Annotated in this window: 52 protein-coding genes, 2 tRNA genes and 1 pseudogene (2 of these 55 cut by a window edge); 28 read left to right on the top strand and 27 right to left on the bottom strand. The window is 48.1% G+C overall.

What is annotated here, in order from left to right; all coding sequences use genetic code 11:
* Positions 1-1,103: the 3' portion of a SurA N-terminal domain-containing protein gene (locus ACTS9Y_RS13875; protein ID WP_442586510.1), read on the top strand. The gene continues 796 nt to the left of window position 1, outside the view; only the last 1,103 of its 1,899 coding nucleotides appear in the window; its start codon lies beyond the left edge, outside the window; its stop codon occupies positions 1,101-1,103.
* Between the two features lie 97 nt (positions 1,104-1,200).
* Here ACTS9Y_RS13875 and ACTS9Y_RS13870 read toward each other — a convergent pair whose 3' ends face one another.
* From ACTS9Y_RS13870 to gloB, 8 genes are all read right to left on the bottom strand, one after another.
* Entirely contained in the window at positions 1,201-1,551 is a 351-nt protein-coding gene (locus tag ACTS9Y_RS13870; RefSeq protein WP_442586509.1) for a YciI family protein, read from the bottom strand.
* 91 nt (positions 1,552-1,642) lie between these two features.
* Entirely contained in the window at positions 1,643-2,656 is a 1,014-nt protein-coding gene (locus ACTS9Y_RS13865) for an acyltransferase family protein (RefSeq protein WP_442586508.1), read from the bottom strand.
* A 323-nt stretch (positions 2,657-2,979) separates the two neighbouring features.
* Positions 2,980-3,765: an enoyl-ACP reductase FabI gene (locus ACTS9Y_RS13860; protein WP_442586507.1), complete on the bottom strand. Its 786-nt coding sequence runs from the start codon at positions 3,763-3,765 to the stop codon at positions 2,980-2,982.
* Positions 3,766-3,796: 31 nt separating this feature from the next.
* The gene (locus ACTS9Y_RS13855) at positions 3,797-4,621 is read right to left on the bottom strand and encodes an ABC transporter permease (RefSeq protein WP_442586506.1); all 825 of its coding nucleotides are present in this window, start codon (positions 4,619-4,621) and stop codon (positions 3,797-3,799) included.
* Positions 4,622-4,636: 15 nt separating this feature from the next.
* A complete protein-coding gene (locus ACTS9Y_RS13850) occupies positions 4,637-5,662 on the bottom strand; it encodes an ABC transporter permease (RefSeq protein WP_442586505.1) in 1,026 nt (341 codons plus the stop codon).
* 2 nt (positions 5,663-5,664) lie between these two features.
* On the bottom strand, positions 5,665-7,311 hold the full coding sequence (locus ACTS9Y_RS13845) for a peptide-binding protein (RefSeq protein WP_442586956.1): 1,647 nt from the start codon (positions 7,309-7,311) through the stop codon (positions 5,665-5,667).
* A gap of 66 nt (positions 7,312-7,377) precedes the next feature.
* Entirely contained in the window at positions 7,378-8,931 is a 1,554-nt protein-coding gene (locus ACTS9Y_RS13840) for a transglycosylase SLT domain-containing protein (RefSeq protein ID WP_442586504.1), read from the bottom strand.
* A 236-nt stretch (positions 8,932-9,167) separates the two neighbouring features.
* Complete coding sequence (gene gloB / locus ACTS9Y_RS13835) at positions 9,168-9,947, bottom strand: hydroxyacylglutathione hydrolase (RefSeq protein ID WP_442586503.1); 780 nt, start codon at positions 9,945-9,947, stop codon at positions 9,168-9,170.
* A 177-nt stretch (positions 9,948-10,124) separates the two neighbouring features.
* Here gloB and ACTS9Y_RS13830 point away from each other — a divergent pair, with 177 nt between their 5' ends.
* From ACTS9Y_RS13830 to dnaQ, 3 genes are read left to right on the top strand one after another with little or no spacing between them, the layout of a single operon-like run.
* Entirely contained in the window at positions 10,125-10,805 is a 681-nt protein-coding gene (locus tag ACTS9Y_RS13830; protein ID WP_442586502.1) for a class I SAM-dependent methyltransferase, read from the top strand.
* Between the two features lies 1 nt (position 10,806).
* Positions 10,807-11,232 (top strand): ribonuclease HI, encoded by a 426-nt coding sequence (gene rnhA / locus ACTS9Y_RS13825; protein WP_442586501.1) that lies wholly within the window; start codon positions 10,807-10,809, stop codon positions 11,230-11,232.
* Between the two features lie 32 nt (positions 11,233-11,264).
* On the top strand, positions 11,265-11,945 hold the full coding sequence (gene dnaQ / locus ACTS9Y_RS13820; protein ID WP_442586500.1) for a DNA polymerase III subunit epsilon: 681 nt from the start codon (positions 11,265-11,267) through the stop codon (positions 11,943-11,945).
* A 49-nt stretch (positions 11,946-11,994) separates the two neighbouring features.
* On the opposite strand, the gene queD is transcribed toward dnaQ, so the two are convergent.
* Together queD and ACTS9Y_RS13810 are read right to left on the bottom strand one after the other, a co-directional pair.
* Positions 11,995-12,435 carry a 6-carboxytetrahydropterin synthase QueD gene (gene queD / locus ACTS9Y_RS13815; RefSeq protein ID WP_442586499.1) on the bottom strand — a complete coding sequence of 147 codons (441 nt, stop codon included), beginning with the start codon at positions 12,433-12,435 and terminating at the stop codon, positions 11,995-11,997.
* Between the two features lie 56 nt (positions 12,436-12,491).
* Entirely contained in the window at positions 12,492-12,665 is a 174-nt protein-coding gene (locus ACTS9Y_RS13810) for a hypothetical protein (RefSeq protein ID WP_200934417.1), read from the bottom strand.
* Between the two features lie 231 nt (positions 12,666-12,896).
* Here ACTS9Y_RS13810 and ACTS9Y_RS13805 point away from each other — a divergent pair, with 231 nt between their 5' ends.
* Both ACTS9Y_RS13805 and ACTS9Y_RS13800 read left to right on the top strand, forming a co-directional pair.
* Positions 12,897-13,427: a glutathione peroxidase gene (locus tag ACTS9Y_RS13805; protein ID WP_442586498.1), complete on the top strand. Its 531-nt coding sequence runs from the start codon at positions 12,897-12,899 to the stop codon at positions 13,425-13,427.
* A gap of 397 nt (positions 13,428-13,824) precedes the next feature.
* The gene (locus ACTS9Y_RS13800; RefSeq protein ID WP_442586497.1) at positions 13,825-14,433 is read left to right on the top strand and encodes a hypothetical protein; all 609 of its coding nucleotides are present in this window, start codon (positions 13,825-13,827) and stop codon (positions 14,431-14,433) included.
* A 112-nt stretch (positions 14,434-14,545) separates the two neighbouring features.
* On the opposite strand, the gene ACTS9Y_RS13795 is transcribed toward ACTS9Y_RS13800, so the two are convergent.
* Together ACTS9Y_RS13795 and ACTS9Y_RS13790 are read right to left on the bottom strand one after the other, a co-directional pair.
* Positions 14,546-15,046 (bottom strand): virion core protein, T7 gp14 family, encoded by a 501-nt coding sequence (locus tag ACTS9Y_RS13795; protein WP_442586496.1) that lies wholly within the window; start codon positions 15,044-15,046, stop codon positions 14,546-14,548.
* Complete coding sequence (locus tag ACTS9Y_RS13790; RefSeq protein ID WP_442586495.1) at positions 15,039-15,512, bottom strand: hypothetical protein; 474 nt, start codon at positions 15,510-15,512, stop codon at positions 15,039-15,041. Before ACTS9Y_RS13790 ends, ACTS9Y_RS13795 begins: the two co-directional genes overlap by 8 nt.
* A 2,379-nt stretch (positions 15,513-17,891) precedes the next feature.
* On the opposite strand from ACTS9Y_RS13790, the gene ACTS9Y_RS13785 reads away from it, so the two are divergent.
* Positions 17,892-18,116 (top strand): DUF4160 domain-containing protein, encoded by a 225-nt coding sequence (locus ACTS9Y_RS13785; RefSeq protein ID WP_442586494.1) that lies wholly within the window; start codon positions 17,892-17,894, stop codon positions 18,114-18,116.
* A gap of 1 nt (position 18,117) precedes the next feature.
* On the opposite strand, the gene ACTS9Y_RS13780 is transcribed toward ACTS9Y_RS13785, so the two are convergent.
* Positions 18,118-18,456, bottom strand: coding sequence for a hypothetical protein (locus tag ACTS9Y_RS13780; RefSeq protein ID WP_442586493.1), 339 nt, complete (start codon positions 18,454-18,456; stop codon positions 18,118-18,120).
* 105 nt (positions 18,457-18,561) lie between these two features.
* Here ACTS9Y_RS13780 and ACTS9Y_RS13775 point away from each other — a divergent pair, with 105 nt between their 5' ends.
* The 3 genes from ACTS9Y_RS13775 (at position 18,562) to ACTS9Y_RS13765 (ending at position 20,010) form a co-directional block, all read left to right on the top strand.
* Positions 18,562-18,666: a hypothetical protein gene (locus ACTS9Y_RS13775; RefSeq protein WP_442586955.1), complete on the top strand. Its 105-nt coding sequence runs from the start codon at positions 18,562-18,564 to the stop codon at positions 18,664-18,666.
* Between the two features lie 69 nt (positions 18,667-18,735).
* A complete protein-coding gene (locus tag ACTS9Y_RS13770) occupies positions 18,736-19,122 on the top strand; it encodes a BLUF domain-containing protein (protein WP_442586492.1) in 387 nt (128 codons plus the stop codon).
* 129 nt (positions 19,123-19,251) lie between these two features.
* Positions 19,252-20,010: a hypothetical protein gene (locus ACTS9Y_RS13765; protein ID WP_442586491.1), complete on the top strand. Its 759-nt coding sequence runs from the start codon at positions 19,252-19,254 to the stop codon at positions 20,008-20,010.
* Positions 20,011-20,050: 40 nt separating this feature from the next.
* Here the strand turns inward: ACTS9Y_RS13765 and ACTS9Y_RS13760 are convergent, their stop codons facing one another.
* From ACTS9Y_RS13760 to queF, 7 genes are all read right to left on the bottom strand, one after another.
* The gene (locus ACTS9Y_RS13760) at positions 20,051-20,557 is read right to left on the bottom strand and encodes a recombinase family protein (protein ID WP_442586954.1); all 507 of its coding nucleotides are present in this window, start codon (positions 20,555-20,557) and stop codon (positions 20,051-20,053) included.
* Positions 20,558-20,807: 250 nt separating this feature from the next.
* Positions 20,808-21,227, bottom strand: coding sequence for a DUF6232 family protein (locus ACTS9Y_RS13755; protein ID WP_442586490.1), 420 nt, complete (start codon positions 21,225-21,227; stop codon positions 20,808-20,810).
* Between the two features lie 766 nt (positions 21,228-21,993).
* Entirely contained in the window at positions 21,994-23,499 is a 1,506-nt protein-coding gene (locus ACTS9Y_RS13750; protein WP_442586489.1) for an ATP-dependent nuclease, read from the bottom strand.
* Positions 23,500-23,533: 34 nt separating this feature from the next.
* Positions 23,534-25,087: a DUF6538 domain-containing protein gene (locus ACTS9Y_RS13745; protein ID WP_442586488.1), complete on the bottom strand. Its 1,554-nt coding sequence runs from the start codon at positions 25,085-25,087 to the stop codon at positions 23,534-23,536.
* A gap of 116 nt (positions 25,088-25,203) precedes the next feature.
* Positions 25,204-25,279: transfer RNA gene (locus ACTS9Y_RS13740), tRNA-Glu, on the bottom strand.
* A gap of 88 nt (positions 25,280-25,367) precedes the next feature.
* Positions 25,368-25,443, bottom strand: a tRNA-Ala gene (locus ACTS9Y_RS13735).
* Positions 25,444-25,600: 157 nt separating this feature from the next.
* The gene (queF, locus tag ACTS9Y_RS13730) at positions 25,601-26,047 is read right to left on the bottom strand and encodes a preQ(1) synthase (protein WP_442586487.1); all 447 of its coding nucleotides are present in this window, start codon (positions 26,045-26,047) and stop codon (positions 25,601-25,603) included.
* Between the two features lie 80 nt (positions 26,048-26,127).
* On the opposite strand from queF, the gene smc reads away from it, so the two are divergent.
* From smc to ACTS9Y_RS13690, 8 genes are all read left to right on the top strand, one after another.
* Positions 26,128-29,637: a chromosome segregation protein SMC gene (gene smc, locus ACTS9Y_RS13725; RefSeq protein ID WP_442586486.1), complete on the top strand. Its 3,510-nt coding sequence runs from the start codon at positions 26,128-26,130 to the stop codon at positions 29,635-29,637.
* 51 nt (positions 29,638-29,688) lie between these two features.
* Positions 29,689-31,128 carry a cell division protein ZipA C-terminal FtsZ-binding domain-containing protein gene (locus ACTS9Y_RS13720; RefSeq protein ID WP_442586485.1) on the top strand — a complete coding sequence of 480 codons (1,440 nt, stop codon included), beginning with the start codon at positions 29,689-29,691 and terminating at the stop codon, positions 31,126-31,128.
* A 2-nt stretch (positions 31,129-31,130) separates the two neighbouring features.
* On the top strand, positions 31,131-33,197 hold the full coding sequence (gene ligA, locus ACTS9Y_RS13715; RefSeq protein WP_442586484.1) for an NAD-dependent DNA ligase LigA: 2,067 nt from the start codon (positions 31,131-31,133) through the stop codon (positions 33,195-33,197).
* A gap of 37 nt (positions 33,198-33,234) precedes the next feature.
* Entirely contained in the window at positions 33,235-34,089 is an 855-nt protein-coding gene (locus tag ACTS9Y_RS13710; protein ID WP_442586483.1) for a hypothetical protein, read from the top strand.
* A gap of 278 nt (positions 34,090-34,367) precedes the next feature.
* Complete coding sequence (locus tag ACTS9Y_RS13705) at positions 34,368-35,261, top strand: DUF4394 domain-containing protein (RefSeq protein WP_442586482.1); 894 nt, start codon at positions 34,368-34,370, stop codon at positions 35,259-35,261.
* A 161-nt stretch (positions 35,262-35,422) separates the two neighbouring features.
* Positions 35,423-36,373 carry a protein-methionine-sulfoxide reductase catalytic subunit MsrP gene (gene msrP / locus ACTS9Y_RS13700; protein ID WP_442586481.1) on the top strand — a complete coding sequence of 317 codons (951 nt, stop codon included), beginning with the start codon at positions 35,423-35,425 and terminating at the stop codon, positions 36,371-36,373.
* 42 nt (positions 36,374-36,415) lie between these two features.
* Positions 36,416-37,036: a sulfite oxidase heme-binding subunit YedZ gene (locus ACTS9Y_RS13695; protein ID WP_442586480.1), complete on the top strand. Its 621-nt coding sequence runs from the start codon at positions 36,416-36,418 to the stop codon at positions 37,034-37,036.
* A gap of 250 nt (positions 37,037-37,286) precedes the next feature.
* On the top strand, positions 37,287-39,563 hold the full coding sequence (locus tag ACTS9Y_RS13690) for a putative bifunctional diguanylate cyclase/phosphodiesterase (RefSeq protein WP_442586479.1): 2,277 nt from the start codon (positions 37,287-37,289) through the stop codon (positions 39,561-39,563).
* Between the two features lie 9 nt (positions 39,564-39,572).
* Here ACTS9Y_RS13690 and ACTS9Y_RS13685 read toward each other — a convergent pair whose 3' ends face one another.
* The 7 genes from ACTS9Y_RS13685 to flhB are packed head-to-tail and all read right to left on the bottom strand — an operon-like array spanning position 39,573 to position 47,417.
* Positions 39,573-40,463, bottom strand: coding sequence for a flagellar motor protein MotB (locus ACTS9Y_RS13685; RefSeq protein WP_442586478.1), 891 nt, complete (start codon positions 40,461-40,463; stop codon positions 39,573-39,575).
* Positions 40,463-41,215 carry a flagellar motor protein gene (locus tag ACTS9Y_RS13680; RefSeq protein ID WP_442586477.1) on the bottom strand — a complete coding sequence of 251 codons (753 nt, stop codon included), beginning with the start codon at positions 41,213-41,215 and terminating at the stop codon, positions 40,463-40,465. The genes ACTS9Y_RS13685 and ACTS9Y_RS13680 overlap by 1 nt, the downstream gene beginning before the upstream one ends.
* Positions 41,215-41,952 carry an RNA polymerase sigma factor FliA gene (locus ACTS9Y_RS13675; RefSeq protein WP_442586476.1) on the bottom strand — a complete coding sequence of 246 codons (738 nt, stop codon included), beginning with the start codon at positions 41,950-41,952 and terminating at the stop codon, positions 41,215-41,217. The genes ACTS9Y_RS13680 and ACTS9Y_RS13675 overlap by 1 nt, the downstream gene beginning before the upstream one ends.
* Positions 41,953-41,968: 16 nt before the next feature.
* Positions 41,969-42,778: a MinD/ParA family ATP-binding protein gene (locus ACTS9Y_RS13670; protein WP_442586475.1), complete on the bottom strand. Its 810-nt coding sequence runs from the start codon at positions 42,776-42,778 to the stop codon at positions 41,969-41,971.
* Entirely contained in the window at positions 42,771-44,129 is a 1,359-nt protein-coding gene (gene flhF / locus ACTS9Y_RS13665) for a flagellar biosynthesis protein FlhF (protein ID WP_442586474.1), read from the bottom strand. The genes ACTS9Y_RS13670 and flhF overlap by 8 nt, the downstream gene beginning before the upstream one ends.
* A gap of 1 nt (position 44,130) precedes the next feature.
* Positions 44,131-46,218, bottom strand: coding sequence for a flagellar biosynthesis protein FlhA (gene flhA / locus ACTS9Y_RS13660; RefSeq protein WP_442586473.1), 2,088 nt, complete (start codon positions 46,216-46,218; stop codon positions 44,131-44,133).
* Positions 46,219-46,244: 26 nt separating this feature from the next.
* On the bottom strand, positions 46,245-47,417 hold the full coding sequence (gene flhB / locus ACTS9Y_RS13655; RefSeq protein WP_442586472.1) for a flagellar biosynthesis protein FlhB: 1,173 nt from the start codon (positions 47,415-47,417) through the stop codon (positions 46,245-46,247).
* A gap of 608 nt (positions 47,418-48,025) precedes the next feature.
* Between flhB and flhD the strand changes: the two genes are divergently transcribed.
* From flhD to ACTS9Y_RS13605, 10 genes and pseudogenes are all read left to right on the top strand, one after another.
* Positions 48,026-48,349, top strand: a complete 324-nt coding sequence (gene flhD / locus ACTS9Y_RS13650) for a flagellar transcriptional regulator FlhD (RefSeq protein WP_379029762.1) — start codon at positions 48,026-48,028, stop codon at positions 48,347-48,349.
* Between the two features lie 46 nt (positions 48,350-48,395).
* Positions 48,396-48,962 (top strand): flagellar transcriptional regulator FlhC, encoded by a 567-nt coding sequence (gene flhC / locus ACTS9Y_RS13645; RefSeq protein ID WP_442586471.1) that lies wholly within the window; start codon positions 48,396-48,398, stop codon positions 48,960-48,962.
* Between the two features lie 67 nt (positions 48,963-49,029).
* The gene (locus ACTS9Y_RS13640) at positions 49,030-49,908 is read left to right on the top strand and encodes a class I SAM-dependent methyltransferase (protein ID WP_442586470.1); all 879 of its coding nucleotides are present in this window, start codon (positions 49,030-49,032) and stop codon (positions 49,906-49,908) included.
* Positions 49,909-50,094: 186 nt separating this feature from the next.
* On the top strand, positions 50,095-50,955 hold the full coding sequence (motA, locus tag ACTS9Y_RS13635; RefSeq protein WP_442586469.1) for a flagellar motor stator protein MotA: 861 nt from the start codon (positions 50,095-50,097) through the stop codon (positions 50,953-50,955).
* Positions 50,956-50,995: 40 nt separating this feature from the next.
* On the top strand, positions 50,996-51,946 hold the full coding sequence (gene motB, locus ACTS9Y_RS13630) for a flagellar motor protein MotB (RefSeq protein ID WP_442586468.1): 951 nt from the start codon (positions 50,996-50,998) through the stop codon (positions 51,944-51,946).
* Between the two features lie 91 nt (positions 51,947-52,037).
* Positions 52,038-52,580 (top strand): chemotaxis protein, encoded by a 543-nt coding sequence (locus ACTS9Y_RS13625; protein ID WP_442586467.1) that lies wholly within the window; start codon positions 52,038-52,040, stop codon positions 52,578-52,580.
* Positions 52,581-52,622: 42 nt separating this feature from the next.
* Entirely contained in the window at positions 52,623-52,991 is a 369-nt protein-coding gene (locus ACTS9Y_RS13620; RefSeq protein WP_379055762.1) for a response regulator, read from the top strand.
* 29 nt (positions 52,992-53,020) lie between these two features.
* Positions 53,021-55,368: pseudogene (gene cheA / locus ACTS9Y_RS13615) on the top strand (chemotaxis protein CheA).
* 12 nt (positions 55,369-55,380) lie between these two features.
* Positions 55,381-55,893 (top strand): chemotaxis protein CheW, encoded by a 513-nt coding sequence (locus tag ACTS9Y_RS13610; RefSeq protein ID WP_442586466.1) that lies wholly within the window; start codon positions 55,381-55,383, stop codon positions 55,891-55,893.
* A gap of 62 nt (positions 55,894-55,955) precedes the next feature.
* Positions 55,956-57,671, top strand: partial view of a methyl-accepting chemotaxis protein gene (locus ACTS9Y_RS13605; protein WP_442586465.1) — the 5' portion only. 903 nt of this gene lie beyond the right edge of the window; 1,716 of the gene's 2,619 nt are visible here — the first part of the coding sequence; the start codon lies at positions 55,956-55,958; its stop codon lies off the right edge, out of view.

The following is a 57,671-nucleotide window of genomic DNA, read 5'->3' as shown; positions in this document are numbered from 1 at the left end:
AGCAGCGTCAGGCCAGCCATATCCTGATTGGCTTCAATAGCAACGCCAGCGCAGCAGAGAAGGACGCGGCCAAGGAAAAAGCAGCGTCTATCCTGGCGCAGGTGAAAGCCAACCCTAAAAGCTTTGAGAAGCTGGCGATCGAGTTTTCACAAGACACAGGTTCTGCTGGTAAAGGCGGAGATCTCGGTAGTTTTGGCCGTGGTGCCATGGTGAAACCATTTGAAAACGCGGCTTTCTCGATGAAGGTCGGTGATATCAGCGATCTGGTTGAGTCTGAATTCGGCTACCACATCATCAAGTTGACAGGCATTACAGGTGAGTCTGCAGATTTTGAGTCTATGAAGCTTAAGATCAAAGCTGAGTTGCTGTTCCAGAAAGCACAAGCCAAATATGCTGAATTGGCCGATGATTTTGGTAATACGGTTTATGAACAATCAGGCAGTCTGGAGCCAGTTGCCAAGAAGTTTGATCTGCAAGTGCAAACTTCCCCGGCCATGACTAAAGATGAAATTGCCAAATTCTTCAAGAATGAGCGTCTGGCCAGCATGGTGTTTTCAGATGAAGTGCTGAAAGAAAAACGCAATACTGAAGCGGTAGAGATTTCCCCGAACAATCTGGTGGCTGCCAGGACGGTGGAGTACACGCCAGAAGCGCCACGCAGCTTTGATGAGGTGAAAGGCGGCATCGAGTCGTTATTGAAGGGTGAAGCGGCTACCAAGCTGGCGCAACAAAAAGGCGAGGCATTGCTGGCCGATTTTAAAGCCGGCAAGGCTGCGAATGCAGACTGGATTACCCCTGTGACGGTTGATCGTAGAAACGCACAAGGCTTGTCAGATGCTGTCATGAGAAACGTGTTCAAGGTGAACACACATACCTTGCCAGCCTATTATGGCTTTAACGAAGCGAATCAGGGCTATACCGTGATTAAAGTGATCGCTGTGAACCAGAAGCTTAAAGATAGCCCGGAAGTGGCTGACAGGGCCTATAAAGCCTATCAGCAGGCATTGGGTGCTGAAATGTCACATGCTTATGTGGCATCACTGAGAGCCAAGAAGGATATCAAGCTGAATGTGAAGGCTTTGATGTCTAGTAATAACAACTAGTGTCCAGTAATAACAACTAGTTTTATGCACTAAACTAAAAAAGGAGGGCTTAGCCCTCCTTTTTTATTGGTATTTTCTGACGCGGATATTTGCCCGGCTAGGTTCTCGAATGAAACGGTCGTACTTCAACTCCTGCCCGGCAAGCGATCGCGGCTTTTTTACCCCAGTTTAAGGCGTCATCCAGGTTTAAGGTTTCTACTACCCAAAAGCCTCCCACATATTCGTCGTTGTCTAAATATAACCCTTTTTTGATGAGCGCCTCGCCATCTGGCTGCATTTGTATTGATCTGGCACTACCCGGTGATTGCAATCCGCCTACGAATACAATGACGCCGGCAGTTCGCATAGCCTTATTTAGGTCAGCGATCTCTTGTGTCATCAGTGCGTCTTCTGCAACGAGAGGGTCATAGTGTTGCTGGCGGTGAATAGCGATTAGAAACTGTGGCATATTTTCTGTCCTTGAATCCCTTATTACAACGGTTGCCGACGTACTAGCCAACATGCATCTGCGACGGTGAAAGCAGGCTGATCGTCATACCTCAGCCAGTGAATACCATTTTTATATTTTTTCTCCATGGTTCACTTTGGATACGGTTTAACAAATGACCAATCATCCAGATTTGCATATAGGTCAACATCACTGCCACGCTAAATGCGATTAAATATTTCAGAAGATAATGCGTATGGATGGTTTTGATTAAAGGGATGTGCCACAGATAAACCCAGATGGAGTTTCTAGCAACAAATAGTACTAGAGGTTTTAACTTGAATTTTTCAATGGTGTGATCAACTAACCCGCTATGTATCCACAGCAGGCTTGAAATAAATAGTGCATAGGAAAAATAGTAGATTGACGGCGGATATTTTAGCGACTGGGTAGGTACGACTTCATCATAAACAAGGAATAGCCATACGCCTGCAAATATCAATATCGCCAGGCTCATGAATGCGATGGCGTACACTTGCCTGGTGTTGAGCTGAGGCATGCGTAAGCCTAAGGCAAACAGGATGCCGTAAGGGATGACATACAGGACAGCTGCTGAAACTAACTCGCCAGCGCCTGGCTGGATATAGGGCAGTGAAAAATAACGTACCAACTCATATGCCAGAAAGCTGAGCGCAAGCGTCCCAAAATACTGGCGGTTGCGGGGCGTCTTTTGATGCCAGCTATACAGGTATGGGGAGACGAGCGCGACTAACAGAAACACGCGAATGATCCAAACGTAACCTATCCCTTCAAGCAAGGTGTAAGAGGTGAGGACAGTGGTGGAATCCAGCTCGTCGCTGCCGGGGTTAAAGATATAAATTGTGAGGAAGTAAGTCGTTAAGAATGCCCAGACCGGGAACACCAGCCTCTTTATTCTTTTCCATACATAACTGGGGTAGGGTTCATTTGCTTTGTAGCTTAAGCCGAATGACATCGCAGAGACTAATATCATCAAGGGCACATCAAAGTTTCTGAGCTGAAACAGTAATCCCGGTGGGTCCACATGCGCAAGAATGATCATGGACAGACCAATAAACCTTAAAATGTCTATTCTATCGTCTCGCACAGAAGCTCCTTTTAAGATAAAAAACTTAAACAGATATGACTGAATAATTTTTATTATAGTTATCTTATAAATTTAATAATTTGTATATTTTTTTAATAAATTCATTTGTTAACTATTATTTAGTACACCTTTTTTTAAATTTTAATTATTTTTTATCAGACTTTAAATCATCTGTATTCTTTTGAAAGGATTCGAATGGGACTCAATGATTTTATCGTCCATTACAAAAAGTCTATCTTTGAAAGTGCAATCCTGAAAATGAAAAACAATAAAAAACGCCTGACTTTTTAAAGTTCAGGCGTTTTATCTGGCTTAGCGTTGGATCAATCGATTTGACCTGCGGCTGTGATATTCATACCACCATCGACATAGGTGATTTCACCAGTGACGCCGGATGCCAAATCACTGGCCAGGAAAGCGGCAACGTTGCCGACTTCGTCTATCGTCACGTTACGGCGTAAAGCCGCGTGTTTTTCATTAAAGCCTATCATTTTGTCAAAGTCGGCAATGCCTGAAGCTGCCAGCGTTTTGATAGGGCCGGCAGAGATGGCGTTGACGCGAATGCCGCGTGGGCCCAGGCTTTGCGCCAGGTAGCGCACGTTGGCTTCCAGGCTGGCTTTGGCTACGCCCATGACATTGTAGTTAGGCATGGTGCGCTCAGCGCCCAGATAGCTGAGTGTCAGCAGGCTACCGTTACGGCCTTGCATCATCGGATAAGCCGCTTTTGCCATGGCAGAGAAGCTATATGAACTGATATCGTGCGCGATATGGAAGTATTCACGGCTGATGTTATCCAGGTAGTCACCAGCCAGTGCGACTTTAGGCACGAAGGCGATGGAATGCACTAACCCATCCAGGCCATCCCAGACTTTTGCCAGTTCTACGAACAGGTTATCGATTTGCGCATCTTCGGCGACATCACAGGGTAATACCACGGTAGACTCAAAGTCTGCTGCGAGATCACGGACGCGAGTTTCGTGTTTGTCGACTTGATAGGTAAAGGCCAGTTCAGCCCCTTGACGTTTCATAGCGGCTGCAATGCCGTATGCGATTGAGCGGTTGCTGAGCAAACCGGCGATCAGAATTTTTTTTCCAGCAAGAAATGCCATGCTTGATCCTGTTTGGTAGTTTATTAAACGGTTAACGGACGGTATTTGACCTGGGGTCAAACACGTCACGCAAACCTTCACCGAGCAGATTATACCCTAACACCGTCAATAAGATGGCAAGTCCGGGGTAGAGCGAAAGCCACCAGGCGAATTGAATATACTCTTTGCCATCGGTCAGGATATTGCCCCAGGAGGCTTGTGGCGCTTGCACGCCCAGCCCGAGAAAACTGAGGCCGGATTCCAGCAACACGGCGCTGGCGATGCCTAATACCACGCTCACCAATACCGGTGTCAGGCTATTGGGCAGGCAATGCTTGAATATCACCCGCCAATCCTGCGCACCAAGTGCGGTTGAAGCGGTGACGAATTCGCGCTGGGTGAGGCTGAGGAACTCTGCCCGCACCAAGCGCGTGACACTCATCCAAGAGGTGAGGCCGATCACTATCATCACATTGGTGATAGAAGGGCTTAAAAAGGCGATCACGGCCAGAATCAGGAAAAAGCTGGGGATAGACAACATGATATCGACCAGGCGCATGATAATGGTATCTGTCCAGCCGCGGTAATAACCAGCAATGGCACCAAGGATCACGCCAATCACGGTAGAAATACCGACTGCTACCAGCCCGACCAGTAACGAAACCCTGCCGCCAAACAGCATTCGGCTCCATACATCGCGCCCGAGGCCATCGGTACCCATCCAGTGCTGCCAGGAGGGTGCCAAAAGGATTTGTTTGACATGGATTTCATCCGGGTCATACGGTGCCAGCCACGGGGCGAGTAAAGCCAGCAGCAGAATCACGCTGATCATGCATAAACCGGCAAGTGCCAATGGATTGTGTAGGATTTTTTTCATGGTTAAATTGTGCGTCTATCGGCCTGGCATCACGCCTTTACGCAAGCGAGGGTCAGCCCAGGCATAGGCCAGATCCGCTAGTAGATTGCCGAGTAATGTCAGCGCTGAGCCTATGGTCAATATGCCCATCACCACCGGGAAATCGCGCATCATGACCGCCTCATAGAATAGTTTGCCCATGCCGGGAATCGCAAAGATAGTTTCGGCAATCACAGAGCCGCCAATCAGGCCAGGCAAAGACAAGCCAATCAGCGTGATCAATGGCAATAACGCATTGCGCAAGGCATGGCGGTAGGTCACGGTATGGTCACTCAGGCCTTTGGCGCGCGCGGTGGTGACGTAATCCTGGCTTAATACATCCAGCATGCCATTTTTAACAAACAGGGTAATGCCCGCCAGGCCGGTGATTGATGGAATCACGACGGGCAGGAACAAATGCATAAACAAATCCTGGCCTTTTTGCCAGAAATCCAGTTGATCGTAATTCAGGCTATGCATGCCGGAGATGGGGAACCAGGGGTGAATGACGCCCAGCCAGTACATCAATAATAGTGAAAGCCAGAAACCTGGAATAGAAAAGCCGATAAAGTTGAACAGGGTAATGGTGCGGTCCGGCCATTGGCCATAGCGTTTGGCAGCCCATACACCGAGTGGAATGCCTAGCGATAAGGTAATCAGTAAGCCGGCAATGTTCATGAGCAAGGTAATCGGCACGGCTTCCTGGATCATGCCAGGTGTGACGTTACCTTCTTTATCTTTTTCTGCCCAAAATACCGGTTTTTGATGACTGGCAAAGGAATGCCCGAAATCCAGGTGCACCATGCGTTGCATCCACAGACCATACTGCACGATGACTGGTTTGTCCAGGTTATAAAGCTCACGCAATTTTTGTCTGGACTCTTCAGATGACTTGGGGTCAAAAGCGGCTTCAGTGCTGGTAATATCCCCCGGTGCCAGATGCATGATGAAGAACGAAATCAGGCTGATGCCAAACAGCATAGGGATCAGCCAGAATAATCTTTTCAGCAGGTAACGTAACATGATTATTGCGCCTGCATCTGGGTACGTCTCAGTGACATCGGGATAAACCATTTTTGTGAATCGTAACCCACTCCCGCCGGTGGCACCGGATCCATGATGCCTCGTACACGCTTATGTATAGCCGTCAAATTATAGCCAGCGGACAAATACACGATAGGGCTATCGTCGTACAACACTTCAGCGAACTGGTGGTAAAGGTGCATGCGTTTATCCGGGTCAAATTCGCGCCGCGCCTGTTCCAATAGTTTATCGACCTGGGGGTTGCTGTAGCCGATAAAATTGAATTGCCCAGGCTTTTGCTGGCTGGAATGCCAAATCCCGAACTGGTCCGGTTCCAGCCCTAATTGCCAGCCCATTAAAACCGCATCAAAATCGCCGGTTTTGATAAAGCGCGTGATAAAGCTAGCCCATTCAATAGAGCGTATATGGATATCGATACCGACTTCTTTCAGGCGGCGTTGAATAATGACGGCTGATTTTTCACGCTCTTTGTTGCCGTGATTGGTTAACACCTCAAACGAAAGTTTCTTGCCATTTTTTTCTACGATACCGTCACCATCCGTGTCTTTGTAACCGGCCTCGGCCAGTAAACTGCGGGCTTGTTGCGGATCAAACGGGTAGGGCTTTAATGTAGGATGGCTCCAGCGCGTGCCCGGTTTGTATGGTGAGGCGACTTGTTCACCCAGTCCGAGATAGACGCCATCGATGATTTCCTGCTTATCAATCGCAAGATTAATCGCTTTGCGGAGCCGCACGTCGGTGAATGGCTGGCGTTTGAGATTAAAACCCAGGTAGGTATAAGTGTTGCCTAGCGATTTAAATTGATTCAGCCTGGCTTGCAGTTCAGGCCTGGCAGGGATGATGCGCGCATAAGTGATCGGGTCCATGCTCAGGCTGTCAATATTGTCCGCCATCAGTTCCAGAAATTGGGCACCCGGGTCCGGGATGATGCGCTCCACCAGGTGATCGATATTGGCAGGCCCCAATACAGATTTAGGGTTTTTCTCGAGCTTGATATATTCCCCATGTCGCCATTCTTTGAGCTGATAGTAATGGCTGCCCATAGGCTTTTGCGCAAAACTGGTCGTATGCAGATCCTGCCCCGCCAGTTTATGCTTAGGCAGTATTTGCAAGCCCGCCCAACTATCGAGTGCCGGAGAAAAGGCTTCATCATAGTGCGCAACGAAAGTGAGCTTATCTGGCGTTTCAGCTTTGGTCACTAACTGAAAATCTGAAGCATAAGGACTGCGCGTTTTTTCATCAATGATCGCCTGCCAGGTGAAAAGTACATCGGCGCTAGTCAAAGGCTTGCCATCTGCCCATACCAAGCCTGGTTTCAAGTGGAAAGTCAGCGTTTTTTGATCTGCAGATACTTGCCAGGACTCTGCCAGTTCCCCAGCCAGATCCAGGTCTTGATTGTAGGTCAGCAGGCTGTTAAATAAATGGGCAGTGATATTACTGGACGCTGACTCCCCAGCTACCATGAAAATCAGGCTACTTGGGTCTGAGGGCATGGCACCCATTAATGTGCCACCGGTTTGCGGTGGGTAAGGCTGGTTTAGTAAGGAGGAGGCTTGCTCAGGTTTATCCACGCCACAGGCCACAAGTAGGCTACATATAAGGAAAGTAATTAAATGACGCTGGCGCATGGGCAGTTTTTTGAGCTTTGCGAAAAAGTGAATGTCACGCTGATCACCCATCATATACAAATTCTATTATTTATGACTGCTTTTGGTTTTTTTTACATGTGAAGCCGTGGTTTTCTTCGCAGAAGAGGACGTGCTTTTTGAGCGCGACTTGCTGGTGGATGGTGTTTTCTTATTGCTGGTTTTAGAGCTACCCGCACTGCTGTTTTTTTTGCCAGAAACACTGGTCATGCTTTCCTGCTGTTCAAATTGCAGTGTTTGGCCAACGGCTAAGCTTTTGCTCTTTAAATGGTTCTGCTGCATGATTTGCTTGGAGCTCACACCATAACGTTTTGCCAGTTTAGACAGTGTGTCGCCTTGTTTCACTTTGTGTGAAATGGCTGTGTATTTATTGCCAGAAGCTTTTTCAACTGCAACTTCAATCGGGATCTGCGCCATGGCGACTGCGTCAATCGGCTTCGTCAATGTCGAATGATTGCCAGCAGGCACCAGCAACGTTCTGCGTACCACCAGGTTACGGTTTGGTTTCAGGTTGTTGGTGGCGCTCAACTCATACAGGCTGATATCAAAACGATTGGCAATATCGCCCAAGCGCTCGCCACGTTTGGGGTGATAGCTATGCCAGTTGGATAATGGGCGCGTATAACCATTTAAGTTATTGGTGAAGTTGCTGGCAGCCCAAGTTGGCAATAACAGTTTTTGGTAGCTGTTTTCGGTGATTAGCACCGGGCGTGTGAAACTGGGGTTTAACGCGGTGAATTCTTCCAGTGAGATCCCCGCCAGTTCTGCCGCCAGTTTGGCGTCGATTTTATTCGGCGCCTGTACCGTAGTGAAATAAGGCTTGTTCGGGATTTCATTCAAGGTCAGCCCATATTGCTCTGGCCGGAAAACAATGTTTTTAATCGCCTGCAGCTTGGGCACGTAGTTACGTGTTTCGTCAGGCAATGACAAATGCTGGTAATCGGTAGGCAGGCCCAACTGGCGGTTGCGTTCAATGGCGCGCGCCACTGTGCCTTCACCGGCGTTGTAAGCCGCCAGCGCCAGGTCCCACGCGCCAAACATGGTGTATAGCTTTTGCAGGTAATTGAGTGCCGCTTGTGTGGCCGCAGTCACGTCTTTACGCGAGTCTTTCCAGTAGTTTTGCTTGAGCCCGAAATCTTTACCGGTAGAGGGGATGAACTGCCAGATACCAGATGCCTTGCTGGTAGATAGCGCTTTCGGGTTAAAGCCGCTTTCAATCATGGGCAGCAGTGCGATTTCAGTCGGCATGCCGCGTTTTTCAACTTCCACCACGATGTGGTAAAGGTATTTTTTACTGCGTTCCAGCATACGCGACACGTAATCGGGGCGTGAGGCGTACCATTGCTCATGCTTATTGGTATAGGTCGAATCAATATTCGGCATGTTGAAGCCGTCCCGCACGCGGTCCCACAAGCTCTCTTGCAGTGTCAGTGCATCTTCAAACTGGTAGCTGGAACTGTAAGTTTCAGTATCGGTTTCGCCAAAGCTTTCATCATAACTGCCATTGTCAGTCGACATGGTCGCTGGTTCTACGTACTCAGCCATCACCAACATAGGAAAGGCTGAAAAAGTGATACATAGCAGTAATTCATTAAAACGCATGACGGTGTTTCTAAATCCTGAGACTGATGCAAAAGGCCGTGCCCGAAAACTGATTATCCGGGCATGAAAGCGTATGCATGCATTGATCAAACCTGAGTGGCCGTTGAGCCGTGTCAGACAGCATGTGAGTGACGTAACGTATACGAGCGCTTAAAGGAGGACATCATTCTACGTTAATTTCAATGTGAGACAAGCCCTTGCACAGTGGCTGACTTTGTGCGTGCGCATGAGTGACGCTAGAACACATTTCGCCGTGCACGCAGCTCGGTAAACACATCTAGCGGCTGCCAGTCATAAAAGGCGGGTTGCTGGGCAAGTGACTGGCAACGTAAAAAAGGATTAGTCGCTTTTTCCAGTGCTAATGTCGTCGGCAGCGTGGGCTGCTGGTGTTCGCGTAGCAAAGCAGTATTGCGCGCGCGTTGCTGCAAGGTTGTATTTTCTGGTTCAACCGTCAGCGCAAATGCAATGTTGTGCGCGGTATATTCATGGGCCGGGTATATCAACGTTTCAGAGGGCAGTGCTGCTATACGTTGCAGCGAGGCATACATTTGTGGCGGGGTGCCTTCAAATAAACGCCCGCATCCGGCGCCAAACATAACATCACCACTGAATAGATGCTGTTGGTTGAGGTAAAAAGCGAGATGATCCAGGGTGTGGCCAGGCAACGATAAAACTTCGCATGACAAATCTGGTAACGCTGAAAATGTGATCTGATCGCCTTCCTTTACTCTAAAAGCATTGAGTTCACGGTAGGCTGCATGGTCATTGTCAGGCGCATAGACCGGGCAATGCCAGTGTTGCTGCAAAGCTAAAGCGCCGCCCGTGTGATCGGCATGATGATGGGTCAGTAAAATGCCATCCAGCTGGTAACCGCCAGCCTCTAACGCCTGTTCAACCACAGCCGCATCGCCGGGATCAACCACCAATGCGTGCTTGCCAGCATGGATTAACCATAGGTAATTATCGTTAAATGCGGGCAGGGCAGTGATTTGTATACTTGCAGAAGTTTCTTGCATCACGCATCATTGAGAAAACGCTCACTGTTGTCAAGAACGGGAATGACTTCATCCTCTTGACCATCATAAATTCTTTCACCGGAGCTTATATTGCAGTCTAATCAGCCAACCACTTTTGATGCAACCGCGCTAGGGAGCTATATTGCACGGTGTGAGACTGCAGTTTATGGGCAGGCAGTGTCAAATGTCTTCGGCTTTCATGCCTTGCAGTTAGGATGGCCTGGAGATGATTTGCTGGCGCAGAGCCGTATTCCTTATAAACATTATTTGCACGAGCACGTCCAGAAAGAAAGTGCCTTGCTTTGTGAGGCCGAATTTCTACCGCTGGCTGAAAACTCTGTCGATCTGATATGCATGCCGCATGTGCTAGAGCAATGTCACGATCCGCGACAGGCACTAAGGGAAGCTTTTCGCGTCCTAGTGCCGGAAGGTACGTTGATTTTAACTGGCGTGACGCCATTCAGCTGCCTGGGGTTGCGGGCAAGGGTAGGCTGGTTCAAGCAGGCTGGTGCCTTCAAACGTTTGTTTACTGCCCGTCGCATCAGGGATTGGCTAAATGTATTGGGGTTTGAAATAGTGCAAAGTGAGTACCTGATGCATGCGCTACCTATCAATGACCTCAACTGGTTACAACGACAGGCAAGGCTGGAAAAGTGGGGGGCTTGCACCTTTGGTATGACGGGTGGCGTTTATTTCCTGGTGGCCAAAAAACGTGTGCTGAACGTGCGCCTGCTTAAGCCCGACTGGAAAAAGTCTCCCTTGAACCAGGCCTTGCAAGCGCAAAAAAGCCGTACGCGTATTCAAAACAAAGTGCAAAAACAGTTAAAATGCGCGGATGTCGACACAAAGCTGGATTGAAATGTACGCGGATGGGGCCTGCAAAGGTAACCCTGGGATAGGTGGTTGGGGCGTTTGGCTGAAAGCCGGGCTGCATGAAAAGGAATTGTTTGGCGGGGAGCCGCTCACCACTAACAACCGCATGGAGTTAATGGCGGTGATCCAGGGTCTGCAAGCATTGAAAAAGCCTGCGCATATTAAAATCTATACCGATTCCAGCTACGTGCAAAAAGGCATGACCGAGTGGATCAAAGGCTGGAAGCAAAAGCAATGGCGGACGGCGGATAAAAAGCCTGTGAAAAATGCAGATCTATGGCAAATGCTGGATGAGCTGGCCAGCCCGCATACCATAGACTGGATCTGGGTGAGGGGGCATGCCGGCAACCTGGGTAACGAACGCGCGGATGTGCTGGCAAACCAGGGCGTATTAACCGTCGCCAAATCATAAATCATCAAATAGATACTTAAAAAAGCGCAGCCATGAGACAAATCTTTCTGGATACCGAAACCACTGGTTTATACCCCGACCAGGGGCACCGGATTATCGAAATTGCCGCGGTAGAGATTTTTAACCGCAGACCGACGCAGCGTCACTTCCATGTCTATATCAATCCTGAGCGTGAGATCGATGCCGGTGCGCAGGAAGTGCACGGTATTTCGCTGGAGTTTTTGCAGGATAAGCCGTTATTTGCCCAAGTAGCAGCAGAGTTTGTTGAATTCGTCCGCGGTGCGGAACTCATCATCCACAATGCCCCGTTCGATATGGGGTTCCTGAATATGGAATTGGCCAGGCTGGGCTTAGACAAGCTGGAAACGGCTGTCAGCGGTATTATCGATACGCTGAAAATGGCCAAAGAATCTCGCCCCGGGCAGCGTAACAACCTGGATGCGTTATGCCGTCATTTTGGGATTGATAACTCCAAGCGGACCCTGCACGGCGCTTTGCTGGATGCGGAGTTGCTGGGAGAAGTCTATATCGCGATGACACGCGGTCAGGAAAGCCTGTTGATGGAATTATCCAATACAGTGGAGCAGGTGTCCCATGACAGCGTTGCCGTTGACCTGAATAGCATAAAACTACTCTCGGCAGATACGGAAGAAATCGCTGCACATGCCCAATATATTGAAGGCCTCGCCAAGGCTGGCGCAACGCCTTGGTGATCTGCTTAAATTAAATGCTGATGTAAATTAAATCGGGATTAACAACGCACTAGGCAAATGCATCTGTCCAGCTGTTAGGCGTTTCATACAGCCTGACTTTGATCAGTTGCAGATGGTTATCAAAGGTGCCGTGATATTGCGCTTTAAGCAATTTAAAGGCTTCGGCAGCCATATTTTCTGCAGTAGGGATAGTCGGGAAGATCACCGTCTTGTGATTGGGCAGGCTGTTTAAAAAATCCAGCACAGCGATATCACCCTGATAGACCAAAAAGGCATGGTCCCAGCGATCAACAATGGTTTCTCTGGCAATGCGCTTAACGTCGGCAAAGTCCATCACCATTCCGTTTTCTGAAGCGTGTTCCGCCTGAATAATGTCACCCGATAAGGTAATCTCTATCGCGTAGCGGTGACCGTGTAAATTGCGGCATTGACTTTTGTGATCAGGAATACGATGACCGGCATCGAACTCCAAGCGTGTAGTAATTTCCATGACGATATTATATCAGTAACCATGCAGCACACTCTGCACGAAAACCAATCACTGCATTAATATAGGTCGTCGATATCCATCAATGCATCTTCGTCAGCCGAATAGTGTTTGTGACTTTTTTCATAGCTACCATAGCTAGTGTCAAAATCATCCACTTCATCGCCGGCAAAGTCTTCCAGCATCTGGTCAATACGTTTAAATTTATCGGTAGGTCCTGCTTTTTGCAACATAATCCACTCCTTAAATGCTAGTTGATATTGCTCAAACATGTCAGTCATGACATTCTTACCGTAATCATTAGCATAGACTGTGCCAAAGCAGGGTTTAGTTCCTGTGTTTAGCCCAGTGATGAAGTGTCAAAAATAAAAAAATGCTGCATCATTGATAGAACAATTACGCTAACTAATTGTCTATAAAAGAATTAATATAAATATATTAGCTAAATTAACAGGAGAAAAGTAATGCGTGGATTGTTCATCGCGTTGTGCACTTTAGGAATTTCTACGATGGCCAATGCTGAGTGTTTACCTTTCTATCAACATCAGTTCAAAACCCTGCAAGGGCAAACTGTCGATTTTTGTCAATTTCAGGATAAACCTATCTTGATTGTGAACACGGCCAGTAAATGTGGCTTCACGCCACAATTTGAAGCGCTGGAGTCAATTTATGAACAATATAAGGATAAAGGCCTGATTGTGATTGGATTCCCATCCAACGACTTCAAGCAGGAACCAGGCAATAATAAGCAGGTAGGGGACTTTTGCAAGCTGACATATTCTGTCAAGTTCCCCATGGTGGAGAAAACCAGCGTCACCGGCGCCACAGCCAATCCGCTCTATCAGCAATTGATCAAACAAACCGGCAAAGCACCACAATGGAATTTCTATAAATATGTCATTCTGCCTGGCGGCCAGAAAGTATATTCATTTAATAGTATGACGCGCCCGGATAGCGAAGATATCCTGGAGAAAATAAAACCGTACTTGAAATAATGGTGTTCAAATACTCCTATGCAAAATAGGAGTCATTTAAGAACTGAAGATTTGCTTGCTCGTGGAAATGCCCGCGGGCAAAGCGAATGGTGTTTACTTTAAAGCTTAAGTGAATTTTGAAGCAGAAACACATTCAAGTGTTTTGGCGTCCCCACGGGGATTCAGGCTTTCAGTTTGTAGTTTATTAATAATCAATGACTTAGATGGCCTCGAGTGCAGCTATGTGTAACAGTGGTGTGTAACAGAATAGCGCAATTATTCATTAATTATCCCTAGAACGCAACGTTATAAAGATACCCAAATGAAAGGGCTTTAATTTTAATATAGGAGGCTTCATGTTTCTTTTTTTATGTCGTTAACATTCCTGATAGGTTACACATAATAAATGGAAAAAAACATGAAATATCTTTCGGCTTTAATGCCCATTCATTTCTCGCTCAATACTCAAGTTAGATTTTTACTAACAACTTTCACGGCCATTGCGCTATCGGGCTGTGCTACCTCTATGACTTCTGATAGATTTGTTCAAAGCTCATATGAGTCTGATATTTCAGGGAAAGTGATCAGATCTATTGCAGTAGGCGACGAATGGAGAACGGAAGATACGGTATATCACAGAATGACTCGCGCATCTTTGGGCCCAGGTCTATTGTTTAGAAGTACATGGAACGATACGGCTAAAAAATACAGATGGATTAACACCTTTACTAGAACAGGCCCTACACATTACTCAGGATATCATGCGCCTAGTTTCGCAGTAATTGCGGATGATGTTCCAGCTGTTGAAAAAGGCGATATTATCGATGTCTGGTACATGAAAGTTCAGTATGGACATGATTACGATAAATTAATTGCTGATAAAGTAATTAGGCTTGTATGTAAATCTACAGACGAGACATGTATTTCAGGGGTTAAAAAGTCTAATCAATGGAACAAGGAGTATGGATTTATTGCTCCTGCTGATGAAAGTCTTTTATCAAATCTTAAATTTAGCCCTATCAAATAACCTAGCAAATTTACTGAAGTCCGCAGTATCTATAATTTTGATTAAGGTAAAGTAAATTTTATGTTTGGGAGTAATGAAAAACCCTCAAGGATTTCTCCAAGAGGGTTAGGTGTTACTTAGTCGTTTTATTCTTTTGTGCTTGCTGGTAACCCGTTGCAGCTTGGGCACCTATCTGTAATCCAGCCCCTAAGTAGTTAGGTTGCTTGATCGAATTAAGCTTGCTTTGAGTGCTGGCTCCTAAGCCCTGAAGGTTTCTATTTGACTGGGTAATCTCCGCCTTACGGTTGGCTTCAATAGACGCTATATCGGTAGATTCATTGAAGTAACTCTCACCGACAATCCTGTCCTGGGTATTACCAAGCAAACCAGATTCAGCTTGAATAGCCCTTAAGCGCCCGCGCTCGATAGTGGCTTGCTGTGATCTATCTTGCATTTCATCTGTAGCTTTCTTACTGATTTGCTCTTGCTGCTCTTCAATTGCTAAGGCCTGGTTAGCGGATTCTGCATTCAAAGACTTCTGAGCGGCTTTAGCTTGCTCTCGGGTTTCCATCGTGCTGACAATGGTGGAAGTTATCGCAAGGGCAGTTAAAACTAGAGTGGTCGGTTCACACATGCGTTTCAACCCTATAGAACGGGGTTATCTGTACACCAGCCAAGATAGGGCTAGGTATAGGCTCACCTAAAGTAAAACCTAAGTGTTTCAGCCAAGCTAATGTTTTTGTGCTGGTGGATGGGACAGCATTTAATAGCCGTGGGTAGATTGCATGGAGTACGCCTAAGTATTCTGGAGTGTATTTCAAGAAGGCTTTAGGCATTGTGTCCGCTTCTTCGGCACATAAAAGCCAGGGAATACCTGTACCACTCATGCCAGGGGCGGGGACTAAGCCTAAGATAGCTATAGGTGTGCCCTCAGCACTCTTTGCAGTCCAGGCATGGCTGGAGGCCTTCCAAGCTGTCTCAAGTGTTGTACGTGCTGCGGCTGCTGTATGTGCGTTGCACTCTTCACGATCACTAGGGCGTAGATGATCTGCTATATACAATGCATCCTCTAGTGTTGCTTTATCAAAATCTAGGTTCAAGTTAATCCTTTGTTGGAGTGGTTACCAAGGAGCCTCTGTAGTGTCATCTGTGGAGATAACCCTAGAGATTATGGTTTGTGGGGTAGGGGCGAGGGTGGCAATGAGTTGGGAGGTCGTAGCTTGCTTAGCTCTAGCTGCTGCCATCATTTGTTTATTGCGATCATGTTCTGCATGGATATGGTCTCGTGCTTCAATGTAGTTCAAACCATACTTGTCCATACGCCTCCGTGTTTCCCGTTCCCACCAGTCGTCACTTTTAGCTTGCACTGCTGCTTTCTTGGATACGTGTTCCTGAAGACTTGATAGGTCTTTAGATAGCTCTATCCATTTTGAACAACCTCCACATTTGAACTTGCTTCTGTGGTGAGGTGTTTGGTGGGGATGACCACACAAGGGGCAGGGTAAGAATGCTGACACTAGCTATTCCCTTTAGTGATTGCTTGAGCTGACTCAGCAAAGAAGTAATCGAGAAACTTAGACTGGGTTAGAGGCTTGCCTAGGTGTTTCTCCCAGGCTTGCTTCAGTGTGTCAAAGTTGGCTTTGCCTTGATCTGTTAGGTAGCAACGAAGCTCCCATTTAGAGTTTTGCAGTGTTTCTCTGCGGGTGTTACTTGGAGGTGGCTTAGGTGTAAGCATTAGTAGATTCCTATTCCGATAAAAATTAAGCAGGTTATTAATTACAGATACGGGTAATACAGAGATTGGATGTACACAGATTTGAGTACATGGGTAAGCCATACTGAAGACGACTTTAAGCAGTCCTTAAGGGCTTATCGTTAATGGGGTAAATCAAGCGATAGGACGACCTCAGATGAGGCTTAAGGACTGCTTAAAATTGTCTTAGGTGGGGCTATAGTGTTACTGAGGTGTGACTGAAGCTTGATGTATTAATGGATGTACCTTGATAGGTACTCCGTCCATAGAGGACACTGAAGTGAAAACTTAAGATGTGCTTTAGCTAGATTGGTACAGGGATGTACTGGTCAGTACAGACACTTAAGTGTTACTGAAGTTAATCTTAAGTAGTATTTGTATTAAGTATTCTAGGTAAGTATTAACACTACAGTTAACACTTAAGTTTAAATCTTTAGTTACCACAACTATATGTTCACCTTTAGCTTTTCCCGCATCCACAGCCATTTACCAAAGCCAGAGGGTGCATCACTTCCTCTGCTGTTACTTTCGGTGTACCTCCTAGATCAACCTGCGGATGCGGATAGAGGGTGTACAACAATCAAACGTAACTCATGGTAAACGGTGTCCATCTGCTGTGCGCTGTAGAGAGCCTGGGGAAGACTCAATGATGGACTTGTCGGAACTCACTAGCACCTTCCAGGTGTTAGCTACTGTGTACCTGCAAAGCTAGAGCAGGAATTTTAGTTGTGGTAGGGTAATTGAAACGGTTCTTTATACTATAGTGAGGGTTTATCCCCCTTTATTTCCTGAAGTCCTTGCTAGGGCTTGCTCAGCGCCTGGTTCTCCGAAGGTGGGCGTTTATCCCCTACAATTGAGATAACCACAAGAAAACAAAGGGAACCGGGATGCTCAAGATAATTAAAGATACAGCCAAAATTACACTGCTCATAGTGGTCGCGGTACTAGTCTTCGGGGCTGGGCATCTATACCAAAATTACGCCTGGTCTCAGATATTCAGCCTGTTCAAGTAAGGGTGTACAGTTGCCTCAGTTTTGAATTAAGCGGCTGGAGTAAAACTGAAATAGACCCCAGGCGTGACAGGCCGGTATTCTAGATTGCTGATATAGTCAGTTTAAATCTATTGAAACACAAAGAAGATCGGAAAACATAATGATAGGATGGCCGTTCAAAGGTTTATTCATAACAAGGATTGAGGCGGTAACCCATTTTGTTATAGGTACAGTTTTTTATGTACTGATACTTTTTCGTAAGGAGCTGTACTCTCTGGCGAGGGGTGTACCTGAGGATGAGATATTTTGGAATGGGTCGCCTGTATTTACTACAGCCCGCGCAACTATTGTGTATTTAATTTTCCTAATATTTTGGAGCTGGTCTGTATATGACAGCGCAAAGAACTACAGGAGAAAACAACAGAACCTCAAGATGCTACTTGAAGATCAAGCTGAATGGCGAAGGAGTGGGGGAGAGTTCTAAAGCAATTGCTGTACATTCAATTATGCAATCGAGCTATAACGCATTATTCTAAGCAGGTTGCGACAAAGGTATAAGCCAGCTTAAAGGAAGCCTTGAGTGTCCCTTTGCAGAAGCCATATAGGTTGAATAGATGGACGAGTCTTCATTCAAATCATTAAAGCGTCAGTTAGTCATAGCCACGTTGACTGGTTCATATCAAACCAGGGAGCAAGTCTATCAAAATCAAAGATACCCCCGCCTTAGAGTTTGCATGTACAAAGAGGACAATCACCAAAAGCCACACGTGCATGTGTACTGGAATGGGGACGAGGCGATCTCTCTGTGTATCAAAACTCAAGAGACACTTGCGGGTGAAATGGATAGCAAGTTTCTCAAGATTATCATTAAGTGGATTCAAGCTAATGAGCGAGCGCTGCTAGATGCTTGGGCGGTAATACAACAAGGTAAGAAACCGGAGGCCCTGTGGGAAGAATAACTTACTCTTGTACCACGTCTCTACGCTTAGCTGTGATGTAGTGGTCTTTAGTGCACTCAATAACTTCATTATTAAGAGTATCAGTCCCTAGGTCAGACATGCACGCTCTAACGTCTTTAGCTCTCACTAAGACCTTCACGGGCTCATCTAATCGCTTTTGTTCTGCTGTTGCTCTGTCTTGCTCTAGGCGTTGCTTTGAGAGTTCCTTGAACTCTTGTTGTCTTTGCTCAGCTCTATGGATTTGTTTGTCTGCAAAATCCTGTACAAGATTGATTCGTATTGCGTAGATTGCTACTGCTACTAAAGCAAAGAAGGCAATATTGATTAAGTATTTCTGCATCATTATTCTCGTTTGTTATAAGTTGCCAGTAAGGCTTATTGTAGCTGCTGTAAGGCACTTTAACTATGGGTCAATGGGATGCTTGGGTTGAGGTGAGATGGTGCGCTGTGGCTTGATTCTGAAGGTGTTCATCGGGGTTGGGTAATGAGGCGAGAGTTCAAGAGTCCTAACTTTGCGAGCTGGGAGGGGGTGCCTCAGGTGAGGGCTTAGTATTCTGTAAGGGTTCTAGAATTAAGGTGTACTATCGGCTAAGTAACTATCCGCAGTTAAGGAGTGGTGATGAAATTTGTTTTGTATACGAGCGTCTTAAACCAAGAGGATTATGACGTGATGGAAGTGCCAAACATTATCAAGACCGCTCGCGCTGAAAACAGTAAGAGTGAGATTTCAGGTGTATTGTTATTTGATGGCTTGAATTTCACTCAATACTTTGAAGGTGGGGCAGCAGCAGTAGATACCCTACTAGACAATATCCTACGTGATGTCCGTCATAAAAACATCTTTGTGGCACTCAATGGACGCCAGACAAGCAGACTGTATAGCAGCTGGGGAATGGGCTACATTGATACCAGCAACCAAGAAATTGATATGGCAGGATGTATTGCATCAGCCGACTTCTCAGCCAACACCTTCAAACAGAAGATTAGTCATCTGGACATACAGTAATTAATGGCTGAAGCCACCGCTTTAAATAGCCAATGGTAAGACCTCAGCCCCTCATCATATAATGTGCTGTAGGTCGTTCCTGAGCGTTTTCAGGCATAATGATTGGTGATTATTTACAGGTGCGAGAGCATGAACCCTGCCCAAAGATTACTTTCGATATATGACAAATTAGTCCAGCAACCAGATAACACTGAAACAGGTATTGCTTGGGCAAATACATTCTCAATAAATACCGAGTTAGATTTTGAAGATGATTTGGTTATAAGCCTTGTAGCATTGAGAGAACACATGCAATTTGTATGCAATCTTTTACCTAGTTTCGGCATTGAGAGTGAATTCGGTGAATCAGGTCTTACAAGATTCAAACAGTACGCATCACCAGCTATTATTCATGGTAACTTCATGGATATTAAAAGGTTTCTTTTAGAGTCCAAAAGTAGAGAAACTCTGAAGTGGGCATCCGCACTGCTAAGTAGCTTGGATGAAGAAGAGGCAAATGAACACGAGATTAACGAAATTTTAGAGGCAATCCGACTGCTTGAAATTGACATCATTTCGATAGAGATGTCTCCAAACTTGCGGCATTTTATTGTTGCTCAAATCAAAGCATTAAAAAAGTCAGTATTATCAGCCAGAATTAAAGGGGCTCAATCTTTAAGAAGTGCAGTCACTAGCTATACTGGTGAAGTCATTATTCATAGTGACCAACTCAACTCAGAATTAGCTGATGCCGAAGAAGAAGTTAAAGGGGTATTTTCTAAGTTAGGTGGGATTGTTGAACGGGTTGCCGAAACTGGTGATAAAGCGGATAAACTAATTAAACTAGCTCAATACGCAGACGCAGCGTACAAAGTAATTAAACCATATTTACTCCCGTTTCTTCCATGAAGCGCACCGCCTACCATCAAGACACCGATGAATATGTGCCTCATGCTTGCGTGTCCTGGGCTGGTGATGCTTCAGCGGCTCTTAAGTATTGATAAAGAGTCTCCCTGGAGATTCCATACTCCCTCGCTAAAGCGGCTCTATTCTTCTGTCCGTTGGCCTTATCCTTAGCCACCAGCTCAGCCGCTTGGTCGTCGCTCAAGGTCGGCTTTCGTCCCGCATAGACACCCTTAGTCTTGGCAATAGCAATCCCTTCGCGCTGCCTCTCTTTAATCAGTGACCGTTCAAACTCAGCAAAGGCACCCATGACCGACAGCATAAGCTTAGACATAGGTGAGTCTTCCCCTGTGAAGGTCATACTCTCTTTAACAAACTGTACAGCCACGCCTCTATCGGTCAGCTCTTTTACAATCGCTCTAAGGTCGTCCAGGTTCCGTGCCAGGCGATCCATTGAATGCACGATGAGAGTGTCCCCCTTACGGCAATGCTTTAGCGCCTCCTGTAGTTGTGGCCTAGCTGTATCTTTACCACTTGCTTGGTCGGTGTATATAACATCTAGGTTAAAGCTTTGGAGCTGTTCATCCTATCTGCTAGTGCTTTGGTCTAACGTTGATACACGGATATAGCCTACAAGCTGGCCTGTGTGCTTAGTGGTCATGAAGGTGTCTCCCTGAGTGAATGTGTCAGGATGAAGTCTAAGACCTTCTGGATTATGTGTCAACTAATTTAAATATTAATCCTAATCTGACACAATTAAAGGGATGTACTGACGTCAGGCTGAGGTACACCCTAAGATGACACTAGCTATTTAGAGAAGCTGAGTCAAAAGTACTATCGAAGCTTTGGGATTGTTCCCAGTGTTCAGTCATAGAAACTTCCAAAGCTCTCAAAATCTTATTGATGTAGAGAATGTCTTTGGATATAAGTACTGACTTTTCACCATCTGACGTTGTTAGGAATAGTGAATAAGCAGGGTCATGAGCAAAACGCATCAAAACGCCAGCTAGCAGAAGAAATCCCCCAACTACGAAGAGTGCTTCTTCTTCCACTAAAAGTAACAAGCCTAGGAGCATGAATAAAACACCGACGCTAGAAAGTGTATTCGATTCGGCTACCCTGAATGATTTTATGTCCTGCATAGGATAAGTCTTGCCGTGAATTACTAAAGCAGACTTACTGACTTGAACACCATTGTGATTGAAATGAAATGATTGTTTCATGGCTCAACCCTTTACCTTTTGAGTAGAGTAATTGATTAATTCGGGCAACATCTTAATGAGATGTATTCCCAACGAGTGATAATCATACGATAAATTTATTTAAATTTAAAGCTCATGAATTCAATAAGTAAAAAATTATCAATACTACCAATTTAAACTTAATGTACTTTCCCTAAGTGGAATGCAGATAATTGTTTACAAAAGGATTTATTAAGTGATAACTTAAATAAGCAATTAAACAAAACAATAATTGAAAGGGAATAAAAGTGTTATTTAAGTTTGGGAATTGGTTTGAATTAGATGTGGCTTTATCAGCATTATTCGTAAGTATCATTGGCTATGCTGTGCATGTACAACGATCACTAAGCACATTTAGAAGAGTTGATTTATACCGTGACGAAAGCGGGGGTGTTTATCTTGAAGTATTGGGATTGATGTTTGGATTCAGTAGGGAGGGAGTGTAGAGCTTAAGTTGAAACTGAAGTGTTATGAGGAGAGTGTCGAAGGAATAACAAGTAATCAATAATGAGCTTAATAGGCTAAGGGATATACCGAGGAAACCCCAGTGTGAGTGCGTCATATTGGGGTTTTTGCTATGTGTAGCTTCATGCGATCTTACCCCCTGTGTTGTTTGTTGGATTGTATCTACATTTACACGAGTTGATAACTAGAGGTGAACTGGAGTGTAACTGAAGGGGCTATGGGGGGTATTTACTGCTGGTGAGGCTACGATATACCCTGACGGAATTTTGTAGTAAATTTACGATTAAGTGCTTTTTAGCTGTGCTGCGATCACTTGCAAGTCTTCAATGATTTCCTTTGCGGATTCTTTAAGTGCGGCTTCAGCTCTTGTCCTGTCTTCATCAAGCCACGCTCTTACTCTATCTAGCAAAGCTTTCTTTGCTTCACGGCGTTCTTGTCCCTGTTTGCCTAAAGCTTCTTTAACATCTGCTTCAAAAACTTTGGGGTAATACTCCTCAAACTGATTCTCTGTATAGGTGGCGAATCTGTCAGCTTCCCATGTGGCGGCGTAACTATTTTTTAACTGTGCAACTATTTTCGTACCCTTCGCATCGCCATCTATACGCACCCACCCTTTATTTCTATAAGCTTCCTCTAAGTGTGTGAACCGCACCAGACGATTGAAGTCATTAAATGTAGGCTCTACTGCGTCCGCACCTCCCGTTGAGAGCGTTCTGACTCTAGTTAACTCTGGTACAAACCATGGGATTAAGTAATCTCTTATTATTCGCTCTGCCGAAGCTTCTTCGAGGATTAACCAGCCATCCCATAACTCGAAATCGGAAAATGAGTAACCGAGGTCATTAAGTACTGCCATTCTCGCTTCAACAGTTTGAGGTACTAGTTCAATGGTGGCTTTTGTTGGTAGGACATCTGGTTCAGTTTTTACATTGTAAAGTTTACTTCCCTCTACCGAGGCGAGGTGGCGTACAACAATATTTGAGTGAGTTGAGATCACAAACTGATTATGATTAGAGCTCTCTATAATTAAATCTAAAAGAGCCTTCAAAGCTTTGGGATGTAAGTCGTTTTCAGGTTCTTCTATTAAGAAAAGCTTCCCTCTTGATTCAGCGAGGCTTATTAATAGTGCAGCAATATTAGGAACGCCTTCGCCCATTTGTTCAATAGGTATTGTACTTCGATCTGGTAGGTATATACCTGGCTTTAGCCCTTGTTCACTAGGTACAGCACTTATTAGAAACCCCAATACAGCTTTGCATGTACTTACATATGCATCATGAGTGGGATAGCTTGGATTAGAAATTCGAGCTAGTTTTGCTGCAAGATATTGTAGATCATTAGCAATTGACAATGCGTACTCTTGCCTAACGTCTTGCGCGAATGATGCTGTCTTGCGTTTTGCGAGAAAAGGAACAACAAAGTGTACTGGCTCCTTATTCGGTACCTGTTCTGTATTTGAAGCGTTTTCACCTTGCGTGAGGGAAAATGATAGTTTACCTTTTCTATCATAATAAATAGAAAACTCTGCTGAACTCCATGGTTTATTTTTTAGTATCAAGTGACCGGATGGAATATCCTTTAAATAAATATTTACAGTGTATGCTTCATGTCCGGCACGAATGTCTTCGGGATTGATAGAGCCAGTCTGCAACAGGTGCAATGCCTTGATAATTGATGATTTCCCTGCATTATTTGCACCGACAAGAATATTCAAATTATTGAGTACTATTGCCTTAGGAGATGACTCAATAGACCTGAAACCTTTTATATTAAGGTGTGTAACACGCATATATGCTCACTTATTTGTTTTTATAATATATACACTATAAACGAAATAAATGGCTTAAATCCAAGCCTCTAAATTTCAGCTTCAGAATCTCTTCATACAAAGGCTCAAGCGGGTACTGGTTACTTCCGTAGCTTTTAAACTCTACTGTATTCGGGGTGTGCCCTTCAATAATCCTTCTAAGTTCCGATTGCATTTTAGACTTTCGGCCATGCTCTACGAAGGTATGCCTGAAGGCGTGAAAAGGCTGAGGGATTCTAGTGATGCCTAAGTCTTTCCTAACGTAGCTACTCCACCAGGCCGCCCACTTGTCCCCAAGTTTCCCTTGAGACCGTGTAGTTTTAAGCTCAGGGAATAACTGAGTGTGGCCTTCTCGTTTCATCCTGGCGACATACTCAAGAAAGCCCATGCGCACTAGATCAGGATGGATAGGTACACATCTTCGCTTACCGTCTTTAACGCTTCGGCCTGTGGCTGAATCCGGCTTGATAACTAGATATGGGATACCTTCATCTTCACCAATATCTTCAGTAAATAGTTGAGCGCCTTCGTTAACTCTGCAACCTGTGTACAGTCCAATCAGTGGAAGCCAGAAAGCTGCCTCTCCCTTAAACTTGGAGGGCCTAAAGCCTTCTTTGAATACAGACGAGTTGAATATAAGATTTAGCTCTTGAATAGAGTAGGGTGACTCTTCCTCCCTATCAGGCACATCAAGTTTCTTCATTCCCTGGCAAGGGTTGCTAGATAACTTGAAGTTGGCTACAGCAGTACTAAACATAGCTGCAAGTATCCCTCGGCTTTTGTTAATCGTAGCCGGTGCTGAGTCAGCCTCAAGCATCTTATCTTTAAGTGTTGCGATGTGTTGATTAGTGACCTCAGCGGGGCGGAGCTGGCCTACATACTCCCTGAATTTCCTAATAACTGTATTGGCATCGGCTGAGGCTGTACGCCCTTTACTAGATTGCATAAGCCAGTAATCACGCAGGTCTTCAAATGTATCAAGTTCGGAGAGCGCTTTAGACGCTGGAGCCTTTACAGCTTGAGGGCTAGGGGTCTCTATAACTTCCCCTTGATGTCTGAGTATTAGTTTCTGATTTGCTTGTACTGTGGCCTTCAGGAATGCATAGGAGAGGAGCTTATGAGCTGCGCTTCCTTTAGCAATCTTGAATCCGTGAGATTCACAGAAGTCTTCCATCTCAAATTCAATTAGGGATGTATTGCCCCTGGCTAGATCAGCTCTAGCTCCGGCATGAACTATGTTGAAGGTCTCATCAAGCTTTCTATAGTCTCTATCAGTTAACCCTTCAATCCGTACCTCTTCATCCTCTTCAAGAATGTGGGCCTCATACAGATTTGAAAGTGAGGTAATAACATCTTTAGATACTGTATGAAGTTCAGGGGCGGTCTTGCCATTGCGTACACGTTCAAATTCTTCATCAAGCTTAACTGAGTGAGAGCGTTGTAGGCGATCTGCTTCAGCACGATCACTGGTGTTTAAACTGTAGTTGAACTCTAGTTTCGGGGAGTAGTGCTGGAGAAGGTCTTTAGGGACTCTTCGACGGAAATAGTAGACACCATTTCTGAGATACATATGAATAGACTTGTACAAATGAAAAAACCTCGAGTGTAACAGTTATGTGTAACACTTGAGGTCGTATCTGTATGAATCTATTGATTATTTTTTCGAATCAACTACTTAGAAGTAGCTGGCGTCCCCACGGGGATTCGAACCCCGGTCGCCTCCGTGAAAGGGAGGTGTCCTAGGCCTCTAGACGATGGGGACCTAAGAAATTTTACAACGTGTGCAGTATACCATTGTTTCAAGAAATCGAAAAATATTTTTTACAAAAAACTCAATATTTTCAATCACTTGGTGGAGATAAGCGGGATCGAACCGCTGACCTCTTGCATGCCATGCAAGCGCTCTCCCAGCTGAGCTATACCCCCGAATCCTGGTACTGCATTTCTTCGCTTTGCGCTGCAAATCAAAGAAGGCGCCATATTAATGACGGGCACTTATCTTGTCAACGATTTTTCGCAGGATTATGGAAAAAACTGCGATTGCCGGTCATTCAGCGCCAGTGCTTCTTGAAAGACGCGCTTTTTAGCCGCGGATATTACTTTGTGCGCTGAACTGGGAAAGCTCTACGTACGGTTGTGGTTGCCAGCCAGTCGCGCGATGTTCAGCGACCACGTTGGTGAAAATGCCGCCGCGTACATAAAACTTGGCAGTGACGCGCATGAACTTGGGATCAATGGCGCTGACCAGGTCATCTAGGATCTGGTTGGTCACCGCTTCGTGGAAACAGCCTTCATCGCGGAATGCCCACATATAGAGTTTCAGGCTCTTTAATTCCACACACAGTTTGTTAGGAATATAGTCCAAGTAAATCACCGCAAAATCCGGCTGGCCGGTTTTCGGGCACAGGCAGGTGAATTCCGGAATTTCCATATGAATATGAAAATCGCGGGTTGGATTTGGATTGTCAAAAGTTTCCAGGGTCTTGGCGGGTGCAGCCGTTGGTTTGCCACCGAGTAAATGTTCGTTCATTGCAGGCTATGTTTCTTGATAAAAGTGGGTATTATAACGCTTAAGCAATCATTCAAATTCTTATAAGCGTTTTTCTTACTTTGCGTCTCACTCATCTAAAACTTGCTGGTTTCAAGTCTTTTGTCGATCCGACTACCATTCATTTGCACGGGCAGCGTGTGGGCGTGGTCGGGCCGAACGGCTGTGGCAAGTCCAATGTGATGGAGTCGGTGCGTTGGGTGCTGGGAGAATCTTCCGCCAGGGAAATGCGTGCCGATGCCATGGATGCCGTGATTTTTAATGGTTCTGGCAATCGCAAACCTATTTCACGTGCCAGTGTGGAACTGGTATTTGATAACAGCTTGGGCGGGGCCAGCGGCGAGTGGAATCAATACGCTGAAATCTCGGTCAAGCGCGTGATTGAGCGAGATAAAGGCTCTACTTACTATATCAACAATACTGCGGTGCGCCGCCGGGATGTGGCTGATCTGTTCCTGGGTACTGGCCTGGGTGGTCGCGCCTATGCCATTATTGGCCAGAATACGATTTCGCGCATTGTAGAGGCCAGGCCGGAAGAGCTACGGGTATTTCTGGAAGAAGCGGCAGGCATCAGCAAATATAAAGAGCGTCGTCGCGAGACGGAATTACGCTTACGCGATACGCGCGAAAATCTGGAGCGGGTAGAGGATATCTCGCGTGAGATGAACAAGCAGATCATCAAGCTGGAAGCGCAGGCCGTCGTCACGCAAAAGTTTCATGCCTTGCAGGAATCGCACAAACTCGCTGAGGCGCAATGGTGGTGGCTACGCAAACGCGATGCGGTGCTGGAGCATGAAGCCGCCTCGCAGGCGGTTGAGCAGGCGGTCAATGCGCTGGAAGCGCAAATGGCCAATTTACGCAGCAATGAGCTGCAACTTGAGCAATCGCGCCAGCAGCACCAGGAGGCCTCTGGCCAATTACATACGGCGCAGGCGGCTTTTTACGAGGCGAATTCACAGGTCTCTAATCTCGGGTTGCAGGTTAAGCAATCTGAAGAGGCACGTGATCGCCTGTTGCAGGAGCAACAGCAACTACAAAGGCAGATGGAGCACAGGGCGCAACAGCAACAACAATTACAGACGCAATTAGCTGACAAAACGGCTGCCCTGGCAATGGCTGAAGGTTCAGTCGCGCAGCATGCGCTCAATCTGCAAACCATGCAGCAGGATTTACCAGCGCAATCAGCGCAACTGCAAGCAGTACAACAAACCGCCAACCAGGCACAGCAGGCCGTGCAACAGAGCCGCCAGCAAATGCAACTGGAACAGAATAACGCCAACTTTATCCAGCGCAACCTGGCTGAAGTAGGGCAACGACTGCAGCAATTGCAACATGAGTTAGGGCAGTGGGCACTGCCGGATACGCAGGCTTTAGGGCAACTTCAACAAACACTGATAGAACAGCAGTCTGCCTTACAATATGAAGAAAAGCAGCTGGCACAGTGTCGTGCAGACGAAAACACTCAGCAGCAGGCGTTGCAGCAGGCTCGCAGTGATTGGCAACAGGCCCAGCGCGCGTTGCATCAATTGGAGGCTGAGATCCAGTCATTGCAAAAATTGCAGCAAAGTATGAAGCAGGACCAGCAATTAGGGCCATGGCTGCAGAAAACAGGGCTGCAATCGGCGCCGCGTCTATGGCAAGCCATTCAGGTAGATGCCGAATGGCAAGCGGCATTGGAGGCATTCCTGGGCAGTAAGCTAAACGCCTTATTGCCCGCAAACCTGCCGGATTGGTCGCAACTGCCACATCCACAGGCAGCGTTGGCGATTGCCAGGGCAGGGTCAGCCGCCGAGACACCACCAGAACAATGGCAGGGCTTAACCAGCCTGTTCAGTTTATTGACGATCAAGCAGCCTGAAGTGGCTGCGGCATTGCAGTATTGGCTGGCTGGCGTATATGTGCTGGATGATATACAGCAGCTTGCGCATTATCAGCCTCAGTTAACCGCTGGCCTGAGTCTGCTGACTAAAAGTGGGGATGTTTACCAACGATATAGTGCGGTATTTCATGGCCGCCAGAACCAGATGCAAGGGGTGCTTGAGCGGCAGCAGCAGTTAGACCAGCTACAATCAGGCCTGGGCCAGGCGCAGCAAGCCGTGACGCTCACCCAGCAACAGGCACAATCATTAGAATCCGCGCTGCAAAATACGCGTCAGTTACAACAGCAAAGCCATCTGCACATTAAAGAATTGACCTCAGGCACGCATGATACACAGATGCAGATATCACGCTTGCAGCAGGCGCACGATAATGCAGTGCGTCGTCAGGCGGGGTTGCAGGGTGAAATCACGCAGGCCGAAAGTCGCCAAAACGGTTTAAATGCAGAAAGCATAGCAGCGCTAGCTAGCATCACCCATCATCAAGCGCAATTTTCCGGCCTGGAGCAAACGGCACGTGACACGCAAGCGCAAAAGCAACAGGCAGAACAGGCGTATTTCAATTTACGTGATACCGTGCAGCAGGCTGAAAAAGCGCATCAGACACAAGTGTTTGAGCAGACATTGCTCACAAATGCCGTCAACGATTTGCAGCAACGACTCACCAATAATGAGCAGGAAAGCCAGAACTTGCAACATCGCCTGCTCGAGACTGAGCAAACACTGGCGATCAGCAATATGGAAACGCTCAAGGCGAATCTGGCACACGCTTTAACCCAACAGCATGACTGCGAACAGGCGCTTGCGCTGGCGAGAAACCAGCTTGCCGAACAGGAAAGCGTCTTGCAAACACAAGAGCGAAACCGCATGCAGGTAGAGCAGCAGTTACACCCCTTAAGAGATGCCGTAGAGCAGCGACGCCTTAAACAGCAGGAATGCCGCTTGCAAGTAGAGCAATGCCAGGCGGCACTGGCAGACGCCGGACTGGAGGAAGCTGTTATCCAGCAAGGGTTGTCTTTGGAAAGTAAAGTGCAGGTGCTGGCTCAAACCACACAAAAACTGCAATTGCAGATGCAACAGTTAGGGCCGGTCAATATGGCGGCCATTGAAGAGTTATCGGTTGAAAAAGAGCGTAAGGGCTATCTGGATAGCCAGCTGAAGGATTTGCTGACCGCCAGTGAAACACTGGAAGAGGCGATCCAGAAGATAGACCGTGAGACACGTGGCAAGCTGCGGGCGACGTTTGAAGAGGCCAATCGTAATTTTGGCGAGTTGTTCCAAACCTTATTCAATGGCGGGCAGGCCAAGCTGGAACTGCTGGGGGATGAGATCCTGGATACGGGTGTGCAGGTGTTTGCACAACCACCCGGCAAGAAGAACACCACCATACAATTGCTTTCTGGCGGTGAAAAAGCCTTGACGGCGATGGCACTGGTATTTGCGCTGTTCCGCCTGAATCCGGCGCCATTCTGCTTGATGGATGAAGTCGATGCGCCGTTGGATGACAGCAATACCGAGCGTTTTTGCCAGTTGGTACGGGTGATGTCAGAAAAAACACAATTTTTGTTTGTTTCGCACAACAAAATCACAATGGAAATGTCTCAACAACTAATAGGCGTTACCATGCAGGAATCCGGCGTGTCGCGGATTGTAGATGTTGATATTGATGAGGCGATACGCATGCATGCGGCGTAATGCGTGTTTTGTTGTATCATATCGCGGAGTTTTAAGGGATAGTAACCATACATGTCTGATTTGTGGATGATTTTGGTATTGCTGGGGCTCAGCATTGTACTGGCAGTGGTAGTTTTTAACTGGTGGCAAGAAAAAAAGTACCGTAAAGATGTGGAATATCGCTTCAGCCATACGCGTACAGATGTACTCGACGGTGAAGTTGCTAGCGGCCAAAAGACGGATACTGCCCAAAAAACATCAGGCGCTGGCAACAATGCCGTGCCTGAAGATGTAGAAGGCTGGATGTCGGAGCCTCGTGTCCGTCAGTCAGCAAAATTCGAACCAGAATTCACAGTCGGGGATGGTCAAAAAAACAAACCAACGACTACGCAAAACCCGGCCAGCATTCCCCAGAATAAACCAGCCAATGACACACGCCCTGTAGTAGCTAAAAATCAACCTGCTCCGTTCAAGGCCGACCTCAAACAAGAACCATCCATTTCTGCGTTACAGCAACAAGCCGCGCAAGAAACCCCAAATAGTTTATCTGAATCACAATCGCCAGCATTTGACCAGCAAGCACCAGCTTATCCTGAAATGTTGCATGATGAAGCTGAATCAGCACCTTTGGCTGTGAATACGCCAGAAGATGAAGCTGTTACAGCGGTCACATTACCCCCGGTATTGCACACGGCAATGGATTGGGTAGGTGTGATTGATGCGCCGTTAGGCGTGATGCTGGTTGAACTGGAAGATTTGCAGGCAGAGGCAAGGACATTCCCGCATCACGCAACGTTGTGGGGGCAAAGTACTTCAGCCGCTAGCTGGCTGGATGTGCTGGCAATGGATGCCGCTGCGATGCAGAATAAAGTACCGCTCAGCCAGGTGGTGTGCAGCTTGCAACTGGCTGACCGCGGTGGCCCGGTAGATCAGGAAACCCTGAAGCGTTTCCAAAAGTCTATGGAAACGCTGACGCGCGCACTGGGGCTGACGATACACTGGCAAGGCGGCTATGAGCCATCACAGCAAGCGCAGGCCATTGATACTTTCTGTATCGAGGTCGATAAAGCCGTCGAATTTCATGTGCTGGCGAATCAAGGTATGTTTCATGCCACCAAGCTACGCGGTTTAGCCGAAGCCTGCGGCATGCAACTCAGTGCCGAAGGTCGCTTTGAGCTGTTCAATAACGAAGGCGAACTGGAATTTTCGGTGCGTAATTATGAAGGTAAACCTTTCTCTGGCGAGATGCTAAAAACTGCCGTGATGACAGGCATGACATTCCAGCTGGATATTCCTACCACTTCTGACAGCTTGCAGGTGTTTGACCGCATGGTAGAACTGGCGCGCAATATGTCGGGCAGCCTGACAGCTAGCCTGATTGATGTGAATCGCAAGCCGATTGGTGATCCGCAACTCGATAAGATCCGTCAGCAGTTAAAAAATATTTCTAATGCCATGGCAGCGCAGGGGATAGCTCCCGGTAGCAGCCATGCCAAACGCCTGTTCTCTTAATCATGTCTGCCAATGAGGCTGCGCTGGTTTTACAACAGCTCAAGCAGCGTATCGCCGAGTACGACTACCACTATTACGTACTTGATGCACCCCTGGTCAGTGACAATGAATATGATGGGGTTTACCGTGAACTGGTACAGATTGAGCAACAATATCCTGAACTCATCACTGTAGATTCCCCCAGCCAGCGTGTTGGCGGGCTAGCCTCAGCCGCTTTTGAGAGCGTGCAGCACCGGCAAGCCATGCTTTCACTAAATAATGCGTTTAGCGAACAAGAGCTGGAAGCCTTTGACCGCCGTGTGCGCGAAGCCACGGATGAAACCGTGGTTGAGTATGCGGTAGAGCCAAAATTCGATGGCCTGGCGATTACCCTGACCTATGAGCATGGCGTATTTGTGCAAGGCGCGACGCGTGGCGATGGCTACACCGGTGAGAATGTCACCCATAACCTGAAAACCATACGCGCCATACCCACCCGGCTGACATCAGCACAGCCACCGGCTTTACTCGAAGTGCGTGGCGAAGTGCTGATGCTGAAAAAAGACTTTGAAAAACTAAATCAGCAACAAGCCGCCGTCGGTGGAAAATTATTTGCCAACCCGCGCAACGCGGCCGCAGGTAGTCTTCGTCAGCTGGATTCCAATATCACCGCAAAACGCCCACTGCACTTTTTTGCCTATGGCCTGGGGGCGAGCGAAGGTATTCCTGATCTGCAATCGCATGCTGAAGCCATGCAATACCTGGCGGATTTACGCTTTCCGGTCACATCGTTGCGCACAGTCAAAACAGGGGCGCAGGGGTTGCGTGATTATTATGCAGAGATTGGTACGCAACGCAGCAGCCTGCCGTTTGACATTGATGGTGTGGTGTACAAGGTCAATGATTTTGACTTACAGCGCACACTGGGGTTCGTCTCACGCGCGCCGCGTTGGGCTATCGCACACAAGTTTGCAGCAGAGGAGGCGGTGACGCTGGTGGAAGATATTACTGTGCAGGTAGGCCGCACAGGTGCGATTACGCCAGTTGCCAGGCTGAAGCCGGTGTTTGTGGGTGGCGTTACCGTCACCAATGCCACGCTGCATAACGAGGATGAATTACGCCGCAAAGATATCCATATTGGCGATACAGTGATTGTCAGGCGGGCAGGGGATGTGATTCCTGAGGTTGTCTCGGCCAAACCGGAGCTGCGGCCAGCCGATGCACGTGCCTTTATCATGCCAACCACTTGCCCTGAGTGCGGTTCGCATGTGGTGCGCCTGCAGGATGAAGCTATCGCGCGTTGTACGGGTGGGTTGATCTGCCCGGCACAGCGTAAGCAGGCGGTGACGCATTTTGCTTCGCGTCGCGCGATGGATATTGAAGGCCTGGGTGAAAAACTGGTGGATCAGCTGGTAGCGCGTAACCTGGTCAACCATCTGGATGATGTTTACCGTCTTGACCTGCCCATGTTGTCCGGCCTGGACCGGATGGCGGAAAAATCAGCACAGAATGTGCTGGATGCGATTAATAAGAGCAAGCAAGCGAGTTTGCCGCGTTTTATTTACGCACTGGGCATCCGCAATGTGGGTGAGGCAACGGCCAAAGACCTGGCGCAGCATTATGGCGACCTGGACACATTGATGCAGGCCGATATTGAAAGCTTGATGCAGGTGAATGACGTGGGCCCTATCGTGGCCGATGCCGTCTATCAGTTTTTCCTGGAGCCACGCAACCGCGAGGTGATTGCCGCCATGCGTGAATTAGGCGTGCATTGGGCAGATATTCCCAGAAAAATTCAATCGGCTGCGTTTGCAGGCAAAACGTTCGTACTGACCGGTACCTTGCCGACGCTGAAACGCGATCAGGCGCAAGCCATGATAGAAGCGGTGGGCGGTAAAGTGAGTGGCAGTGTTTCAGCGAAAACCAGTTATGTGGTCGCTGGGGCAGAAGCAGGCAGCAAGCTGGAAAAAGCACAGCAATTAAACGTCGCTATTCTGGATGAATCTGCGTTACTGGCGATGCTGCAATCATCGCCTGCAGCTCCTGAAAGCACTATTGAAAACACTGAAAAACAACCGGATCTATTTTGAAATGTATTCAAAATTTACTTTAATAGTATTATTTAATATGTTGATTTTAAATAATGTATTAGCAAGAGATGCGACGCTTGATGCTTGTGATGCTGCTGTATACAGGCAACAATATGTGCAAGCGATTAAAATTGCCGAGCAGCATGCAAACCAGCCGGAGTTCTGGTTATGCAAAGGCCGTGCGCAAGCGGCTTTAACCCAACAAGCGGGCGCAGAAGAAAGCTTTAAACAAGCCATTGCGCTCAAGCCGCAAGGCCTGGATCTGGTTTCTGCCTATATGTTACTTGGCCATGCGCAACAGGCCTCTAAAAATACGGCAGGCGCGCTTGAGAGCTATCAGCAGGCCTTGAAATCGAGTGAACAGCAAAATATGCGTCGTTATGTGCGTATTGCGCATACTCTGATCGGTGAGGCCTACTATGGCAATAGCCAGTATGCCGAAGCGCTGCAGGCTTTTCAGTCAGGTGAGAAACTGGCTTTAAATGATGATGAGCGTGCAGATAGCTATGTGCATGAAGCCTTGGCTTACCAACAATTACAGCAATTTGACCATGCCATCGAATACCAGTTAAAAGGCGTGATGATGTTGCGTAAATCTGCAGCACCAGAACAATACGCTGAAGCTAGCCTAGAGCTGGCCAAACTTTTTGTCGCGAAAAAAGACTTTGTCGGTGCCGAAAGAACTTATCAACGCCTGATGGAATATGCGCAAGAAAATGGCGGCAGCTTTTATGAAGCCAAAACCGCCATCCACTGGGCTGAGGTCAAACGCGCGCAGGGAGATGCAGCTGGCGCCGAAACATTGCTGGCCCAGGCAGAGAATATCAGCCGCAAAATCCAGGATGATGAATTAACGGATCTGTTGGCCCAAGCCCGTGCGGCAAAACCATAATCATCCTTTAAACCCAGCAGTTACTATCCTCTGTCGATCAAAACGAGTGGCACTGATATTCCGGCTGCCGCTTATTTTTTAAATACGCCTATGCAGTAAATACACCTGGTTAACTGTCTTACCGGCCAGCTTTTCTCGTTACTAAATGCATTGATATTTAATAATTACCACCGCAATAGTGGTTGAGAATAATTATTAACTTAATAATTATTTATCGTGATATAGTTTATCGGGGTGTCTCAGAATTTTATATAAAAATGATTTATGAGAGGTTAACCATGGATATTCGCTTTGTTCACAAGGCAATGCTTGCGACGGTCATGCTGGCTGGTGCTTTCCAGGCAACTGCTGACACGCTATACACGTTTAATAGTAATCAACTGGCAGTCATAGATACCCTTAATCTAGGGGCTGTTTCCTATATCAACATTTCTGGTTTGTCCCAGGGTGAACGCTTGCTAGGGGTGGATCTGCGACCAACTGACGGCCTGGTATACGGTGTCACTAGCGCCAATAATCTGTATACCTTCAATACCACCACCGGCGCTGCAACGCTGAAAACCAGTTTGAGTGGCGCATCATTAGCTAATCAATCTGTTGGCATAGACTTCAATCCTTCAGCCGATTTTGCTGGTAATGCCTCATTGCGTGTCGTGACTGGGGCAGGGAATAACTATGCCGTGAATGCAGATACTGGCGTCATAGGCAACACAACCAATAACATCGGCAATGGCTACACTGCGGTGGCTTATACCAACTCTAATCCCGGTGTAAGCCCCGGTTCAGGCGATACGACTGATTTGTATTACATCAATACGACCAGCAATAGCCTGCATTTCCTGAATACCGGTTTTAACAGCCCGGCCACTAATGGCGGGATTCAGACAGTAGGGTCACTGGGGGTGAGTCCTTTATTTGCCAATGGCTTTGATATCCTGGGTAACGGTAAAGCCTATGCACTGCTGAATTTTAACGACGGCACCCTGGATTCACAGTTGTTTTCTATCAATCTGAGTAATGGCTCAGCGACATATGTCACCACACTGAATGGCACCTTCAATGGCCTGGCAGGTGTGGCTGCTGTGCCTGAGCCAGCAACCTATGCCATGCTACTGGCTGGCCTGGGGATGATTGTAGGCATTGCATTGAGAAAATCCAGCCAGCGCGGTTAAACTGCTGGTAAGCTTAAAGGGCTAAAGTCTATCTCTGACTTTAGCCCTTTTGCTTATGTCGCTTTCACCATCGATATCGTTAGCTATTTGGAATTCTTTTGCCTGTTTCAAGGTCGAAACTGATACACGCGTCATCCAGTTGAACCACCCGAGGAGTCAGTATGTTGTTGGATAACAATCGCCGTAACCCCAGTGACATCAAGCCTTCTGAAATCACCCCCATCGAAGTTTTCAAACAGCGGCGTATCCTGCTTAAAGCGGCAGGTGCAATGACCACCGGCTTGTTGCTACCACTGCACGCAAAAGCCGCTGCAGCCACGCTGGCTGCGCAAAAAACTGCCTATGGCCAGGAAGAAAAACTGACCAGCTATGAGGATGTCACTAGTTATAACAACTACTATGAATTTGGCACTGGCAAAGAAGACCCGGCGCGCGAGGCCGTGCTGTTTAAGCCTTCGCCTTGGACCATAAAAATTGAAGGCGCAATCAAACAACCGAAAACGCTCAGTATTGAACAACTACTCAAATTAGCCCCTCTGGAAGAACGCATATACCGCATGCGTTGCGTAGAGGGTTGGTCTATGGTCATTCCCTGGGTAGGCTTGCCGCTCAAAGCGTTGATTGACTGGGCCCAGCCCACCGGCAATGCCAAATATATAGAATTCGTTTCTTATAATGACCCGCGCCAGATGCCTGGCGCACGCGTACCTGTGCTTGACTGGCCATATATTGAAGGCTTGCGCATGGATGAAGCGCTGCAGCCCTTGGCGATTCTGGCGGTGGGTTTGTATGGCAAAGTGTTGCCTAACCAGAATGGGGCGCCTGTGCGCCTGATAGTGCCGTGGAAATATGGTTTTAAGGGCGCCAAGGCCATTAGCACTATCCGCTTTGTCGAAAAAATGCCGACCACCACCTGGGTGAAGGCCGGTCCCCGTGAATATGGCTTTTATGCGAATGTGAACCCGCAAGTCGATCACCCACGCTGGACGCAGTCTTCAGAAAAACGCATAGGGGCGGGTTTGTTTGCTGGGCGGATCAAAACCAGGATGTTCAACGGTTATGATGAAGTAGGGCAGTTATACGCCGGTATGGATTTAAAAAAGAATTTTTAAGGCTTTGATCACGCGGCAGGCTATATTGCATCCCCTTTTTTAATGACACCCTCAATCTCACGCTTATTCAAAAGCCCTGCGGCCAAAATCCGCGCACTGAAAGTGCTGATCTGGCTAGGTGCCTGCCTGCCGCTATTACGCTTGTTGATCCTGGGGCTGACAGATGGTCTGGGTGCAAACCCGGTAGAGTTTATCGAACGTTCCACCGGCACCTGGGAACTGGTGTTTTTGCTGCTCTCTTTAAGTATCACGCCCTTGCGCCAGTGGACCCAGCAATCATGGTTGATCGCTGTGCGCCGTTTGCTAGGCTTATGGATGTTTGCCTATGCCTGTGTGCATGTCCTGACTTATCTGTGGCTGGACTATAGCTTTGACTGGTCTGATATAGGCAAAGATATAGTCAAGCACCCCTATGTGCTGGTAGGGGCTTCTGCTTTCCTGTTGACTTTACCGCTGGCTGCCACCTCTAACCAGCGAGCGATCCGCGCTCTCAAGCAGCGCTGGAAAAGCCTGCATAAGCTGGTCTATGTGATCGCGGTGCTGGCTTTATTGCATTTCTGGTGGCTGGTCAAAAAAGATGTGACTGAGCCTGTCATCTATAGCGTGCTGTTTGCCGGGTTAATGGCGGCGCGCTGGCAGCTGGCGTTGAATCAGCGACGGTAACGCTAGGTTGCGCATGCTGATTCAAAGGATTTAAACGCTTGTGTGATTGCCATCACAGTCATTTTCTTCTCTATTCGTGCTTGACATCACTAGCGCTTTTAGACACATTATCGTAAATATAAAGAGAGCCATGCTTTATGGGGGACTCTCACTAATAATTCTTTGGGGTGTGTGATTTTAACGACCGACAAGTAGCGGGTTGCTTGGTTGCCGGCTGTTGGATTTTACACTGCGGTTGTGAAGGTATGTGATGTCAAAAGTAATACTCGAGCCCAGCGCATTCGTTCTGGCGAATCAGGCGCTCGCCAGCACGTTTGAAAGATGGCAATCCACGACGGACCCCTCTGGTTTTGGGTTAGCAGCAGAAACCGATCAGCAGGGGAAATGTGTAGCCCTATTGTTTTTTAATCGGGCCGATATCCCTGTGCCTGAATTTGCGCCTGAGCTCACAGTCCAGGCCATCACCTCGGTATGGCAGTGTTTACCTCCCATTACGCATGCGCCTTTGCAAGGCATGCTCGCGCAGCCTTTGCCTGGTATTAGCCAGCGCACCATACAGCTCGCATTACAAGACAAGCAGAATCGCTGGCTGGAATGTATCACGCATGATTTTTCCGATCATGCAGGCAAGCAGCGGTCTTTATTGCTGGTACGCGAGATTACCCATGAACACCAGGCAGTGCAGGCATCGCAACAAGAAAAACTGCGCGCGATCGCTTACGAGCGCTTCCAGTTCTCTATGCTGGAACTGGTTCTTAAAGAACCGGATGCAACGCGGGCGCTGGAAACCATTGCGCGTGATATCGAAACCCTACATACGGATATGTATTGCGCCATTGTGCTGACGCAAAACCTGGGGAAACTGGTGCAAACAGTGATTGCACCTACCTTGCCGCAGACCATGCTCGAAACTTTGCGGCAGCTACAGCTGGAAACAGATCATGGGTCACTGGCGACTTCAATCGCCATGAAACAACGCGTGATTGTCGACGATGTAATGACGCATCCTTACTGGGTGAATCACCGCGAGACCGCGCTAGCCTCCGGCATTCATGCAGGCTGGGCCGAACCCTTACTGACTGCCGATGGTGACATTCTCGGCGCACTTGCCATTTATTACCGCCAGCCGCAAACGCCGACTGCCATTGAGCAATCCATGATTGAACAGGCCGCCAAGTTAATCAGCATTGTGGTCGATCGGCACTTGTCACAGGACACCATGGAAGCCCTGGCTTACCTTGAGCCGGTGACCGGCTTACCTAACCGCAGGAAAGCCTATGAAGTGTTGCAACGGGTGCAATTACAGCCTGCGACAGGCCAGCACTGGGGTTTGATCTATCTCGATATAGATCACTTCAAATGGATTAATGAGGCGCACGGTCATGCCTTGGGCAATCGCTTGCTACAGCAGGTCGCCGAGCGGCTGCAAAAAGTGGCTAAACCCCATTTTTTGGCGTGTATGGGGGGCGATGAGTTCCTGATCCTGCTGTCCGGCCTTGCCAGTGAAGCCGATAAAGCCATGCAACAAGTGTGGGTGCTGCAGCGAAAACTGCAAAAGATATTTGAACGTGCGTTTAAAGTGGATAGCCAGAAGCTGCAAATCACCTCCAGCATGGGTTTATCCAGCTTTAACAGTGTAGATGCACGTGACACCGACTTTGTGAAAGCGGTAGATATCGCCATGCACAGAGCCAAGCAGGCAGGGCGCAATACCGTGTGTGTGTATGAACCCGGCATGCAAACAGAAATCGCCACCCAGGTGATGCTGGAAGCCGACTTGCGCCTGGCGATAGAACAGCAGCAACTGGCGTTGCATTACCAGGTACAGGTTGACCATACAGGCCGGCCGTTCGGCGCCGAGGCATTATTGCGCTGGCAGCATCCTGCGCGGGGCTTTATTTCACCATTGCAGTTTATCCCGGTAGCAGAATCCAGCGGGCTCATTATTGATATCGGTATGTGGGTGCTTGATCAGGCCTGCGCCCAGATTGCAAAGTGGCAACATGCACGAAAAACCAGTGACCTCAGTTTATCGGTGAACATCAGTGCGAGGCAGTTCAGGCAGGCCAATTTTATTTCCATGGTCAAAGCCTGCATCCAGAAACACCAGATCAATCCGAATGCGTTGCGCCTGGAACTCACAGAAAGCCTGTTGTTAGAAAACGTGGATGACGCCGTGAGTATCATGACCGAGCTTAGCCATATCGGTATCCAGTTTTCACTGGATGACTTTGGTACCGGCTATTCTTCGTTGCAATATCTCAAAAAATTACCTTTATACCAGCTCAAGATCGACCGTTCATTCGTCAATGATATCGTCACAGACAGCCATGACCGTACCATCGTACGGACGATTATCGCCATGGCACAAAGCATGTATCTCAGCGTGATTGCCGAAGGGGTAGAAACGCAGGAACAGATGGAGTTGTTATTGAATAATGGCTGCCGCCGTTATCAAGGATATTTGTTTGGCAAACCCATGCCTATTGCGCAGTTTGAAGCTTGCCTAGAGCAAGTGCCACAATAAGCAGGGGTGTTATGGGTTAGTGGAGACGACAGCAGGAACAGGTGTTTCTGCCTGTGGTGCATTCACCGGTGCCTCCAATGCCTCAGCCGCTTTTGGCAGAATCTCAAGCTGTGTCGTATTGGTGTTGTTAGCTGCCTGTTGCGCATTGCTTTCAGCCGTCAGAATACGGATGATGATGCGGTTATTCACGGTTTGCGCCAAATTGTTTTCACTGCTGGAAGCAGGTTTGGTATCGGCCAGGCCGATTGCGGATAAGCGTTTGCTACTCACGCCACGCATGCCAAGGATGGCTGCGACACGCGCAGCCTGAGTGGCGGTTGTTTCCCAGCGTCTGGCTTCAGGGTTAGCGTCATCGCTATACATGTGGCGATCAATATGACCCTCTACCTGCACAGTGCGATATTCGTCTTTTAATTGCTCACCAATCAATTTGATCACATAAGGGCCTTCATCAGAAAGCGTCGATTGATCTGCCTTGAACAATAAGCCACTTTGCAAGGCGATATCGATGCCGAATTCACCCTGGTGGATAGAAAGTTTTTTTTGTTCTATCCATAGTGAAAGCACGTTAGCCAGCTGTTGACCAATGGCGCGCATCTTATCCAGGTCACGCTGCTTTTTTTCCTGGTATAGATAATTGAGCGGCAGTGGTTTAAGTTTCGCACTCTGGTTTTGTAACGAGGCAGGCGTATCGGTACTCATGGTAGGCGTTTGGCCGGGTTTACCCTGAAAAGCCGTGACCACTGAACTGGAGAGCGCCTGGTATTTATTCAGGTTGATGCTGGAGGTGGCGTACATGACCACAAAAAAAGCGAATAACAGGGTGATGAAATCCGCATAGGAAATCAGCCACCTGTCGTGGCTGTCATCGTCATCATCGTGGATCTTGCGCCGGTACATTACGACTCCCCGAGGCGCAGATAGGCTTCCAGGCGTTCACTCACCAGTTTGGGGTTATCACCTCTGGCGATAGAGACCCAGGCATTCAGCAGCATTTCACGGCGTGAAATTTCATGCTGTATATGTCCCTTTAATTTATTGGCAATCGGCAGAAAAACCAGGTTAGCCAGCGCAACGCCATAGATAGTGGCAACGAAAGCCACCGCGATGCCGCTACCGATTTTGGCCGGGTCCGACAAATTTTCCATGACATGGATCAGGCCGAGTACGGCGCCGATAATGCCCACAGTTGGCGCATAGCCACCGGCAGCAGACCAGATCTTGGCTGCATCACGTTCCTGTACTTCAAAGTAATACATATCAATGGCACATACTTCGCGGATGCGGTCGGCAGGGGTGCCATCGACTAATAACTGCAAGCCTTTGCGCACAAAGGGGTCTTGCTCGCGCTTGATCTGGCTTTCCAGCGATAACACACTTTCCTTACGTGCTTGCTGGCTCCACTGGTTGATACGCTGGGCCAGTTTGTGCCTGTCATCTTCAGGATGCACGAATACCCAGCGCAACATGCGCAGGCCTTTGAGAAATGTCTTGAGTTCGCTTTGCAGCAATACCGCGCCGGTGGTGCCAAACATCACGACCATAAAAGCGGCTGGCTGCATCAGTGATTTAAGGTGGCCACCCTCCAGGGTTTGCCCCAGCACCAGGCCAGCGAGCGCAATGATCAGCCCTGCAAGGCTGCCCCAATCCATTACGATACTCCGGTCCAGGATTTGTCGCGCATGGACGCACGCAAGCGCGCCACGGCCTGGCTATGCAGCTGGCATACGCGCGATTCCGAGACATTCATGATGGCGCCTATCTCTTTCAGGTTCAGTTCCTGTTCGTAGTACAGGCCCATCAGCATTTTTTCGCGTTCCGGCAGATGGTCAATCGAGTCGATCAATGCCTCACGGAAATCGCTTTCCAGCAGGGATTTGACCGGGTCATTGCTATCATCATCAACAAAACGGTCCAGGAAGTGTTCGCCACCGCCATCATCGTCATGAAAGTCTTCGTAATAAATGAGCTGGTGACCCTGACAGTCGCTCAACACATCATAGTAGTCTTCAAGACTGAAGTTCATGTGTTTGGCGATTTCGGATTCGGTAGGCGGGCGGCCTAATTTTTGTTCAAGCTGTTGCACCGCCACTTCGATATCGCGCATGTTTTTGCGGATACCGCGTGGCAGCCAGTCGGCACCACGTAATTCATCCAGCATGGCACCACGTACCCTCTGTGACGCGTAGGTTTCAAATTGTGCGCCATGCGTATCTTCATAACGCTGGATCGCATCCATCAGGCCTATCATGCCGGCCTGTACCAGGTCATCGACTTCCACGCAGGAGGGCAATTTGGATTTCAGCTGGTAGGCCATTCTTTTGACCAGGCCACTATGCTGCTTCAGCATCTGGTCGGTATTGTTGGTTTTGCCTTTAGCGGTATACATGTTTTCCCTCTTTACTCTAGGCAGCAGCCAGTGACGACGTGGTTAAACGTTGTTGATCCAGGCTTCTGGCAATCGCTTTAAATGCCATGGCAGATTGCGTTGCTGGGGTTGATTCCACTGCAAGACGGTTTTTTAAACCATAGGCTGGCTTGGCCTGAGCCTGTTGCATCAGTTTGCTATCGGGAATGGCGCCAAGAAAACTCAGCGAAACGCCCAGAAACTGCTGGCAGACCTGGTTCAGGCGCATAAAGTATTGCTGGCCTTGCTCATGATTGGCATCTGTGACGACCACACTTAAAGGCATCTGGCCATGCTGCTGGCAAATCCGCTTGATCGTGGTGTAGGCTGATTTAATGGCTGCATCATGGCGCTCCATCTGGATCACCAGGGTATGCTGGGCCATCACGGGCAGGGCTAATGTCTGGTCACTCGGGTCTAATAATGCTTCAATCATCACGGTATCGTAGTCATACGCAAGTTGGTTCACTATACCGTCGAGCTCAGTTTTTAAATCGCCGGATAAGGGCGATGTTAATACGTTAGTTTCAGTCAGGCTCGCCAGATCGTAACCTTGCGGATGTTTGACCACAGCACGGCTGAGAATGCTTTTGCGTTGTGCGACTGCTTGCAAGGTGTATTTAGTCATTGGCCGCTGGTTGGCCTGGATCAGCAATAATCGTTTGCCGGGGCTGACCATGCTGGCGGCCAATTGGCTGAGCCAGTGATCAGCAGGCTGGCCATTTGCCGCCATGACGCTGATGATGCGTGCGGATGACCTGGCCATGATACGGCGCAGGCCATCGGCCTGGTCATGGTAATTAAACATGATGCTGCTCTCCCTGCGCCTGCATCATGCTCGAAATCACCAGTGGTAACTCTTCATCCAGGTATTGGTAAGGCAAGCTGGCTTGATGCGGCGTTAACACTCTTTCAACCAGGGCGTGTTTATTCGCCACTTCAATATCTTCCGGCACACGTTGGCCGCCAGTGGTGTAGTACAGGCGCATGCGCTCACGGATCAACACATCCAGCACGTTGCCAATGGCAGCGGCTTCATCGAGTTTGGTCACAATGCAACCCGCCATGTCATGCTTTTTATAGCTGCGCATCACATCGGTCAATGTTTCACCGGTAGAGGTTGCGTTCAGGCACAATAATTTCTGGATAGGCGTTTCAGCGCGGCTCAGCATGGAAAGCTGTTCAGTCACTGCCTGATCACGCTGGCTGACACCGACAGTGTCAATCAGGATCATGTGTTTGCCTTTCAACTCATTGAGTGCGATTTTCAGGTCTTCTTCATCCTTCACTGCATGCACCATCACGCCTAGGATCTTGCCGTAGATACGTAATTGTTCGTAGCCGCCAATACGGTAGCTGTCAGTGGTGATCAGGCCCAGGTTCTGTGTGCCGTGTTTCATCACATAACGTGCCGCCAGTTTGGCTGTGGTCGTTGTTTTACCTACACCAGTAGGGCCAACCAGGGCATACACACCGCCTTTGTCCAGCAATGCATCTTCATCATCCAGCGTATGCAGGTTGCGGCTGATGACTTCTTTCGCCCACATCGGTGCCTTGTGCACATCAATATGCTGTGGCATTTTTTCTGCAATCTGGCGTGACAGCGCGGCGCTAAAGCTGGCAGAGAGCAGGGTGCTCAATACTTTTGATTTAGCCGGACTGTGTTGCAAATGATGTTGCCAGGTCATGGCACTCATCTGCGTTTCAAAGTTGCTGCGCATATGACGCATTTCCTGCATCATGGTGAGCATTTTTTCTTCCAGCGTTTGCGTGGCAACCTGGTAGGCTTGCTCCTGCTGCTCGCTATGCTGTTTAAACATATCCATCATCATGTGATCAGTGCTCGCAGTCTCTTCTACCACAGGCTGAGCCATCATCGGTTTGGCAACAGGCGCTGGTTCGGGCATGCGCGGCTGGGCTCTGGCAGGCGTGACGCCTTGGCCATTGACATAGTCCAGCAGGCTGCGCGCAGCATCATTCGGAGAATCAGAGGACTGCTTGCTACCGGTGTTTTCAATATCAGTTTCAAGCATGGCCATGATCTCAGTGCCGCCATTGACGCTGCGGTTCGCAACGATAATCGCGTCTTCACCTAAGGCCTGTTTCACTTGAGCCAATGCTTCACGTGCATTCTTGCCAAAAAATCTTCTGATATTCATGTTATTGCGCTCCGATTAAGCTGGTCACTCGTATTGATTTGTTGTCTGGCAACTCGTCATGCGACAGCACTCTGAGATGCGGGACAGTCCTTCTTAAAAACCTTGATAAAGCCTGGCGCAGCGGGGCGGCGACCAGTAATACCGGTGTCAATCCCATTTGCTCCTGTTGTCTGGCAGCCACTTCTGTCTGTTGAGACAGTTTTTCAGCGATGCCAGGTTCAATCACGCTTTGTGCGGATTGGTTGTTTTGTAATGCTTGCAGCAGCAAGCGTTCCAGTTGGCCATCCAGCGTCATGGCAGTCACTTCGTCGCTGTAAGGGAACAAGTCCTGTACGATGGCACGCCCAAGTTTGACACGCACCATCGCAGTAAGATCATTCGCATCCTGACTATATTGCGCATGGTCTGCCAGGGTTTCCAAAATAGTGCGCATATCGCGGATGTGTACACCTTCGTTCAATAAATTCTGTAATACTTTTTGCAGCGAAGACAACGTGATCAGCTTAGGCACGATCTCTTCAATCAGTTTGCTGGATTCTTTACCCAGGTGATCCAGCAGTTGCTGTACTTCCTGGCGGCCCAGCAGTTCACCGGCATTCAGTGAAATCACATGGTTGAGGTGGGTGGCAATCACGGTACCTGCATCCACCACGGTATAGCCCAGACTTTGTGCATACTCTTTACGCTCTGATTCTATCCAAACTGCTGGCAAACCAAATGCCGGATCAGTGGTTTTTGTACCATCCAGTTCGCCAGTTACTGCGCCCGGGTCAATCGCCAGCATCTGGTTAAAGTTGGATTCACCACTCGCCATCTCTACACCTTTCATGGTGATGCGATAGGCATTCGGTTTTAATGTCAGGTTGTCACGGATATGCACGGTCGGTGCCAAAAAGCCGATTTCCTGCGCGAATTTCTTGCGGATACCTTTAATGCGTTTCAGCAGTTCACCGCCTTGCGCTTTGTCCACTAGCGGGATCAGGCGGTAGCCTACTTCCAGGCCGACAGTATCCACTGGCAATACGTCGTTCCAGGTGGCTTCTTCTGCTTCGCTGGCCGGGGCCAGTTTATCTTCCGGTTGCGGCTCAAGAATGGCTTGCTGTTTGGCTTTTTCCTGCTTTTGTTTCACTGAATAAGCCAGGCCGCCAAGCAAAGCGCCTAAGCCCAGGAAGGCCAGATGTGGCATGCCAGGAATCAGGCCGATACCGCCGACAATGCCAGCGGTCACGCTTAATACGCGTGGGTCCTCAAACAACTGGGTGATCAACTGGCCACCGATGTCTTCGTTGTTGGCTACGCGCGAAACCACCACACCGGCTGCGACAGAGATGACCAGTGAAGGGATCTGTGCCACCAGGCCATCACCAATCGCCAGCAAGGTATAGTTTTTAACGGCATCGCCAAAGCTCAGGTCATGTTGCACCATGCCGACGATCAAGCCACCGACGATGTTGATGATGATGACCAGGATGCCGGCAATCGCATCACCACGTACATATTTACTGGCACCGTCCATCGCGCCGTAGAATTCGGATTCCTGGCTGACTTCTTTACGGCGGCGGCGGGCTTCGTCCTCACCAATCAGGCCGGCGTTGAGGTCAGCATCGATCGCCATTTGTTTACCTGGCATCGCATCCAGGGTGAACCGTGCACCGACTTCAGCAATACGGCCAGCACCTTTGGTGATCACCGTGAAGTTGATAATGGTCAGAATCACAAACACCACGATACCCACAGCGTAATTACCGCCGATCAGGAAGTGGCCAAACGCCTCGATCACTTTACCGGCCGCATCCGGGCCGGCATGGCCTTCAGTCAGCACTACGCGGGTAGAAGCCACGTTGAGCGCCAGGCGTAGCATGGTGGTCATCAGCAATACGGTAGGGAAGGCGATAAAGTCTAGCGCTTTAGTCGTTTGCAGGCCTATCATCAGCACCAGGATAGACAATGCGATATTAAAGGTGAAAAACACATCGAGCACGATGGCCGGCAGCGGCAGTATCATCATTGCCAGCAGCAATACAACAATGAGTGGTGCGGCGACTGCGCGACCGTCCAGTTTTCCCATCATTTGTTGCCAGTTGTTCATCTATAAGCTCCTTAAACCTGCTTTAATTACTCAATATCTGTTGCGCTAGGCGGCGTTGCCACCAGAGCGTGTGGGTCCAGCGCATCCGGCACCGGCACATTGTCTGGCATAGCAGGGCGCACGCCACCATGTTGCTTGAATACGCGCAGCTGAAACACATAAGCCAGGATCTCGGCCACTGCTGCATATAAGGCTTGCGGTATTTCACTTTCCAGTTCTGTATGTGCATGTAAAGCACGGGCCAGCTTGGGAGACTCCATCGTCATGACGTTGTGCTCTGCTGCAATCTCTCTGATCTTCAAGGCGATGGCATCCATGCCCTTGGCGACAACGATAGGTGCGCCGGTTTCGCCTTCTTTATATCTGATAGCCACTGCATAGTGCGTCGGGTTGGTGATCACGACATCGGCAGTCGGGATATTGCTCATCATTCTTCTGCGGGCCATTTCGCGTTGTTGCTGACGGATGCGGCCTTTGACTTCCGGGCTACCTTCCGCTTCCTTGGCTTCGTCCTTCAATTCCTGCTTGGTCATCTTATGCTTTTGCGCATATTGATAAAGCTGGTAGGGCACATCGATCACCGCAATCAGCACTAGCGCAGAGGCAATGGTCAAAAAACCAGTCACCATATAATCGCTCACAGCACTGATGCCGGATTCAAGAGGCATTTCAGACAAGCCCAGCATAGGCTGCAAATCTTTTTTCACGATGGAGTAGCCAACAGAGGCCACCAGGATGGTTTTCGCCAGCGACTTCACCAGCTCAACAACAGAGTTCTTGGAAAACATGTTGCTGATGCCTTTAATCGGATTCAGCTTGCCAAAATTAGGCATAAGTGATTTTTGCGACATCACCCAGCCACCCACCAGGATCGGTGAAGCGATAGCCACAGCCACCATGATCAGCGCCAACGGCAGGAAAGCCCACATCACTTGCTCGATGACTTTAAGCAGGTGTGTGATGAGCAGTGCCGGTTCAAACGCCAGTGCCCGGTCAAATCTCAATCCTTGTCTCAACACGTTTTTCAATGCTTCACCCATCGGGCGGCCAAGCATCATGATGGCCATACCGGTTGTGAACAATACTGCACAGGCAGCCAGTTCACGTGAGCGGGGAATGTCGCCGTCTTCGCGTGCCTTCTCCAATCGCTTGGGGGACGCGTCCTCGGTTTTCTCCATATCGCTGTCATCAGCTGCCATATCACTCACTTGTGGGGTTCAGGAACACGACGTGCGTTCCGTGACATGAGTGATTATTCAGCAGTACCCCCCTTTTTTATAGTTCGAATAAAGGGACTTATTGACCGCAATCCAATCATTATGAATTCTGTTTTGTTAACAAGTGCAAATATTTAAATTATTTTTAATTTAAAAACAATGACTTATAAAATAAATGAATTATTTTTAAACGAAACCCTAAAGTTTTAGTACAGGCCGCCGTAAACGAGTTATGACAAAAAGTGCCCGTGTATTTGATTTCATGCAGCCAGAACAGGCAAAAAACGGCTGTTAACGGAATACAACGGGAAAACTTTAATTATTTATTGAATTGAAAGGAGCAGGCGACTGCGAGAATAGCCATATATTTATTCTAGTTAAACATTAAATAAATATCATAACCATTTGTTTTATATGGTTGTGTGTTGTGCCATGCCGGGTTTTGTAAGACAAACACCTACATGGCTGTTTTCGTCCGTCTTACAAAATTAACCGACAAACCCTGATTGTTGGTATCCATGAATGCGCGCAAAGTACGCCTAACGCAAATGCGTACTTAAATTGAACCGCAAATAAATGGAGAAAAGATCATGAATGTCATGCAAAACGATTTACTCGCTGAAATCAAAGATGCCAATCTGAACTACCTGATGCTGGCACAACAACTGATCCGCTCTGACAAGGCCACTGCAATTTTCCGTTTAGGTATCAACAAGGAAATTGCTGACCTGCTGGAAAACCTGACCAACCTGCAACTTCTCAAACTGTGTAACACAAACATGCTGCTGACACGCTTCCGTTTTGACGACAGCGAAATCCTGGGCATGTTGACTAGCTACACTAAAGATCCTGCGCAAGCACACTTGCACACAGCGGTACTGATGTCCGCCCAAGCAGCTGAATCTAACGTATAAGTAGTCATTCCCATCTGGCGATAAAGAATAGAAAAGAGGGTTTATCATGCAAAAGAAGAGTGTAGTTAACGAAGCAGAACAAATTAAACTGGCCATGCAAATGATTGAGCTGGGCGCACGGTTACAATTACTGGAATCACAAACCACTTTATCTCGTGAGCGTTTGATCAAGCTCTACAAAGAGATGAAAGGTGTTTCACCTCCTAAAGGTATGTTGCCATTCTCTACTGACTGGTTCCTGACCTGGCAGCCAAATATTCACTCTTCCATTTTCTACAATATCTATCGTTTCATGGTGGATTACGCAGGGGTTGAAGGCATACACGCGATCATCAAAGCCTACACACTGTATATGCAACAAGTGCAAAACCCGGATGGTGGCCAGATTGAAGAGCCTATCTTGTCCCTGACCCGTGCCTGGACCCTGGTACGCTTCATTGAAAGCAAAATGCTGACAACTAAAGTCTGTCATTGCTGCGGCGGCCAATATATCGTCAACAGCTACGATCTGAACCAGAATTATGTGTGCAACCTGTGCCACGTACCTTCACGTGCCGGTAAAACCAAAAAAGCCAAAGAACTCAGCTACAAACTGGTTTCAATGTCAGCTTAATGGTTGAATAAATTAGTGACTGGCAGGTTGGAACTAGTACAACCTGGTATTTAAAGAAAGACTCATCATGCGTTCTAACAAACTTTCGGCAGGGGCGTTGCAGCAATATGTAATGGAACAACGTCTCCTGTCCCCTAAGTTATGGATGCAGAAAATAATGCCGCGCAAATTATGGTGCCAGGCATTGCTGATACAGTGTTTGAGTCTGCTGTTGATTGCGGGCGTCGCGCCTGGCGTAATCAACAGCGTATTCGCTTTTGAGTTACGCAATGTGGGCCTGCCACTGGATTCCATCTGGTTCTGGCTGTTTCCGCATGCATTACTGGTCAGCATCATGGCCAGGGCTATCCGTATGCCAGTCTGGTGGCGGTGGATCCATGTGGTTTTCCCACTCGCTGTGATCTGTATGCAGCAAATTGCACTACCCGCTATCGTTTACCTGGCCGGTTTCGTCATCACCCTGGCGCTATACTGGTCAGTGCACAATACCCGTGTACCTTTTTACCCGTCTTTCCCCGCAACCTGGCGTGCCATGCACAATATCCTTGAGCAACATGCTGGCGAACAGCCTTTGCGTGTGCTCGATATTGGTAGTGGCCTCGGCGATGTTTCCCTGTTTTTATCCAAACAACGTACGCAAGACCAGATAGATGGGATTGAAATTGCGCCTTTGCCGTGGCTGGTCAGCGTGATCCATGCGACTTTCACTGGCAGCCGTGCCAAATTCACGCTGGGCGATTACCGCCAGACCGACTTCGCAACACTGGATGTCGTCTTCGCTTACCTGTCGCCAGCCGTGATGGCGGATGTCTGGCAAAAGGTACAGCAGGAAATGCGCCCGGGCAGCCTGTTCATCAGTTCCGAATTCCCGGTGGTTGATGTCACCGCTGCGCGTATTATCTATCCTTCAGCAAGCTCCCCCGCACTTTACGTATACACCTTGTAACACTGCATATATGCAGTGGCATATGCCCGCCCTCAGGCATAGGCGATTGTTCATACCTCACTCAACCGCATTAGTCAGTTTGGCACTGCAAGCTAATTAGCCTGCTAAATCCCTTTTATTTGCAACATTGAAACGGGGTGGCGATTGTTATGCTATCCATATTCAATGCTAAAAGTGGAGTAGGGCATGTTCGTTATTATTGGGTATGTAGTCGTTTGCGGCATGATTTTCGGCGGTTATGCGCTGGCAGGCGGTCATTTGGGCGCGCTGTGGCAGCCACTGGAAGTCATGATGATTTTTGGTGGTGCGTTTGGTGCGTTTATTGTCGGTAACGATAGTAAAGCCATCAAGGCCACTGTTAAAGCTTTGCCGACCTTGTTCAAAGGCTCCAAATACTCCAAGCAACTGTATATGGATCTGCTGGCCTTGTTGTTTGAGATCCTGACCAAAATCCGCAAGGATGGTTTGATGGCCATTGAAAAAGACATCGAAGACCCTGAGTCCAGTGCTTTGTTCAGCAAATACCCCAATATCCTGCATGACCATCACCTGGTCGAATTCATCACTGATTACCTGCGGTTAATGGTGTCCGGCAATATGGATGCCTTCCAGGTAGAAAACCTGATGGATAACGAAATCGAGACCCACCATATGGAAGGCCATGTGCCAGCCCATTGTATTGCCAAGCTGGGTGATGGCTTGCCAGCGTTTGGTATCGTTGCAGCGGTGATGGGCGTGGTGCACACCATGGAGAACGTGGCATTGCCTCCGGCTGAGCTGGGTATCCTGATTGCGCATGCCCTGGTGGGTACTTTCCTCGGCATTCTGCTGGCCTACGGTTTTGTGGGCCCGCTTTCCGGCCTGCTGGAACAGAAACTGGAAGAATCCAGCAAAAGCTTTCAAACAGTCAAAGTGGTATTGCTTGCCAGCCTGAACGGTTACGCCCCACCGATTGCCGTGGAATTTGGCCGTAAAGTCTTGTACTCCACCGAACGTCCTGGTTTCACCGAGCTTGAAGAGCACGTGAAACAGGCCAAGTCGAAATAATTAACGCAGTTATTGAATCAGCGTATCGCTGGAGAACCTCATGGCAGAAGATCGTGTTGCCCCGATTATTGTAAAAAAGATCAAGAAAAGCGGCGGCGGCCATCATGGCGGCGCCTGGAAAATCGCCTATGCTGACTTCGTGACAGCGATGATGGCGTTTTTCCTGCTGATGTGGTTGCTAGGCTCCACCTCGAAAGCGCAAAAAGAAGGCATTTCAGAATATTTCCAGACACCATTGCACGTGGTGTTGATGGGCCCATCCGTCGGGCAAAGTGATTCAGCCCTGAAAAACACCGGTGGCAAGGACGTGACCAAGAAACAAGGGCAGGTGAAGCCAGTGGATGGTGACCCCGGCAAGCTGAAAATGGTCAAGATCGAAGATGTGAAAGAGGCTTTGAAAAAGGCTGAGAAGATCAAACTGGAATCGCTGAAAGCCAAAATCGAACAGGCGATTGAAGAAAACCCGACCTTAAAACAATTCAAGTCACAGTTGAAACTGGATATCACCAGTGAAGGCTTGCGCATCCAGATTATTGATGAACAGAACCGCCCGATGTTTGAGAACGCCAAAGCGGAGTTGCAGCCTTACGCCAAACTGATTTTGCGTGAAATCGGTAAAACACTGAATGGCGTTGATAACAAAATCAGTTTATCCGGCCACACCGATGCGGCTGGTTATGCCAATGGCGATCATGGTTACAGTAACTGGGAGTTATCGTCAGACCGTGCCAATGCCTCACGCCGTGAGCTTATTTCCGGCGGTATGGATGAAACCAAGTTGATGCGGGTGGTAGGCCTGGGTTCGGCCATCATGATGGATAAGGAAAATCCGTTTAACCCGATCAACCGCCGTATCAGCCTGATCGTGATGAATAAGGAAACCGAAGAAGAGCTGTTGAAAGACAATGACCAGATTTCTGCCAGTGAAAATGACTTGTCGCAGGTGAAATCGTTACAGAATCATCAGGAAAAAGCAGTCGAAGAGAAATAAACGTTGTATCAAGAAGCCCAAGAAATAAGCGATGTTTATGATGCTTATTTCTTGATTGGAAAGCAGGGGAATCAGGCAAGATAGGACCACTATGAAAACATTGCCCATCGAAGAGTTAAGGGAGTTATTGGCTGCAGTTTCTCGCCATGGTGACCGGCATTTACTGGAAATCGAAACCGATTTACAACAAACCACCTTTTTGCTGAATGAAGCGATTGAAAAACTCAGCACCAGTTTCATGAACGTGCATGCCCAATTAACGGAGCAGCAAGCCGTGATCAAGTTACTGGCTGAATCTGGCAAGTTACACCCTGATGTGGTGCAACAGTTGCAGGTATTTGAGGACAACATTGGCAATGAGGTGAATAAAGTTGTGACCGGCATGCAGTTCCAGGACATGACCAACCAGCTATTGCAACGCACGATCAATCGTGTCAATGGCTTGAAAACATTATTGCAAGAATTATCCAGCCACCAGTTTCCGATGGCGGCGGATAACGAGCATGAGGAAATCAGACGTTTCATCATGCAACTAAACCAGAATTTTGACCAGGGTAGCCACCACCTGACTGGCAACTTACGCAAGTCAGTGAATCAGCAAGACCTGGCGACCGGTGATATCGATTTATTCTAATCACAGCACGTTTAACATATTGAGTGAAAAAGGCGAGTGAAAATGGCGAAGACAATTTTAACAGTAGACGATTCAGGTTCTTTGCGTCAAATGGTAGCGTTCAGTTTGAAAGCTGCTGGCTATGATGTGGTGCAGGCCGTGGATGGACAGGATGGCTTGAACCGGGCCAAGGAAAAGACCGTTGACCTGGTATTGACTGACCAGAACATGCCGGTGATGGATGGCCTGACGCTGATCTCCAATCTTCGTAACCTGGCCTCTTACCAAAAAGTACCTATCCTGATGCTCACTACCGAGTCATCAGATGAAATGAAAGCAAAAGGTAAAGCGGCTGGTGCCAATGGCTGGCTGGTGAAACCTTTTGATCCTAAACGTTTAATCGAAGTCGTACAAAAAGTGATCGGTGCTTAAGTGCCCTGGTTAAGGGACTGGAGAAAATAATGACAGTGGATATGAGCCAGTTTTATGAGGTGTTCTTTGACGAGGCTGAGGAGTTACTCGCCGAAGCAGAACGCCTGTTGCTTGAAATCAATGTGGATTCACCGGATATCGAGGAGCTGAATGCTATTTTTAGGGCAGCCCACTCAATCAAAGGTGGCGCGGCGACCTTTGGTTTTATGGACATGACAGAAATCACGCATGTACTGGAAAACCTGCTCGATAAAATTCGCAAGCAAGAAATGGCACTGACCGTTGAGCATGTGGATGCTTTCCTGGCTGCTAAAGATGTGATCAAAATGCAGGTGGATGGCCACCGTAATGGCTCAGATGTAGACCCTGAGCAAGTGAGTGATGTCTCTGCCAGATTGAAATCATTGTCCGAAGGCACCGCAGTGGCTGCACCAGCAGCTGCTACAGCGCCGGAACCAGTGGCCGCATCTGTGAATCAGCCAACACTGGCATTAACACTCTCAGCAGAAGAACAAGCGCAGGGCCTGCAGTTATATGACGTTGGTTTGCCCGACGTGACTGAAAAAGATTTAGGCAACCTGAAAGATGAATTGGAATTGCTGGGTGAAGTGGCTGTGTATCAGCGTGCCGACAATCGCCATGCCTTGCTGATCAAAACAGATTCCAGCACCGATGATATCGTGTCTATTTGCTCATTCATCGTTGACCCGGATGCGTTGGTGATTCAAGTCGCAGGCGCAACGGCAGCTGCAGAAACGCCAGCGGCACCAGTAGCAGCTGTGGCTGAAACAGAGCCCGCAGACCCTGGATATGGCTTTTTTACCAACGATGCAGCTACACCGGCACAACCCGCGACACAGGATGGCAAGATCGCCGTCGCTGAAGAAGTGGGTTACGGCCTGTTTAGCAATAATGGTGAAGAGACTCAGGAAGAAGGTTACGGTTTCTTTGCGCCGTTCAAACCACATCCGGATGCACCAAAAGCACAAATGATTGGTGATGATAATGCTGCTGCGGCATTGGCAAAAGCCTCTGCCGAAGCTGAAAGCACTGCCGTCGCCAATGCACCAGCGCCTGAAGTCAAAGACGAACGTCGTGCGCAAGCGCGTCGTGAATCCGACAAACCAGCGGCACAGAGTGCTGAAACCAGTTCGATTCGTGTTGGCATTGAAAAAGTGGACCAGCTGATCAACCTGGTGGGCGAGCTTGTGATCACACAAGCCATGATTGAACAACGTGTGAATGCACTGGACCCGGCCGATAACGAAGGCCTGATTAATAGTGTTACCCAATTAACCCGTAATACGCGTGACCTGCAGGAATCCGTCATGTCTATCCGTATGATGCCTATGGACTTCGTGTTCTCGCGCTTCCTCGTATGGTGCGTGACCTGGCAGGTAAATTAGGCAAAAAAGTGGAATTTGTCACCAATGGTGCCACCACCGAGCTTGATAAGAGCCTGATTGAACGTATCGTAGATCCGTTGACCCATCTGGTGCGTAACAGTGTAGACCATGGCATTGAAAAACCGGAAACCCGTCGTGAGATGGGCAAATCTGAAATCGGTGTCTTGACCTTGTCTGCAGCGCATAAAGGCGGCAGCATCGTCATTGAAGTCACCGATGATGGCGGCGGTTTGAACCGTGACCGTATCCTGGCCAAAGCCGCTTCAAATGGCTTGCCTGTGAACGAAAGCATGAGTGATAGCGAAGTCTATAGCCTTATTTTTGCACCTGGCTTTTCAACCGCTGAAGTGGTCACCGATGTCTCAGGCCGCGGCGTCGGCATGGACGTGGTCAAACGTAACATCAGCGCCATGGGCGGCAATATCGAAATCCGCTCGGCACTGGGTTATGGCACAACGATTTCCATTTCGTTGCCACTGACCCTGGCGATCCTGGATGGTATGTCCGTCTCGCTGGACAAGAGCCTGTATGTGGTGCCACTGAACCTGATTGTCGAAACCTTGCAACCACGCGCCGAAGACCTGAAAACCGTCACTGGCGAAGGGTTGATGGTGCATGTGCGGGGCGAATATCTGCCTATCATTGCATTGCATGCCTTGTTTAACCATCCTACCGAGATCACAGACCCGACTGAAGGTGTATTGCTGATCCTGGAAGCGGATGGCAAAAAATCTGCATTATTTGTCGACCGCCTGGTAGGGCAGCAACAAGTAGTGATCAAGAGCCTGGAGACGAACTTTAAACGCATTCCAGGCGTATCCGGCGCCACCATCATGGGCGATGGCTCAGTGGCCTTGATCCTTGATGTGCCAGCGATCACCCAGATGGGGCAAACAACGAATTATGTAACAGGCGGTCGGTCATTTGCCGACCAGGATTATTCCAATTTAAAAAATCACATCAATGCATAAGGAGCATATGCAATGACTACAACAGAAATGACTAACAATCACGGTGCGGGCAATGCTGGCAGTATCAGAACAGCTGCTGGCGAATACCTGACCTTTGTATTGGGCAATGAACAATACGGCATCGAGATCCTCAAGGTTCAGGAGATCCGTGGCTATGATGCAGTGACACAGATAGCAAATATGCCTCCTTTTATTAAAGGCGTGATCAACCTGCGCGGCAAAATCGTGCCGATTGTCGATTTACGCATTAAATTCAAGCTGGGCAAGGTGGAGTACAACGAATTTACCGTTGTGATCATCCTCAATTTAAACGGTCGCATCGTCGGTATCGTGGTGGATGGTGTGTCTGACGTCCGCGAATTACGCGACGAGCATTTGCGCGAAGTGCCATCACTGGTCACCCGCATCGATACAAAATATATCGTTGGCTTAGCCACCATTGAGCAGGAAATGCTGATCCTGGTGGATATCGAGAAATTGATGACGAGCAACGAAATGGAATTGATGGACGCTGCGGTGCATTAACAGCACTTTTCAAATAACAAAATAGCGACATCGGAACAGGCACTTCTTGCTAAGGGGCGATTATGTTTGCAACAGTTTTAAATAAATTGGCAGCAGGGACTAAACAGTATCAGCATATTCTGGATGAATCTGCCGAATTCTCAGCACTCAAAACTGAGATCAACAAGGCCAGGGCCATCATTGAATTAAATGCTGAGGGCAATATCAGCCATGCAAATGAGAATTTGTGTGCAGCACTCGGTTACAGCGCCAATGAATTGATTGGGCAACCTCATCGCAAACTACTGTCTGCTGAAGACGCAGCCAAACCAGAATACCAGAGCTTCTGGAAAGATCTGGGTGCAGGGAAATCAAGCGTCGGTGCTTTCAAACTGATCAATAAATCAGGCAATGAAACCTGGTTTCAAGGCTATTACGCACCGGTGTTGGATAAATCTGCCAAACTGCGCAAAACGGTCGCCTACCTGACGGATATCACACAAGATAAACAGCAAAACATCGCTCTGCAGGAAAACGGCCAGGCACTGAACCAATCCTTTGGTGTGATGGAATGTGACGCACAAGGCACGATCTTGAATTGTAACGAGCTGCTGGTGGCGCCTTTAGGCTATACGCGCGAAGAGGTGGTTGGCAAAAATGTCAGCTTCCTGCTCAAAGCACATTCAGCCCAAAGCGCAGAATACAAGCAGTTATGGGAAAAACTCGCCAGAGGTGAAAACGGCAAACAGGAAGTCTGCCGCGTTTCAAAAACGGGGAATGAATACTGGTTTAGTGCCAACTATATCCCGGTCCTGAACGACGACAGAACCCTGGCAAAAATCAAGATTTTCTCTTTCTGCATCACTGCAGAAAAACAAATTGAACTGGACTATCAAGGCAAGGTTCAAGCCATTGCAAAAGTACAAGCAGTGATCGAGTTTGACCTCAGCGGAAACATCATCACTGCCAACCAGAATTTCCTGGCGGTCACTGGTTATACTCTGGAAGAGGTGGCAGGCAAACATCACAGCACTTTTGTGAGCGAGCGACTTAAAGCCAGCGCGGAATACCAGGAATTCTGGGCCAAATTGAATCGTGGTGAGCCTGACGAGAGTGTGTATCACCGTTATGGCAAGAACCAGAAAGACATCTGGTTACAGGCTTCTTACAACCCGATTATCGGGCTGGATGGTAAACCGGTGAAGGTCGTGCAATATGCGACAGATATCACTAAAGCGGTGCTGGCAGATAAGGAACAGGCGATTAAATCGGCTGAAGCCTTTATGATACAAACCACGCTGGATTCTGCCTCAACCAATATGATGATGGCAGACAACGACGGTATCATCCGCTACATGAATGCTTCTACCGAGCGCCTAATGCGCAGCTCGGAATCCAATTTCCGCCAGGTGTTGCCAAACTTTGATGCCGACAAAATCGTCGGCCAGAATTTCGATATCTTCCACAAGAATCCGGCGCATCAACGCGGTTTGCTTGCTTCTTTAACCAAGGAGCATGTGGTAGAAATGCCTTTGGGCGACATGTTTGTCCGCCTGAAAGCCATGCCTATTTTTGATAAAGCCGGTGTTCGCTCTGGTACTTCACTGGAATGGGTGGATATCACACAGGAACGTCGCGTCAGCGATCAGATTTCATCCATCATTGCCAATGCGGCAGACGGTGATTTAACCGATCGTATTGATTTGTCCGATAAAACCGGGCCGACTGCTGATATCTGTAAAGGCGTGAATAACCTGCTGGAAAACATGACAGAGTTATTGATGCAGATTCGTGAAGCA

It is taken from the genome of Methylophilus sp. (assembly GCF_052173275.1).
In the GTDB taxonomy this organism is placed as follows: domain Bacteria; phylum Pseudomonadota; class Gammaproteobacteria; order Burkholderiales; family Methylophilaceae; genus Methylophilus.
This window is presented reverse-complemented; position numbering and strand designations above follow the sequence as displayed.

What these genes read in the sequence shown, in the direction of transcription:
- ACTS9Y_RS13870 (WP_442586509.1), bottom strand. Translation starts at nt 1,551, where the DNA reads ATGCCACAGTTTCTAATCGCTATTCACCGCCAGCAACACTATGACCCT.
- ACTS9Y_RS13860 (WP_442586507.1), bottom strand. Translation starts at nt 3,765, where the DNA reads ATGGCATTTCTTGCTGGAAAAAAAATTCTGATCGCCGGTTTGCTCAGC.
- ACTS9Y_RS13855 (WP_442586506.1), bottom strand. Translation starts at nt 4,621, where the DNA reads ATGAAAAAAATCCTACACAATCCATTGGCACTTGCCGGTTTATGCATG.
- ACTS9Y_RS13850 (WP_442586505.1), bottom strand. Translation starts at nt 5,662, where the DNA reads ATGTTACGTTACCTGCTGAAAAGATTATTCTGGCTGATCCCTATGCTG.
- ACTS9Y_RS13845 (WP_442586956.1), bottom strand. Translation starts at nt 7,311, where the DNA reads ATGCGCCAGCGTCATTTAATTACTTTCCTTATATGTAGCCTACTTGTG.
- ACTS9Y_RS13840 (WP_442586504.1), bottom strand. Translation starts at nt 8,931, where the DNA reads ATGCGTTTTAATGAATTACTGCTATGTATCACTTTTTCAGCCTTTCCT.
- gloB (WP_442586503.1), bottom strand. Translation starts at nt 9,947, where the DNA reads ATGCAAGAAACTTCTGCAAGTATACAAATCACTGCCCTGCCCGCATTT.
- rnhA (WP_442586501.1), top strand. Translation starts at nt 10,807, where the DNA reads ATGTACGCGGATGGGGCCTGCAAAGGTAACCCTGGGATAGGTGGTTGG.
- dnaQ (WP_442586500.1), top strand. Translation starts at nt 11,265, where the DNA reads ATGAGACAAATCTTTCTGGATACCGAAACCACTGGTTTATACCCCGAC.
- queD (WP_442586499.1), bottom strand. Translation starts at nt 12,435, where the DNA reads ATGGAAATTACTACACGCTTGGAGTTCGATGCCGGTCATCGTATTCCT.
- ACTS9Y_RS13810 (WP_200934417.1), bottom strand. Translation starts at nt 12,665, where the DNA reads ATGTTGCAAAAAGCAGGACCTACCGATAAATTTAAACGTATTGACCAG.
- ACTS9Y_RS13805 (WP_442586498.1), top strand. Translation starts at nt 12,897, where the DNA reads ATGCGTGGATTGTTCATCGCGTTGTGCACTTTAGGAATTTCTACGATG.
- ACTS9Y_RS13800 (WP_442586497.1), top strand. Translation starts at nt 13,825, where the DNA reads ATGAAATATCTTTCGGCTTTAATGCCCATTCATTTCTCGCTCAATACT.
- ACTS9Y_RS13795 (WP_442586496.1), bottom strand. Translation starts at nt 15,046, where the DNA reads ATGTGTGAACCGACCACTCTAGTTTTAACTGCCCTTGCGATAACTTCC.
- ACTS9Y_RS13785 (WP_442586494.1), top strand. Translation starts at nt 17,892, where the DNA reads ATGTACAAAGAGGACAATCACCAAAAGCCACACGTGCATGTGTACTGG.
- ACTS9Y_RS13780 (WP_442586493.1), bottom strand. Translation starts at nt 18,456, where the DNA reads ATGCAGAAATACTTAATCAATATTGCCTTCTTTGCTTTAGTAGCAGTA.
- ACTS9Y_RS13770 (WP_442586492.1), top strand. Translation starts at nt 18,736, where the DNA reads ATGAAATTTGTTTTGTATACGAGCGTCTTAAACCAAGAGGATTATGAC.
- ACTS9Y_RS13765 (WP_442586491.1), top strand. Translation starts at nt 19,252, where the DNA reads ATGAACCCTGCCCAAAGATTACTTTCGATATATGACAAATTAGTCCAG.
- ACTS9Y_RS13755 (WP_442586490.1), bottom strand. Translation starts at nt 21,227, where the DNA reads ATGAAACAATCATTTCATTTCAATCACAATGGTGTTCAAGTCAGTAAG.
- ACTS9Y_RS13750 (WP_442586489.1), bottom strand. Translation starts at nt 23,499, where the DNA reads ATGCGTGTTACACACCTTAATATAAAAGGTTTCAGGTCTATTGAGTCA.
- ACTS9Y_RS13745 (WP_442586488.1), bottom strand. Translation starts at nt 25,087, where the DNA reads ATGTATCTCAGAAATGGTGTCTACTATTTCCGTCGAAGAGTCCCTAAA.
- queF (WP_442586487.1), bottom strand. Translation starts at nt 26,047, where the DNA reads ATGAACGAACATTTACTCGGTGGCAAACCAACGGCTGCACCCGCCAAG.
- ACTS9Y_RS13720 (WP_442586485.1), top strand. Translation starts at nt 29,689, where the DNA reads ATGTCTGATTTGTGGATGATTTTGGTATTGCTGGGGCTCAGCATTGTA.
- ligA (WP_442586484.1), top strand. Translation starts at nt 31,131, where the DNA reads ATGTCTGCCAATGAGGCTGCGCTGGTTTTACAACAGCTCAAGCAGCGT.
- ACTS9Y_RS13710 (WP_442586483.1), top strand. Translation starts at nt 33,235, where the DNA reads ATGTTGATTTTAAATAATGTATTAGCAAGAGATGCGACGCTTGATGCT.
- ACTS9Y_RS13705 (WP_442586482.1), top strand. Translation starts at nt 34,368, where the DNA reads ATGGATATTCGCTTTGTTCACAAGGCAATGCTTGCGACGGTCATGCTG.
- msrP (WP_442586481.1), top strand. Translation starts at nt 35,423, where the DNA reads ATGTTGTTGGATAACAATCGCCGTAACCCCAGTGACATCAAGCCTTCT.
- ACTS9Y_RS13695 (WP_442586480.1), top strand. Translation starts at nt 36,416, where the DNA reads ATGACACCCTCAATCTCACGCTTATTCAAAAGCCCTGCGGCCAAAATC.
- ACTS9Y_RS13690 (WP_442586479.1), top strand. Translation starts at nt 37,287, where the DNA reads ATGTCAAAAGTAATACTCGAGCCCAGCGCATTCGTTCTGGCGAATCAG.
- ACTS9Y_RS13685 (WP_442586478.1), bottom strand. Translation starts at nt 40,463, where the DNA reads ATGTACCGGCGCAAGATCCACGATGATGACGATGACAGCCACGACAGG.
- ACTS9Y_RS13680 (WP_442586477.1), bottom strand. Translation starts at nt 41,215, where the DNA reads ATGGATTGGGGCAGCCTTGCAGGGCTGATCATTGCGCTCGCTGGCCTG.
- ACTS9Y_RS13675 (WP_442586476.1), bottom strand. Translation starts at nt 41,952, where the DNA reads ATGTATACCGCTAAAGGCAAAACCAACAATACCGACCAGATGCTGAAG.
- ACTS9Y_RS13670 (WP_442586475.1), bottom strand. Translation starts at nt 42,778, where the DNA reads ATGTTTAATTACCATGACCAGGCCGATGGCCTGCGCCGTATCATGGCC.
- flhF (WP_442586474.1), bottom strand. Translation starts at nt 44,129, where the DNA reads ATGAATATCAGAAGATTTTTTGGCAAGAATGCACGTGAAGCATTGGCT.
- flhA (WP_442586473.1), bottom strand. Translation starts at nt 46,218, where the DNA reads ATGAACAACTGGCAACAAATGATGGGAAAACTGGACGGTCGCGCAGTC.
- flhB (WP_442586472.1), bottom strand. Translation starts at nt 47,417, where the DNA reads ATGGCAGCTGATGACAGCGATATGGAGAAAACCGAGGACGCGTCCCCC.
- flhD (WP_379029762.1), top strand. Translation starts at nt 48,026, where the DNA reads ATGAATGTCATGCAAAACGATTTACTCGCTGAAATCAAAGATGCCAAT.
- flhC (WP_442586471.1), top strand. Translation starts at nt 48,396, where the DNA reads ATGCAAAAGAAGAGTGTAGTTAACGAAGCAGAACAAATTAAACTGGCC.
- ACTS9Y_RS13640 (WP_442586470.1), top strand. Translation starts at nt 49,030, where the DNA reads ATGCGTTCTAACAAACTTTCGGCAGGGGCGTTGCAGCAATATGTAATG.
- motA (WP_442586469.1), top strand. Translation starts at nt 50,095, where the DNA reads ATGTTCGTTATTATTGGGTATGTAGTCGTTTGCGGCATGATTTTCGGC.
- motB (WP_442586468.1), top strand. Translation starts at nt 50,996, where the DNA reads ATGGCAGAAGATCGTGTTGCCCCGATTATTGTAAAAAAGATCAAGAAA.
- ACTS9Y_RS13625 (WP_442586467.1), top strand. Translation starts at nt 52,038, where the DNA reads ATGAAAACATTGCCCATCGAAGAGTTAAGGGAGTTATTGGCTGCAGTT.
- ACTS9Y_RS13620 (WP_379055762.1), top strand. Translation starts at nt 52,623, where the DNA reads ATGGCGAAGACAATTTTAACAGTAGACGATTCAGGTTCTTTGCGTCAA.
- ACTS9Y_RS13610 (WP_442586466.1), top strand. Translation starts at nt 55,381, where the DNA reads ATGACTACAACAGAAATGACTAACAATCACGGTGCGGGCAATGCTGGC.